Raw genomic sequence first — 52,795 nt, forward strand, 5'->3', positions numbered from 1 at the left:
GCGAACGCGCCCATCCCGTGCACGCCACGGGTGTCGGCGCCGCCGATCAACTGGCCCGCCGTCACCGCCTGCACCAGGATGGCGGCCACCTGGAGGGCGGCCGCGACCCGCAGGGAGGTCAGCACCGCCCCGCCGCCTCCCGCCGTCCGCGTGGAACCGGCCGTTGCCGTCATGAGACGCCCCTTCCCGATGCTGCCTTCGCTGTCACGCATGCCAGCATCGCGGACGGTCACCCGGCGCACATCTGCCCTGGGGCGTCGGCCCGGCTACACCCTGGGTCGTACGCGGCCGTCGGCGAGTACGGTGATGAGATCGTCGAGGCCGTCGATCACCACGTCGGCCTCGGCGGCATCGGGCAGGTCGCCGTGCAGGAAGCCCCACGGCCCGCGGCGCAGCAGCGCCGTCCGCATCCCGGCGCGCCGGGCGGGCAGCACGTCGTTGTCGAGGCGGTCGCCGACGTAGAGGATCTCCTCGGGCTCCCGCCCGGCCACCGAGACCACCTTGGCGAAGAACGCCGGGTCGGGCTTCTCCACGCCCCACTCGGCCGAGGTGTGGATCGCGTCCACCGGCAGGTTCATCGCGGCCAGCGCGTCACCGGCCTGCGGCGGCTGGTTCCCCGCCAGCACCACCTGGTATCCGGCCTCGCGCAGCGCCCCGAGCGCGCGCCGCGCGTCGGGGTAGAGGTCGGCGGCGTCGAAGTTCTCCCGCATTCCCGAGGGGTCGTCACGCCGCCAGGCGGCGAACTCCGCCTCCAGGTCGAAGTCCGGGCGCACCAGGCGCAGGGCGTCCATCTGCGAGCGCCCGAGGGCGGCCATGCCCCCGATCAGCCCCATCAGGGTGAGCCTTGGCACCCCCAGCCGGTCGGCCCACCGCGACCACACCCGAGTCTCGTCGATCAACGTCTCGCCGACATCGAACACCAACGCCCGAATCACCGTCATTCGAACACCCTAACGGCCGCGTACGACAGCCTCACCGGCGATACCCGGCGAATCTCCCCGGCCACTCTAAGTGATCTTGTCCATGGCCTTGCGGATGCGCTTCTCCGAGACCGGGTACGGCGTGCCGAGCGTCTGGGCGAAGAAGCTGACCCGCAGTTCCTCGATCATCCAGCGGATCGCGGCCGCGTCGTCGTCCTCGCGCCGCTCCGGCGGCAGCCGGTCGAGCAGGTCGGCGTAGTCGTCCTCGACCCGGTGGACGGCGATCATCCAGTCCTCGTCGCGGAACGGGTCTTCCGGCAGCTTGGCCAGGCGGCGCTGGGCGGCCCGCAGGTAGCGGTTGACGTCGGGCAGGCGGCCCAGGCCGGTGGCCGTCACGAACCCAGGATGGACGAGCGCGCCGATCTGGTCGCGGACGTCGTCGACGGCGGCCGACGGGCGCGCCGCCGACAGGGCCATCGTGACCTCGTGCCACACGCCGAGGATGCCCTGGACCTTGGTCACCACGTCGAGCGTCACGTCGAACAGCTCGGCCCGCACGTGGTCGCGCACCCGGGCGAAGCCCGCCTCGTCCCACGCCGGGCCGCCCGCGTCGGCGATGAGCCGGTCGGCGGCGCAGTCCACGCAGTCGTCGAACAGCGCCGCGGCGCCGGCGTGCGGGCTGCGGCTGAGCAGCAGCTTCTGCGCGTTGTTCAACTGCCCGAGCACCCACTTGGCCGGGGACGGGCTGCCCAGCAGGACCATCCGCCGGGTGCCCGCCCACATCGCCCGCCGCTGCTCGGACTCGGTCTCGAACATCCGCACCGACACGCTCTCGCCCTCGTCGGCGAGCGCCGGATACGCCTTCATCCTGCGCTGCTCGAAGGTCTTCGGCAGGGTGCCGAGGTCGTCCCAGCCGCGCAGGCCGGTGCGTTCGAGCCCGCCTCCGGCCTTGGCGAGCGTGGCCCGCAGCCGGGGGGCCAGCCGCCGCTTGAGCGCGTCGAGGTCCTTGTCCTCGGCGAGGGTGCGCTTGCCCTCCACCACCCGGAACGTGATCCGCAGGTGGTCTGCGACCTGGGCCAGGTTCCAGTCGTCGGCGGTGAGGGTCACGCCGGTCATCTCGCGCAGCTCCCTGGACAGCACGGTGAGCAGCGGTTCCTCTCTCGGCCGCACCCGCGCGAGCACCTGCCGGGCGAACTCGGGGGCGGGCACGAAGTTGCGGCGCAGCGGCTTGGGCAGCGAGCGGATCAGCGCGGTCACCAGCTCGGCGCGCAGGCCGGGGATCTGCCAGTCGAAGCCGTCGGGGGACGCCTGGTTGAGCAGGGAGATCGGGATGTGCGCGGTCACGCCGTCGGCGTCGGCTCCCGGCTCGAACTGGTAGGTCAGCGCGAAGCGCAGGCCGCCCTGGCGCCAGGCGTCGGGGTAGTCCTGCTCGCTGACCTCGCCCGCGCGCTCGCTGATCAGCATGGACTTCTCGAAGTTCAGCAGGTCGGGGTCGGCCTGCCGGGCCTTCTTCCACCACGCGTCGAAGTGGCGGGCGGAGACGACGTCCTGGCCCACCCGCTGGTCGTAGAAGTCGAACAGGGTCTCGTCGTCGACCAGGATGTCGCGGCGGCGGGCGCGCTCCTCCAGCTCCTCGACCTCGGCGAGCAGCTTGCGGTTCTCCCGGTAGAAGGCGTGGTGGGTCTCCCAATCGCCTTCCACGAGGGCGTGCCGGATGAACAGCTCGCGGCACAGCTCGGGATCGACGCGGCCGTAGTTGATCTTCCGCTGGGCGACGATCGGCACGCCGTACAGGGTGACCTTCTCGTAGGCCATCACCGCGCCCTGGGACTTCTCCCAGTGCGGCTCGGAGTAGGTGCGTTTGATCAGGTGCGCGGCGATCGGCTCGACCCACTCGGGCTCGATCTTGGCGTTGACCCTGGCCCACAGCCGGGAGGTCTCCACCAGCTCGGCCGACATCACCCACTGCGGCTGTTTCCTGGCCAGCGCCGAGCCGGGGAAGATGGCGAAACGGGCGTTGCGGGCGCCGATGTACTCCTGCAGGGGGCGGCGCGGGCCGTCGGCCTGCTTCTTGTCGAGGTCCTTCAGCCCGATATGGGAGAGCAGCCCGGACAGCAGCGACACATGGATCTTGTGCTCGTCCCCCGGGTCGCTGTTCAGCGTCACGCCGAGCGACTTGGACATCTGCCTGAGCTGGCCGTAGACGTCCTGCCACTCACGGACCCGCAGATAGTTGAGGAAGTCGGCCTTGCACTCGCGGCGGAACTGGCCGGAGGACAGTTCCTGCTGGCGTTCCTGGAGGTGGCGCCACAGGTTGAGGTAGGTGAGGAAGTCGGATTCCTTGTCGGCGAACCGCCGGTGCTTCTCGTCGGCGGCCTGCTGCTTGTCGGCCGGCCGCTCGCGGGGATCCTGGATGGACAGCGCGGCGGCGATCACCATGACCTCGCGGACGCAGCCGTTCTTGTCGGCCTCCAGCACCATGCGGGCCAGCCGGGGATCGACCGGGAGGGCGGCCAGCCTGCGGCCGAGCCCGGTGATGCGCCTGGCCTCGTCGAACGCGCCGAGCTCGCGCAGCAGGTTGACGCCGTCCTTGACCTGTCGCTGGTCGGGCGGGTCGACGAAGGGGAAGGCCGCGATGTCGCCGAGCCCGATGGAGGTCATCTGCAGGATGACCGAGGCCAGGTTGGTGCGCAGGATCTCCGGGTCGGTGAACTCCGGGCGGGACACGAAGTCCTCCTCGGAGTAGAGGCGTACGCAGATGCCGTCGGAGACCCGCCCGCAGCGGCCCTTGCGCTGGTTGGCCGACGCCTGGGAGATCGCCTCGATGGGCAGCCGCTGCACCTTGGTGCGGTGGCTGTAGCGGGAGACGCGGGCGAACCCGGGGTCGACCACGTACTTGATGCCGGGGACGGTGAGGGAGGTCTCGGCCACGTTCGTGGACAGCACGACCCGCCGCCCGGAGTGCCGCTGAAAGACGCGGTGCTGCTCGGCCGCCGACAGCCGGGCGTAGAGCGGCAGCACCTCGGTATCGCGCAGGTTCTGCTTGGCCAGCGCGTCGGCGGTGTCGCGGATCTCCCGCTCGCCGCTGAGGAAGACCAGGATGTCGCCGGGCCCCTCGGCGCACAGCTCGTCGATCGCGCCCGCGATCGCGGAGATCTGGTCGTCCTGGTCTTCGTCCACGGGCCGGTAGCGCACCTCGACCGGATAGGTGCGGCCGGACACCTCGATGATCGGGGCGTCGCCGAAGTGCCGGGAGAAGCGCTCCGGGTCGATCGTGGCGGAGGTGATGATCACCTTGAGGTCGGGCCGCCTGGGCAGGAGCTGCTTCAGGTAGCCCAGGATGAAGTCCACGTTGAGGCTGCGCTCGTGCGCCTCGTCGATGATCAGCGTGTCGTACTGGTCGAGCATCCGGTCGCCCTGCAGCTCGGCCAGCAGGATACCGTCGGTCATCACCTTGACCAGCGTCTCGTCGGCCACGTGATCGGTGAAGCGCACCTTGTACCCGATCGCGTGGCCGATCTCGCCGCCCAGCTCCTCGGCTATCCGCTCGGCCACCGTGCGGGCGGCTATCCGGCGGGGCTGGGTGTGACCGATCAGGCCGTTGACGCCACGGCCCAGCTCCAGGCACATCTTGGGGAGCTGGGTGGTCTTGCCGGAGCCGGTCTCCCCGGCGACGATCACGACCTGGTGGTCGCGGATCGCCGCGAGGATGTCGTCGCGCCGGGCGCTGACCGGCAGGGCCTCGGGATAGCCGATCTCGGGCACGGCCGCGCGGCGCGCCGCCACGCGCAGCTCGGCGGCGTCCACGTCGGCCGCGATCTCCGTCGCGATCTTGTGCTGCGCGGCGCGGTCGCGCACCTTGCGGGCGCCCTCCAGCCTGCGGCGCAACCGCCGCTGGTCGCGAAGGGTCAGCTCGGGCAGGCGAGCGCGCAGCTCGTCGAGCGGAGATGTCACAGAAGAGGTTCCCATGGTCGCTTTACAGGCCGCCCACGCACGGCCGTCCCTAGCAAGGATAGGCAAGCCACCACGGGTCTTCCCAACGGTTATCGGCGAGGGCGGGTCACGGGCGCGGGAGCTGCCCCAGGTAGAAGCGCGACCCCTGGTCGTCGGCGCACTCGGCGAGCAGGCCGTACGGCATGGCCTGCGGCTCGCCCGCCGTCCCGTCGAGGTTCCAGATCGTGGCGACGGCCGAGCGGATGTCGTCCACCGCGTACATCGGGACCACGGCCGGCCGTTCCGCGCCGCCCGACATTCCGGTCATGGGGCTGATCTCGGCGCCGTCCCTCCGCACGGCCCAGCCGTCCCGCACCGATCCGCGGATGAACTCCCAGCCCAGCACGTGCCCGTAGAAGGCCCGCGCCGCCGCCGAGTCGGGGACCTCGATGGTGACGTAGGCGAGGTCGCCCTGGCGGGCGTGCTCGTGGACGGGGCGCGGATCACCCGCCGGTTCGTAGACCGCGAACCGCAGCCCCTGGTCGTCCAGGCAGTGCGCGATCAGCCCGTACGGCTTGCGCACGGCCGGCGACGCGCCGCCCCCGGCCTCCCCCACCCGGCGGACCGCCTCGGCGACGTCGTCCACCGCGAAGCACGGCAGCACCGTGTTGTCCTCCCCCTCCCACACGCCGAACGACGGCGTGACGCCCTCGACGCGCCTGCCGCGCGGCGAAGGCCCGTACTCCCAGCCCAGGACCTCCTCGTAGAAATCGGCCGCCCGGCCCACGTCGGGGGTCAGCAGCGAGGCGTAGCCGATGTCGCCGTGCCGCAGGCCCGTACCGGTAGCTGTGGTCATGTCATCTCCTCTCCAGACGGTCGTGGGGTCGAGCACGGCCCGCTCCAGCGCGGCCCGGAGCCGCTCGGCGAACAGCGGGTCGGGATCGACGGGCCCGGCCGGCTCGCGGAGGACCTCGAACGGATCGGTCATCGGTCCTCCTTCCCCTCGACCGTGTCGTGCCGGATCTCATGCCGGACGTCGTGATGGATCTCATAGCGGACGCGGAACGCCCGGCGGGCCCTGACCAGCAGGGCCTCCGTCGCGTGGACGGTCCGGCCGAGGAGCCGGGCGACCTCTGGGACCGGGAGGCCGTCCAGGTAGCGCAGGGTCAGCACGGCCCTGTGGTGCGCGGCGACGTCCGCGAGCACCTCGCGGGCCACCAGCGCGTCCAGCCGCACGTCCCACGGATCCTCCATGTCGTCCGGCCACAGCCCGCCGACCAGGCGCAGGCCGCGCTCCTCGCGCTCGGCCCTGCGCCAGTGGTCGACGAGCTTGTTCCTGGCCACGCCGATCAGCCACGACGTGCGCAGCCCCTCCGGCGGAGGTCTCCTGCGCACGGCCTCGACCGCCGCCAGGAAGGTCTCCGCCGTGAGGTCCTCGGCCAGTGACCGCTGCCCGCAACGGGCGAGCAGGTAGCCGTAGACCTCGGGCAGCGCCGCGTCGTAGACGTCGAGCAGCGCGGTAGCCGGGTCGGGCTCCATACCCGCTGGTCGTTCCACACCCCTCCATCGCCCGGGAGCGCGTTCCTCCGACGGGGCAAGCCAGAGAAATCTCGGAAAAGACCGGTTCCCGGGCGGGCGGACACTCCCTCCCGGGAACCGGTGGATCAGAACCGGATCGGTATCGGCCGGGGATCAGTGCAGACGCGGCGCCGGGACCGGGAGGTTCACCCTCGGCGGGCCGCGCCACGTGTCGCGCTTGGACAGGTCAGGCGTGGTCAGCGTCCTGGGCACGACCAGCGGCACGCTCACGGAGCTGCGGGACAGGTCGACGGTCACCACCGCGCCGGTCGCGGCCTCCTGGCTGAAGTCCGCGTCGGTGCCGGCCAGGACGAGTCCCAGGCGGTGCCCCTTCTTGAAGACGTAGTCCTGGGGCAGGGTGTCCCAGCGGACGTTCGCCCACGCCCCCGGCTTCAGCGGCGACGGGTCGCTCAGCGAGTTCCGGTTCTGGACGTCGAGCCAGCCCCTGGCGACGACCTCCAGGGGACGGTTCGCCGTGTTGGTGACCGTCTTGCGGTAGCAGCCGTCGTCGAGACCGGCGCTCTCGCCGTGGCAGCTCTCCTCGGCCAGGGTGGAGATGCCCTGCCCGACGCGCCAGTCCACCCGGATGCCGGCGCCGTAGTCGACCAGGAGGGCGGTCAGGTTGGAGGTCGGCTTGTCCAGTTTGAGCTTCAGATCGACCTTGGGCGTTCCGGACAGCCGCAGGTCGACCGGCAGCTCGCCGGTCACGAACGCGGCCCGGCCGGGCTTCTGGGTGCCCACGTCGGCCACCATGGCGTCCTCGGGCTGCCGGATGTCGGTGAAGCCCGCCTGGAGGCCGCGGCGTTCCGGACGCAGGCCGAGGGAGCCGTCGGCGCCGGGGTAGAGGGATACGTCGGCGGAGTCGGGGGCCGGCCAGTCGGACTGGGTGATCCAGGTGTCGGGGCCGGTCTGCACGTCGGCGCGGGGCTCGCGCATGATGCCGTTCTGCACGCCGTACAGCCAGTGGTCGAACCAGCGGTGCAGGGTGTCCACCCAGACGTCGCGCCGGAAGTCGAACGGGTCCACGTGGTGGTACTGCCCGACCCAGACCTTGCGCGGCACGCCGCGCTTGGCCAGGGCCTGCCACCAGGTGGAGAACTGGTCCGGCTTGACGTTCATGTCGTTGACGGTGTGGACGGCGAACACGCTGGCCCGCACGTTGCGCACCGAGGCGAGCGAACCGGCCAGGTAGTCGCGGTCCTTCCAGAACGGGTTGTAGTCGCCGGTGGCGTCGCCGTCCTGGGCGTCCATCGCGGCCCGTACGGCGGCGCACTTGGCCGGCGGGTCGGTGTCCACGTAGTCGGCCAGCCAGGACATGTAGTCGTAGCCGTAGACGACGCCGTTCATCCGCTGGTACCGGTACCAGGAGCTGATCGCCGAGATCGGCACGATGGTCTTGAGCCCTTCGACGCCGGTCGCGGCGACCGCGTTGGCCAGGGTGCCGTCGTAGGACTTGCCGATCATCGCGGCCTTGCCGTTGGTCCAGCTCGCGAGGGCCGGGGTGCCGTCCTCCCGGAACGCCTTGGCGCGCCCGTTGAGCCAGTCGATGACGGCCTTGCCGCCCAGTACGTCGGAGCGCCCGCCGGTGTCGGGACAGCCGTCGGACCTGGTGGTGCCGAGCATGTCCACGTTCAGCACGGCGTAGCCGCGCGGCACGAAGTAGTTGTCGTAGTACAGCGGGAATCTGGCGACGTCGCCCGCCTCGTCGTAGAGCTTCCGTTCGGCTTCGTTGCCTCTACCCGAATTGTCGTAGTAGGGGCTTTCATCGATGATCACCGGCACGCGTAACGCGGGGCCGGACTCCTTGGGCCGGATGACGTCCACCCGGACCCGGTCTCTTCGGCCGTCGCCGTCGCCGTCCACACTGGACTCGACGTAGACGTGTTCACGGATGGCGTCGGCGTAGGAGTACACGGGCTGGGTGCGCCCCTGCTCGATCTTGACCTCGGGTGAGGTCTCGGCCCGCGCCGGCTGGCCGAGCGCGATGCCGATGGCCAGGGCCAGGGGCAGGCACGCTAAGCGGCCCCGCCGTCGTTGGTGAGACATGCGTTTCCTCCCGGGACTGTTTTTGACGAGAGTGGGAGAACCAGCGCAATGTCTCATGTAACACACGGCACGTCCACGACCGGGCGCTCCTCCGGCGCCCGGCCGCTTCCCGCGCGTGACCGCGCGGACGTGACGCGCGCGGGACTACGCGCGGGCGGGCAGTCCGGCGAGCGGGCCCGGCAGGTCGCCGTCGTGGACGACGCCCAGGCGGCGGGTGGTCCTGGTGAGCGCGACGTAGAGGTCGTTCAGCCCACGGACCGACTCCGCGACGATCCGCGCCGGGTCCACCACGATCACCGAGTCGAACTCCAGCCCCTTGGCCCCGGCCACGTCGAGGACCACGACCGGTTCTGCGAGGTCGGGGGCGCCCGCCGTGCCGCCGAGGACCTCGGCGCTCAGCTCGTCCAGCCGGGAGGACGGCACGACGACGGCCAGCCGTCCGCGCCCCACCAGGCGGGCCTCCTCGGCGGCGATCCCGGCGACGTCGCGGGACTTGGCCTGCCAGGGCGACTCGCCGGTCTCGCGCACCGAGCGCGGCACCGGCAGCGTCGGGTCCAGCTCGGCCAGCACCCCGGCCGCCACCGCCATCACCTCGGCGGGCATCCGGTAGTTGACGTTGAGCACGGTGAGCGACCAGCGGTCGCCGGTGTAGGGGGCCAGCGCCTCCCGCCACGACGCCGCGCCCGCCGGGCTGCCGGTCTGGGCGATGTCGCCCACCAGGGTCATCCACCTGGTGGGGATCCGCCGCATCAGCATCCGCCAGGCCATCTGCGACAGCTCCTGCGCCTCGTCGACGATGACGTGCCCGAAGGTCCAGGTGCGGTCGGCGGCGGCCCGTTCGGCGGTGGAGCGGTCGTCGGCGCCGGCGTGCCGTTCGGCGAACCGCTCGGCGTCCACCAGGTCGGCCGCCGACAGCACCTCGGCGTCGCCGTGGCCGTCCACGTCCATGCTGCGCGAGCCCTCGGAGATGTCGAGCACGCCCTGCGCGTAGGCGACCCGCCGGAGGCGCTCCTCCTCAGCGGCGGCCCTGGCCGCGCGGTCGTCCACGCCGAGTATCTCGGCGGCCTCGTCGAGCAGCGGGACGTCGGCGGCGCTCCAGCCGCCGCCCGGCGCGCGCTCCAGCAACTCCCGCCCGGGGAGCCCGGGCGCGGCGGCGGCCAGCCGGTCCGCGGACGCGAACAGGTCCGTCAGCAGGCGCTGCGGGGTCAGCACCGGCCACAGCAGGTCGATCGCCGCCCAGATCTCGCGGTTGTCCTCCAGCAGTTCGCGGCGCATGGCCTTGAACTCCTCGTCGTCGATCAGGTCGTGGCCGCCCTCGATGCCCTCGCCGAGCCGTTCGGCGAGCTGGCGGGTGAGCACGTCGGCGACGCCCTTGACCACCAGCGGCCTGGCCTCGTTGTGCAGCAGGGAGGTGGCGCGGACCTGGCTCCGGACGCGTTCGCACACCTCGCGGGTGAGCACCAGGGTCTGTCCGTCGTGCACGATCTCCAGCCGGTCCTCGGGCACCCACTGCCGGTCGAGCACCGCCTCGGCCAGCACGCGGGCCATCTCCGGCCGCCCCTTGACCTCGGCCACGGCCGGGTCCTCCCGGCGGTCGCCGGTGACGCCGGGGAACAGCTCGCCGACGGTGGCCAGCAGCACGCCCGTCTCGCCGAGCGAGGGCAGCACCTCGCCGATGTAGCGCAGGAACGTGGCGTTGGGTCCGACGATCAGCACACCGCGCTTGGACAGCAGGTCGCGGTGGGTGTAGAGCAGGTAGGCCGCCCGGTGCAGCGCCACCACGGTCTTGCCGGTCCCCGCGCCGCCCTGCACCACGAGCACGCCCCGGTGGGGCGACCTGATGATCGCGTCCTGCTCGGCCTGGATGGTCTCCACGATGTCGCTCATCCGGCCGGTACGGCCCGCCGTCAGCGCGGCCAGCAGCGCCGCCTCGCCGGTCAGCGCCTCGGGGTCGGCCGAGGTCAGGTCGAGCGTCTCGTCGCTGATCGCGGTGACGGTCCGCTTCCTGGTCTTGATGTGCCTGCGGCGGCGCACGCCGTGCGGCGACGCGCCGGTGGCGACGTAGAAGGGCCGGGCCGCCGGGGCGCGCCAGTCGAGCAGCAGCGGCTCGTAGTCGTCGCCGGTGTCGTCGTGGATGCCGATCCTGCCGATGTGGTAGCGCTCGCCGTCGATCAGGTCCAGGCGGCCGAAGCAGAGCCCGTGCTCGGCGGCGTCGAGCTGGGCGAGCCGCCTGGTGTACCGGGTCGCCGCGGCGTCGCGGTCGACGAGCGCCTGCGCGCTCTCCCCTGGTTCCCCCGTCATGCCGCCGTCGCGCAGCGCCCGGGAAAGGCGCTCCTCAGCGGTGTCCCGCATGTCGTCGAGGTGGCCGTAGAGCATTGACAGATATGCCTGCTCTGCGGCGATCTCTTCGGTTGACAATGCCCGCCCCCAATGGGATAATACAATCGAGAGAGTTGTCTGTTTCTATTGCGAACCAACTCCTCAATCTATCGCCGACCGCCGACTTTGGCCAGTCGACCTTTTCGGCCGGTTTTTTCGGCCAGACTCGAAGCCATGCCGATCAGAAACCTGCGGCGAGGGCTCGCCATCTCCCTGATGCGGGCGGCCAGGGCCGCCAACCGCGCACGCGTGGTCCGCGTGGTGCTGCGCGGCCGGAGCGTCCGCCGCTTCCCCGTGGTCAACACCATCTACCACGCGGTGTTCCGCGCGGGGGTCACCGGCGAGCGCGCGAGCGAGGTCACCGCGACCTACCGGGGCGTCACGCTGACCGGTCCCGCCTGGGACCGCACGATCATGCCGTCGGTCGCGGGCGGCTACTACGAGGAGTTCGAGGTCGGCCTGTTCGAACGGCTGGCCGCCGGGTCCGGCACGATCCTCGACGTCGGCGCCAACATCGGCGTCTACGCCTGCACGGGCGCGTCCCACCTGCCAGAGGGCGGCCGGCTCGTCGCCTTCGAACCGGTCCCGGAGAACCTCGGCTACCTGCGGGCCAACATCGACCGCAACGGCCTCGGCGACCGGGTCACCGTCGAACCCGCCGCGGTGGGCGCCGCCCCCGGCGAGCTGACCCTGCACCTGTCCGGCGAGCAGTCCGGCAAGCACTCCGCCTCCGCGGTCAACGCGGGCGAGGCGACCGGGTCGGTCAGCGTGCCGATGACCTCGATCGACGCCTATCTCGCCGAGGGCGGTCTCCGGCCCGACATCATCAAGATCGATGTCGAGGGCTATGAGGGGTTCGTGCTGCGCGGGGCCGCCGAGACCCTGGCGGGCCTGCCCACCCTGCTGTTCGAGGTCCACCCGGAACTGCAGGCCAACTGCGGCTGCCCCGCGCCGGAACTGCTCGACCAGGTCTTCGCGCGCTACGAGTGGGTCTTCGTCGTGGACGAGCTGAACAACCGCCTGCTCCCGCACACCCGCGCCCAGCTCGACGAGCCGGACGCGATCGGCCTCTACCGCTCCAACCTGGTGGCCGTGGGACGGCGCGAGCATCTCGACGCCCTCGCCGAATGGCACGGCGTGCGCCCGTGAGTCCGTCGCCCCCGGGCGCCGCCGTGACCGCTCACCTCCCTTCGCCGTGGGGAGTGAAGTCTCCGAACCGCCCCCGGTGGTAGAGCAGCGGGCCTGCCGCCTCGCGCACGCCGACGCCGGTCACCAGGCCGATCACCAGCACGTGGTCGCCCACTGCGATGGTGTCGTGCGGGCGGCAGAACAGGTGGGCGGAGACGTCCTGTAGCAGTGGTGCGCCGAGCGGCCCGGAGACCCACCGCGTCGGCGCCGCGAACCGGTCAATGCTCCGCCGGGCGAACCGCGCGGCCAGTTCGGCCTGGTCGCTCGCCAGGATGTTGACCACGAAGTGGTCGGCCGCGCGCATCCACGGCCAGGTCGTGGACGACTGATCGACATAGAAGGAGACGAGCGGGGGTTCGAGGCTGACGGAGGTGAACGATGTCGCCGTCAGCCCGACCGGCGCGCTCTCGTTTCGTGCGGTGATGACGACGACCCCGGCGGCGTGTACGGCCAGCGCCCGCCGGAATCGCTCCTGGTCCACTGCCAGGTCGGGCAGGGTCTCGGTCATGGGTCGTCCTCGAATGCCGCGATGCGGTGTTGGCCCTGGCGCATACCTCGACGCTACGATTCCGGCGTTCTAAAGTCAATATTTCCTACTGGATATACATAAATTTAGGCCAGTGCCCGTCTTGCGTACGCGCGTACGTCCGCGTCCGGATCGCTCAGCGCGTTGCGCAGCGCCGCCGCGACCCGCGGGTCCGTCCCCGCCCAGGCGGCCAGGGCCTGGACCACGGCTTTACGGACGTCCAGGTTCTCATCGCCCAGCGCGGTGATCAGCGTGTCGGCCAGCAGGGGGGCCGCGGTGCCGGCGCCGGAGGCGGCCAGGCACCGGGCCGCGCCGACCCGCACCTGCCAGGCCGGGTCGGCCAGCGCGGGCACCGCGGCGGCGGTGAGCGGCGCGCCCGTCGCGCCCGACGCCTCCAGCGCGGCCGCGCGCACCAGCGGGTCCTGGTCGCCCGCCAGCGTCTCCAGGGCGGCCGAGGGCTTACCGATGGTCCCCAGGCCCTTCGCCACCCACACCCGGACCTCTCTGGAGGGGTCGGCGCGGGCCTCGGCCACCGGATCCGGCTCGTCCAACGACACCAGTCCCCTGATCCCCTCGATCCGCACCCGGTGGTCGGCGTCGGCCAGGGCGGCGGCGAAGACGTCCCGGCCGCCCAGCCGGAGCGCCCGCAGCACGTCCAGGGCGGTCGCCCGGACCACGGCGTCGGGCGCGTTTGCCCGCGCGGCCAGACCTCCGGCCAGTTCGGGGGTGGCGGGGAGCACCTCCACCAGTTCGCGCAGCCCGGCGGCGGCGGCGTGCCGTACCGTGCCGTGGCGGTCGGCCAGCGCGGTCACCAGGGCCGGGCCCGCGCCGTCGGGGGCCGACTCGGTCAGCGTGGCGATGGCCGCGCGCCGCACCTTGGGGTCGTCGTCGGCCAGGTAGGGGACGAGCCGGTCGAGGCCGGGCTGCTCGTCGGCCATCCGGTTCAGCTCCAGGATGCGCGGCGAGCGGCCGACCGCCGCACGCTCGGCGCGGGCCGTCTTCGCCCGCTCGCCGGACACCGGCGCGAACCCGGCCACCACCACCGGCTCGGCCTGCACCGGCAGGAACTCCGGGACCGGGACCAGGTACGGCTCGACCGGGCGCTTGACGAACTCCATCCCGCCGTCGGCCCGCTTGCGCAGGTTCAGGTGGTAGAGCCACTCGCCGTCGTCTCGCGCCGGCAGGTCCGCCCGGTCGTGGTAGAGACCCCAGCGGCTCTCCGTGCGCACCAGCGACGACCTGGCCGCCATCTCCGCGCAGTCCCTGATGAAGTCCACCTCGGCGCAGCGCATCAGCTCGTGCGGGGTGCGCGCCCCCATCGCGGCGATCTCACCGCGCATCCGCTCGAACGCCTCCAGCGCGATGTCCAGCTTGGCCCCGGTCTTGGGCGGGGCCACGTAGTCGTTCACGAAGCGCCGCAGCTTGTACTCCACCTGCGGCTGCGGCGGGCCGTCCGGGTTGCGCAGCGGCCGGTAGATCAGCTCGTGCGCGGCGGCGACCTGGTCCGCGGCCGGCGCGGCCGGGGTCTCCACCAGGCCGGTGGCGGCGTGGGTGCCCGCCAGGTCGCCGAACACGAACGCGCCGATCATGTAGTTGTGCGGCACGCAGGCCAGGTCGCCCGCCGCGTACAGGCCGGGCACGCTGGTCGCGCCGTGCTCGTCCACCCACACCCCGGACGCCGAATGGCCGCCGCACAGCCCGATCTCGGAGATGTGCATCTCCACGTCGTGCGTGCGGTAGTCGTGGCCGCGCCCGGCGTGGAAGGTGCCGCGCGTGGGCCGCTCGGTGGAGTGCAGGATGTTCTCCAGCGCGCCGATGCTCTCCTCGGGCAGGTGGGTGAGCTTGAGGTAGATCGGCCCCCGGGCAGAGGCGATCTCCCCGGCCACCTCGGCCATCATCTGGCCCGACCAGTAGTCGGAGTCCACGAACCGCTCGCCCCGGTTGTTGACCTGGTAGCCGCCGAACGGATTCGCCACGTAGGCGCAGGCCGGGCCGTTGTAGTCCTTGATCAGCGGGTTGATCTGGAAGCACTCGATGCCGCTCAGCTCGGCCCCCGCGTGGTAGGCCATGGCGTGCCCGTCCCCGGCGTTGGTGGGGTTCTCGTAGGTGCCGTAGAGGTAGCCGCTGGCGGGGAGGCCGAGCCGTCCGCAGGCGCCGGTGGCCAGGATCACCGCGCCCGCCGAGACGGTGACGAACCGCCCGCTGCGGGTGTCGAACCCGGCCACGCCGCAGGCCCGGCCGTCGGGGCCGGTCAGCACGCGCACCGGCATCACCCGGTTCTCGATGCGCACCTTCTCCCGGATCTCGCGGCGGCGCAGCACCCGGTAGAGGACCTTCTTGACGTCCTTGCCCTCCGGCATCGGCAGCACGTAGCTGCCCGAGCGGTGGACCCGGCGCACGGCGTACTCGCCGTACTCGTCCTTCTCGAACTTCACGCCGTACCGCTCCAGGCGGCGGACCATGTCGTGGCCACGCGTGGCGGTCTGGTGGATCGTCCGCTGGTTCACCACGCCGTCGTTGGCGCGGGTGATCTCGGCGACGTAGTCCTCCGGGGTGGCCTTGCCGGGGATCACCGCGTTGTTCACGCCGTCCATGCCCATGGCCAGCGCGCCGCTGTGCCGGACGTGGGCCTTCTCCAGCAGCAGCACGCGGGCGCCGTGCTCGGCGGCCGAGATGGCGGCCATCGTGCCCGCCGTACCGCCGCCGACGACCAGCACCTCGCAGTCCAGGTGGAGGGCGTCCGCGATCGAGGGAATCTCCATGTGCTCCTACAGCTCCTTCACGATCTGGTCGCGGGTCGCGCCGGTGAGCGAGCGCAGCCCCCCGGTACGGCCGAGCGCCACCACCCGGTCGCCCAGCAGCAGCGCCTCGTCCACGTCGTGGGTGACGAACACCACGGTGGCCGAGGTGTCCCGCAGCACGTCGAGCAGCAGCCGCTGCATCCCGGCGCGGGTCTGCGCGTCCAGCGCGCCGAACGGCTCGTCCATGAGCACCGCGCGCGGGGCGCCGACCAGCGCTCTGGCCAGTTGCACCCGCTGGCGCATCCCGCCGGACAGCTCGCGGGGCAGCCGGCCCTCGGATCCGGCCAGCCCGACCCTCTCGATCCAGCCGCGCGCGGCGGCGCGGCGGGCCGTCCGGTCCACGCCCCGGATGACCAGCGGCAGTTCCACGTTGCGCAGCACCGACCGCCACGGCAGCAGCCCGTCCTCCTGGAAGACCATGGCCCGGTCGCTGGACGGGCCGGTGACCGGCGCGCCGTCGGCGAGGATCCGGCCCGAGTAGGGCGTGAGCAGCCCGGCGAGGCCGCGCAGCAGGGTGGACTTGCCGGATCCCGACGCGCCGACCACGACGACGATCTCGCCGGGCGCCACGTCGAGACGTACGTCGCCGAGCACCGTGTCCCTGCCGTAGCCGAGGGCGGCGCCGTCGAGGGTGAGCCGCAGGCCCCTGGTCGCCGTGGTGGTCATCCGCCGGTCCCTTCCGCGCGGGGCAGCCAGCGGGTGGCCCGCCGCCCGGCCAGTTCGATGGCTGCCGAGGTGAGCCACCCCAGCGCGCCGATGGAGACCATCCCGACGACGGTCGCCGGGTAGTCCACGAGCGTGTACGCCTGCCAGGTCCGGTAGCCCACGCCGAACTCGCCGGAGATCATCTCGGCGGAGATCACGCAGATCCAGGCGACGCCCATGCCGACCGACAGCCCGCCGAAGACCCCGGGCAGCGCGCCCGGCAGGACCACGTTGACCAGCACGTGCCGCCGCGAGCCGCCGAGGGTCAGCACCACCTCCTCCCACAGCGTGGGCAGGGCCCGCACGGCGTACCGGGTGCTGACCATGATCGGGAAGAAGGCGGCGGCGAACGTGATGAACACGATCCCCTGCTCGTCGGTCGGGAAGAGCAGGATCGCGATCGGCACCAGGGCGATCGCCGGGATCGGCCGGACCGCCTCCAGCAGCGGGGACAGCACGTCGGACGCGCCGCGCGAACGGCCGACCAGCACGCCCACGGCCACCCCGGCCACGGCGGCGAGGCCGAAGCCGGTGAGGATGCGGATCAGGCTCTGCAGCAGGTCGAGGTAGAACACGGAGGTGCCGAGCTGCCCGGCCAGTTCGGCGCCGATCTCGTCCAGCGTGGGCAGCCGGTCGAAGCGCAGCCAGATCCGGGCGTCGGTGACGGTGAGCGCCTGCCAGGCCAGCCCTGCCCCGGCGACGGCCGCGAGCCGGACCGCCCACCTGCGCCACCTTCCGCCGCCCGTGCGCGGGGACGGCTCCGGCCGGGACGGCGCGACGGGCGCCGGGTCGGCCTCCCGCACGGTTCCGGTGCCGGTCATCGATTCGGTCATCGGTCCGCGACCTCCGCGAGCGCGTCCTGGTAGGACACCGGTTCGGCGCGGGCATGGGCGGCGCGGTAGGTGTCGGCGCCCGCCTGGGTGGTGAAGGGCAGGTAGCGGGCGTTCTCCTTGGCGCCGGGGTCCTTCAGCCAGACCGACTTGGCGGCGAACCAGCGGGTGCCGGTCGTGGTGTCGGGCACGTACGCGGCGCGGACCCGTTCGCCGCCCTCGGCGGCGATCTGGCGCAGCAGGCAGGTGGGGGTGGCGGCCGGGCGCGTGGCGGCCTCGCCGGTGAGCCACAGCTCGGAGGCGGTGGCGGGGTCGTCCACGGAGGTCCGGCAGGCGGGGTCGGTCCCGGTGATGCGGGCGGGGTTGACCGTGGTGGCGGCGTCGGCGTCGTAGGCCGGGCCGTACGCCCTGCGGAGGTAGGTGTCGTTGACGAACCGGTTCAGGTCCACGCCGGAGAACCCGTCGCCGATCCTGGCCAGGTACGGCACGTCGTGCTCGTGCGCGGCCCGCAGTGGCCGCTTGAGGGTGACGTCGAAGGTGGAGACGCCGCCGGGGCCGTTGTAGAGGTAGACCACCTCGGGCGGCAGCCCGGTGGTCTTCGCCACCGACTCCGCCGCCTGCAAGGGGTGCTCGTGCAGGTACCGGGTGGCGTCGATCTGCGCCTTGAGGAAGGCGTCGACCACCTCGGCGTGCTCCTTGGCGTACGCCTGCCGGACGACCACGCCGTGGAAGGTGGGCACGCCCAGCGCCGAGCCGTCGTAGACCAGGCGGCCCTTGTCCTGGAAGACCAGCAGGCCCGGCCAGGCGACGAACTGGGCGTAGCCCTGCACGCCGCCCGACTCGAGCTGGGATGCGCCCACCGGCGGCTGGTGGTTGACCACCTGCACGTCGGTGGCCGGGTCGAGGCCCGCCTTCTCCAGCGCCTGGACGAGGGTGCCGTGCCCCGCCGAGCCGAAGCTGGCGGAGATCTTGGCGCCCTTCAGCCCGGCCAGGTCCCCGACCTTGGAGGAGGGCGCCACGACCACCATGTTGAGGCCGCCGCGCAGGTTGTAGCCGGTGATGGAGACCAGTTCGGTGCGGGAGGACTCGGCGCCCTGGGTGCGGGAGGCGTTGATCAGCAGCGGGTAGTCGCCCATGGAGCCGATGTCGATCTTCCCGGCGACCATCTTGGCGGTGATCGGCGCGCCGGTGTCGTGGTCCTGCCACTCGACGGCGTACTTGTCGCCGAGCCGCTTCTCCAGGTAGCCGAGCGAGCGCAGCAGCGTGCCCGCCGTCACGGTGTTGATGGTCTTGGACTGGTAGCCGATGACGACCCTGGTCTTCCCGCCGCTCTCCCCCGCGACGCCGGACACCGAGCATCCGGCCAGGGCGAGCGCGGCGAGCAGGGCGGCCGGCGTCGAGTACCGGGCTCTACGCATGGTCTTCCTCATCGCAGCAGGTAGGGGATGTTGATGGTGACGGCGTCCACCGGGCACCTGGCGGCGCAGGGCCCGCAGTACCAGCACTCGTCCACGTGCATGTACGCCTTGCCGGTGCCGTCGTCGATGGCGAGGGAGTCGAGCGGGCACGCCTCGACGCACAGCGTGCAGCCGGCGATGCAGAGCGCCTCGTCGATGGTCACCGGGACCTCGACGCGCTGTTCGGCCAGGGCCATGGGTCATTCCCCTTCCGTGTCGCGGCGCAGGTGGCCGCGCATGGTCAGCCGGTCGCCGCGGAACCGGATGAACTCCAGGTCCACCGGGCGGCCGTCGGCCAGGTGGGTGAGCCGTTCGACCATGAGCAGGGCCGATCCGCGCGGCACCTCCAGGACGGCGGCGGTGTGCGGGTCGGCGTTGACCGCCTCCAGGGTCAGCTCGGCCATGCCGAGCGGCTGCCCGGCGAAGCGTTCGAGCAGCACGAAGATGTCGGTGCGCTCCAGGTCGGCGTCGAACAGCGGCTCGCCGACCTCCCTGATCAGGTAGGTGAGGTCGAGCGAGAGCGGCAGGCCGTTGAGGCTGCGCACGCGTTCCACGTAGACGACCCGCTCGCCCGGCATGAGACCGAGCCGTTCGCGGACGGCGGCGGGCGGTTCGATGTCGCTCATCGTGCGGACCCGGTTGGTGACCTCGCCGTGCTCGCGCAGCGTCTCGGCCAGCCCGAGCAGCCGGTGCAGCCCGTGCGGGTACTTCTCCGCGGCCACCGTGGTGCCCACCCCGGGGCAGCGTTCCACGAGGCCTTCCTCCCGCAGCAGCCCGAGCGCCTCGCGCACGGTGTTGCGCGAGGCGCCGAACTCGCGGGACAGCGCGGTTTCCAGCGGCAGCGCGCCCTGCTGGAAGCGCCCCTGCAGGATCTCCCTGCGCAGCAGGTCCGCCACCTGGCGCGCGCGATCCGCCCGGGGCCTGCGCGTTTCGACCATTCCCATGCCCACCTCCCTGAACCCGATAAGCCTAGCTATCAGGTAGGAATACAGGGATAACGATGGGATTGCGCCACTCACGCCTTCCGGAAACCTCGCGTGAGCTGGGCGGACGGGCCCGCGCAGGCAAGATCTGCCAGGCTCAGGAGGGGCCGAAGGGGACCAGCGACGGGGTCACGGCCTCCCGGCCGTACGGCGGAGCCCACAGCGCGCCCCGCTCCAGCAGCGGCAGGACCCCCTCGCCGAACCAGTACGCCTCCTCCAACGTGGTCAGCCAGGCGTCCTCGCACCACACGCCGGTCGGCGTGAGCGCGCCCTCGAATCCGAGGTCCTCGGCGCCGCGCGCGATCTGCCCGAGGTAGCTTCGCGACGGCGGCCGGTCGCGGGCCGCCGTGCCGGGCGGCGCCGCGCCGTGACCGCCGCCGACGATGTCGCGGCTGTCCCCGTTGGTGGGCAGGAACCAGTGGAACCTCATCCGAGAACCTTCCCTTTCAGGTCTGCAACGCCTCGGCCAGCAGCCGATACGAACGCACCCGGTCGGCGTGCTCGTGCGTGATGGTGGTGATCAGCAGCTCGTCGGCCCCGGTGACCCGGCGCAGCACCCGCAGCCGCTCGGCCACGGTCGCCGGGCCGCCGACGAACTGGGTGTCCACCCGGTCGGCCACCAGCGCCCGGTCCTCGGGCGTCCAGTCGTGCTCGCGGGCCCGCGCGGGCGCCTGGTAGGGCTGCGCGCCCCGCCCGGTCCTGATGTCGTGCACCCACAGCGCGTACGGCTCGGCCAGCTCCCTGGCCGTGGCGTCGTCGCGGGCCACCACCACGTCCGCCGACACCATCACGTACGGCTCCGCCAGCGACGGCGACGGCTTGAACGCCTCGCGGTACGCGGCGACCGCCTCCAGCACGGTCGCCGGGCTGACGTGGTAGTTCGCCGCGAACGGCAGCCCCCGCTCCCCCGCCACGCGGGCGCTCTGCCCGGCGCTGCTGCCCAGGATCCACAGCTCCACGTCGGAGCCCTCCCCCGGGATGGCGTGCGCCGCGAAGCGCCCGTCCGGCGAGCGGAAGGTCCCGCGCAGGAAGGCGGTCACCTCGTCCACCTGCTCGGCGAAGTCCGGGGTCACCGCGCCCGGCTGCTGGAGCAGCGACGCCTGGAAGGTGAACCTCGGCGACCCGGCCGGCGCCGCGAAGCCGTGCGCCCTGGGGATGAGTAGGCCGTCCACCGTGCGCGGGCCGGCGGGCGGCTCGGGAGGCGGGCCCGACCTGGCCGGCTCCGCCCGGCGCTGCCCGGAGCGGCCCAGGCCGAGATCGATCCGCCCCGGGTGCAGGGCCTCGATCATGCCGAACTGCTCGACCACCGACAGCGGCGTCTGGTGGCCCAGTTGCACCGCGCCGGAGCCGACCCGGATCCGGCTGGTGGCCGCCGCCACCGAGGCGATGAGCACGGCGGGGGCCGAACTCGCCACGCCGGGGGCGAGGTGGTGCTCGGCCAGCCAGTAGCGGCGGTAGCCGTACCGCTCGGTCCTGCGGGCGAGGTCGAGGGTGTTGCGCAGCGCGTCGCCCACGCCGCCGCCGGCCGGCACCGGGGCGAGGTCGAGCACCGACAGCGGGATCGTCATACGGGTACCTCCACCGGCTGCGGGAACGGCCTGCTCGGGATCTCCGCGCGCAGCACCGGGGCGATCTCGCTCTGGAACAGCTCCGGCGCGGCGCGGTGCCGGCCGGACGGCTTCGGCGTCGGCGTCGGCGAGCGCCACGAGCGCCACGAGCGCCGCAGGGTGATGGTCAGGAACTTCACCGGGCGGCCGTCCGCACGGCGCTCACCGGCTGGGTGACGGCGGGCCCCGGGACGGCGGGCCCGGTGGCGTAGCGGCTCGCGGGGCGCGGCAGGCCGAGCAGGCCGCGCAGGGTGTCCGCCTCGTACCCGGCGCGGAACGCGCCGCGCCTGCGCAGCGCCGAGGTGACGCCCCTGGCGACCCGCTTGAGGTCGATCGGGATCCGGCCCGGCCGCAGCCGGAACCCGTCGATACCCGCCTCACGCCAGTCGAGCAGCAGGTCGGCCAGGTCCTCGGCGGTCCCGGCGAACACGGCGGCGTCGGAGACGAAGCCGACTCCGTCGAGATCGTCCAGCCGCGCCTTGCGTTCCGCCGCGTCCGCGCCGAGGAACACCACTATGTCGGCGAAGACCTTCAGCGGCTCGCCCGTCCGGGGCAGGCCGCGCACCTCCGCCACGATCCGCCGCGCGTCCTCCCGGTCGTATGGGGTGACGAACACGACGTCCGCCGAGCGGGCCGCCAGTTCGTACGGCAGGCGCGAGTGCGCCAGCACCGCCACCGGCGGCTGCCCCTGCGGCGGCCTGGGCGTGATCGACGGCCCCCGCACCGAGAACCAGCGCCCCTCGAAGTCGATGTGGTGCAGCCGGTCCCGGTCGATGAACCGGCCGGTGACGGCGTCGCGGATCTCCGCGCCGTCCTCCCAGCTGTCCCACAGGCGCCGGGCGACCTCCACCGCGTCGCCCGCCTCCTCCAGCAGCTCGGCCAGGCCGGGCAGGCGGTCCCTGCGACCGAAGTGGGCGCTCTCCCCCGCCCGCGACGAGACCTGGGGCCGCCATCCGGCGCGCCCGCCGCTGACGTGGTCCAGGGTGGCCACGCCGATCGCCACGTGGAAGGGCTCGGTGTGGGTGGTGGTCGCGGTCGGCATCAGGCCGATCCGCGAGGTGGCCGGGGCGACGCGCGCGGCGATGAGGACCGCGTCCAGCCTGCCGCCGGGGGCGCCCTGCGACCACACGTCCAGCGCGTCCTCGAAGGTGACGAAGTCCAGCAGGCCGCGTTCGGCCTCGGTGACCAGGTCGGTCCAGTAGCGCGCGCCGAACACGTCCAGTGGGCGCGCGGTCTCCTCGCGCCAGGATGCCGGGTGCCAGCCGGTCCCGTCGAGGGCGACGGCGAGGTGCAGATGTCCGCTCATGACCCTTCTTCCGGTGGTTTCAGGCCCAGGTGGTCGCGCAGGGTGGGCCCGCCGTACTCGGCGCGGAACACGCCGCGTTCCTGGAGCAGCGGCACGACCCTGTCCACGAAGTCGTCGAGGCCGCCTGGGGTGAGGTGGGGCACGAGGATGAACCCGTCGGCCGCCCCGCCCCGGACGAACTCCTCCATCCGCCGGGCGACGGTGGCGGGCGAGCCGATGAACGATTGACGGCCGGTCATCTCGATGACCAGGTCGCGGATGCTCAGGCCCTTCTCCTGGGCCACCGCGCGCCACTTGGCGGCGACCGCGGCCCGGTCCTTGACCGCCACCCGGCCCTGGGAGACCCCATCGCCGGTCTCCGGCTCGATGTCGGGCAGCGGGCCCTCCGGGTCGTAGGCGGTCATGTCCCGGCCCCAGATCTGCTCCAGGAAGGCGATCGCGGTCTGCGGGCCGACCTGGAGCCGCCGGATCTCCGCGGCGTTCTCGGCGGCCTCGGCGTCGGTGTCGCCCAGCGCGAAGGACACCCCCGGCATGATCTTGAGCTGGTCCGGTTCGCGGCCGTGGCGGGCCAGCCTGCGCTTGACGTCGGTGTAGAAGGCCCGGCCCTCCTCGAAGGTGCCGTACCGGCTGAAGATGACGTCGGCGGTGCTCGCGGCGAACTCGCGTCCCTCGTCTGACTCCCCGGCCTGGATGATCACCGGGTGGCCCTGCGGGGGGCGCGGGACGTTGAACCGGCCCTCGACGCCGAAGTGGCGGCCCCGGTGGTGGAACGACTTGACCCCTCCCGGACGCAGGTAGACGCCGGTCTCCTGGTCGGCGGCGACCGCACCGGGCCGCCAGGAGTCCCACAGCCTGCGGGAGAGCCGGACGAACTCCTCCGCCCTGGTGTAGCGGTCGGCGCGGTCCAGGTAGCCGCCGCGCCGGAAGTTCTCCCCGGTGAAGGCGTCGGAGGTGGTGACCACGTTCCAGCCGGCCCGGCCGCCGCTGAGGTGGTCCAGCGAGGCCAGCCGCCTGGCCAGCTCGTAGGGCTCGTTGAAGGTGGCGTTGACCGTGGCGGCCAGCCCCAGGCGCTCGGTGACGGCGGCCAGCGCGGCGAGCACGGTCAGGCTCTCCGGACGGCCGACCACGTCGAGGTCGTGGACCTGGCCCTTCAGCTCGCGCAGCCGCAGGCCCTCGGCGAGGAAGAAGAAGTCGAACCGGCCGCGCTCGGCCGTACGGGCCAGGTGGATGAAGGAGGAGAAGTCGATCTGGCTGCCCGACCGGGGGTCGGTCCAGACGGTGGCGTTGTTCACGCCGGGAAAGTGGGCCGCCAGGTGGATCCGGATGGCCCCGTCCGTAGTGCTCACCCCGACCCCAGCCGCTCGCGCCCGTGCGGTTTGTCCCAGTCGGCCGCGAACGGCTCGACGGTGATCCGGCGCGGCCCTCCGGCGGGCGGCGAGCCCGGGCGGTAGACGCCGAAGTCGGCGGTCTGCCGGAAAGCGGGCCACTGGTAGAGGTCGCGGGCGTAGCCCCACAGGTTCGGGAAGTCGGTCAGGGACCGCTCGCTGATCTTCCCGGCCGGGTTTTGGGCCAGGTCGAAGCGGACCAGGGTCGGCCACAGGCGGACGTCGGCCTCGGTCACGCCGTCGCCCACCAGGAACCGGTGGTCGGCCAGCCGTTCGTCCAGCCGCTCCAGCGCGCTGATCACCCGGTGCCGCCGGTCCTCGTACTCCTCCTGGTCGCGTGCGGCGGCCACCTGGTGGACCCCCGCGTTGACGTCCCGGTAGATCTCCTCGTTCAGCCCGTCGATCTCCGGGCGCAGCTCGCGGGGGTAGAGGGCGACGGTCGGGTCGCCCCAGCGCTCGAACGCGGTGCCCAGGTCGATGGTGATGCGGGGAAAGTCGTTGCTGACGATCCGGCCGCTCACGCGGTCCCACAGCACGGGCACGGACAGGTGGCCGGGATAGCCGGGTTCCGTCGCGTCGTACGCCTCCTGGAGGAAGGCGAAGCCGTTGACCGGGTCCGGCCCCCGGCGCTCCCGGAAGGCCCAGCCCCGGTTGTCGCGGTCGTCGTCCACGTAGGACAGGGACACCACGCCGGCCAGGCCCTTGAGCAGCCGGACGATCGCGACCCGCTGGGCGAGCGGGCACGTCCAGGCCGCGTAGACGTGGTAGCGGCCGGGCTCTGCCGGGTATCCGCTGGATCCGTCGGCGGTGATCCGTCCCTGGAATGGATATCTCGGTCGGTTCCAGCCCGTCCCGGCGTCGAGACGGCCCGGCCCGTACGGTCCGTATCTGTCGATGTCCGCCGGGCTCGCGTAGACCGGCGCGCCGGTGGAAGCAGTCATGCTGACCCCTCTCCCAAATGTCTAGTTTAAAAGTAGGAAAATAGGGGTTTCGCTGTCAACGGAGTCACGGCGGGTCTGTTCCGCCGGCCGGTCGCGCCGGTCAGTCCCGGGGGCCCGTCCTGCGGCGGATCACCGCGAGCCGGTAGGCGGCGTCCTCGTGGCCGCAGTTCGCCGCGAGTTCGAGGAAAAAGGCCCTGCTCATCGCGACCTGGGTGCTCACCACCGGGCGGATCCCGCCGGGGCCGCCCGAGACGATGACGCGCGAGGAGCTGATCGAGTTCTGGGCCGACGAGCGGACCGTGACCGGCTGACCGGCCGCCCCCGGGCGGTCAGCCGGTCAGCGCCGGTCATCGTTCAGGACAGGCCGCCGACCACGGTGGGCGAGTCGGCGTCGGGCACCAGCAGGCGGGGCGCGCCGCCGTCCAGCGGGGCCACCCACACGTCGGCGGTAGTCCTGCCGCCCGCCGTCTTCGGCACCGCGTACATCACCCGCTCATCGTCCAGCCAGGCGACCTGGTCGTCCACGCTGCGCCGCTCCCCCAGCGGCCGTTCGGCGCCGGTCCGCAGGTCCAGCCAGTGGAACCGCCAGGCGTCCTGCGAGGTGTCGTTGACCCGCTTCTTGTAGACGATCTTCGTCTGGTCCGGCGAGAGCGACGGGCACTCGGCGTTGTCCTGGATCGCGGTCAGCGTGCGCGCCCGCAGGTCGCCCCTGGTCAGGTAGGTACGGCCGGACGCCGCGACCGTGGCGAAGAACGTGCGTGAGTCGGCCGCGAAGGTCACGCCCCACACGTTGCGGTCGGTGCTCTCGTCCCGCTTCCCGTTGATCGTGAAGGCGAACTCCTCCAGGTCGCCGAGCACCTTGCCGCCGGTCTCGTAGATCACCGTCTCGGTCGAGAACCCGAGTGAGATGTAGTCGTGCCCGCTGACGAACACCGTGGTCGCGTAGTGCCGGCCGTCCGGTGAGACCCGGGCGCGGCTGGGCACGCCGTTCAGGGCCTCGTCGCCGGTCTCCCGCAGCCGCTCGTCCAGGCCGGCCACCTCGTACGGCTGGCTCGGCACCCGCCCGGCGCGCAGGCACACCGCCCGCCGCCCGGCCGCCGCGACCCGCAGGCAGCGCGGCCCCGCGACCCGCCTGGCCTCCGCCCTGCCCGCCTGGCCCGGCTCCACGTATGCCACGCGCCCCTGGTCGGGCCCCTGGCTCAGGGAACGGAACACGATGTGCTCGTCGTCGAACAGGCCGGGGTCGGCCGCACCGGCCGCGGACGTCCCTGCCCGGCCCAGCACCGAGGTCAGCACGGTGCCCACGGCCACCCCCACCAGCAGCACGGCCAGTGAGATCATGATCTTGGATCGGCCGTTCATCCGGCGCTCCTCTCCCCGCGGCCCAGCATGGTGGGCGCGACGACCAGCAGCACGACCACCAGCGCGGCGGCGAACCCCAGCAGCGCGGGCGACGGCCCCGTGACCGCCCACAGCGCGCCGAACGCGAGCGCCGCCAGACCCCGGCCGAGCGCCACGCAGGTCTGCAGGGTCGAGATCGCGGTGGCCCGCCACTCCCCGGGGACCATGGCGGCCGTCGCCGCGGGCAGCACCCCGTCGGTCGCGGCGTAGTAGAGACCGAGCAGACCGAGGGTCAGTCCGGCCATCGGGAGGGCGTCCGCGCCGCTCGCCACGACGTAGGCCGCGACGATCGCCGCGTGGCCGGCCAGAAAGACCCTCGGCCTGCCGTACCGGTCGGCGAGGCGCCCGAGCGGGACGGCGGCGGCCAGGTACACCGCGCCGGTCCCGAGGAACAGCAACGGGAACACGTTCGCCGTGACCGCGCCGCGGTCCAGCAGGGTCAGATAGATGAAGGCGTCGCTCACCGTGAGCCCGGACATCAGCGCCGCCGCGAGCACCATCCCGCGCACCCGGGGCCGTCCGAGCACCAGCCGGACCGCCTCCCTGGGCCGGATCGACGCCCGCTCCGCGCGGCCGGCCGGCCGCTCGGCGACCTTGCCCAGCAGCAGGAGCACCCCGAGCCCGGCCACGCACATGGACACGGTGAACACCGCGTCGAAGTCGCCGGGCACCGCCATCAGCAGGTAGAAGGCGACCACCGGCCCCAGCAGCGCGCCGAGCGTGTCCAGCGCGCGGTGCACCCCGAACGAGCGGCCGAGGGCCTCGGGCGGGCTGCACCCGGCGATCAGCGCGTCGCGCGGGCCGGTGCGCAGGCCCTTGCCGATCCGGTCGAGGCCGAGCGCCCCCGACAGCGCCACCAGGCCGCTCGCCGGGAGCAGCAGCGCCTTGGAGACGATCCCGAGGCCGTATCCGACGGCGGCGACCGCTCTCGGCCGCCCGAACCGGTCGGCCGCGTAGCCCCCGCCGATCCGGGCGGCGGCGGTCGCCGCCTGGTAGAAGCCGTCCAGGACCCCGAAGGCCAGCGGCGACAGGCCCAGGCCCACGGTGACGAAGAGCGGCAGCACCGCGGTGACCATCTCCGTGGAGATGTCCGTGAGCAGGCTGACGAACCCGAGGGCGACCACGGTGCCCGGCACCCGGCCCGCCGCGCCGGACCCGGCCGGGGACGGCGTGCCGCGAACGCTTATGTACAAGGGACGCACCTTTCATCGCATGCGGCTGATCGCGACGGTCACCGGGAGGCCGCGCGGCCTCCCGGTGACCGGCTCACCCCTCCCTCACCGGGGCTCTGACTTCGCTCCCTGCACGCCGGGAAGCGGCGCACCCGACGTGAACTTCTTCAGCACGTTCTCGGTGATCCTGGTCATGTCGTTGTCGTAGCCGTTGTTGTAGAAGGCGCCGCTCCACACCATCGAGGCGGCGGAGAAGACCGCGCCGCCGTTCGGGTAGTGGATCAGCGTGACGTCGCCGCGCACCATCGGGTTGGTGTCGCCGCCCTCGAACAGCGAGGAGGTGTTGATCTCCTCGACCACGTGCATGTACTGCTCGCCGAAGGGCTGCGAGGTGCCGAGCACGATCGCGTTGGCCGGGGTGCCGAGCGCGTAGTCCACCCGGTCCACCTCCTCGCCCATCGGGCCGCCCTGGCTCTGCAGGCTCGGCAGGTCGCCGCCGATGCCGTCCTTCTTGGCGACTCCCTCGAAGACCCAGGACCCGGCGTCGGCGTAGCTGGCCGCAGACCGGTCGAAGGGCTTGTTGTAGTTGGCGCTGCCGGTCGGGTGCCCGAAGCCCTGGGCGGCGAAGCCGACGCCGACCAGTTCCTGGGGCGGGGTGCCGCGGAAGCGCCACAGCCCGCCGTACTCGCCGTCGGTGCTGTGGTAGTACTCGCCCGGCGCGGCCTGCCAGGCCTCGGTGCCGTCGTGGCGGCGCAGTTCGCTGTGGTTCCGGTTCCTGTCCAGCGCGGTCACCCAGTAGAAGCCGTTGCCGCCCAGGTACATCAGCCGGCCGCCGTCGCCGAGCCAGCCCTTGATCGACTCGAACTCGGTGGTGGAGATGTACTCGGGGTGGGTGCCGGTGATCACGGTCTGGTAGGGGTCGAGGATCTTGCGGCCCTCGCGGTCGACGTCGTGGTCGGTGATGTAGTCGACGTCGAACTTCCTGGTCTCCAGCCAGTCGAAGATGTGCGTGTCGGCCTCGAAGGCCCACGGGCGGCCCTCGCCGTTCGGGCCGGTGGTCAGCGGGCGCAGGTTGACGATCGGGCGCAGGTGCGTGGAGTAGACGTATCCGCTGCCGTCGGCGTGGTCGGAGTACTGGCTCATGGTGCCGCCGGTCTGGCCGTACGCGAGGTAGGTCAGGGTGGGCACCAGCATGGCGATCTTGGCGGTGGGCTTCTTCGGCCGCACCACGAAGGTCGCGTGGTAGACGCGGCCCGCGGCCTCCAGGCGCGCGGCGTAGACGCCGCTCCTGGCGTTGTCGGGGACCTTCCACGTGAACGACGGCCGCCAGGCGGCGTCGCCGAGGTCGTCCTCGTGGAAGTGCATCGCGCCCCACTGGCCGGGGTCCTGGTTGTAGTTCATGGTCTTGCGGTCCCAGCCGTGGCCGGTCATCGCCCGCACCGGCAGGTTGACCGCCCGGCCCGCCGGGCCCTGGCTCGCGGCGACCTGGTCACCGTCCATGTTCCGGGAGAAGTCCCAGGCGCCCGCGGGCTTGGGCCCGCGCGCCCGCCCGCCCCCGGCGACCGTGTCGATCTCGCGCTGCGACAGGGCGCGGTCGTAGACGGCCGGGGCCTCGATCTTGCCGTTGTAGAAGCCCGACGGGTGCGCGTCGCCCGGCCGGTTCCAGTAGGCCGCCATGAGCAGCGGGTCGGAGGTGTGCGCGAGACGGCCGTCGCCGACCTGCTTGGTGGTGGTCGCCCCCGAGTCGTCCGGCATCTGGGAGACCGGCCGCTGAGTGACGGTCGCCTTGCGGGTCCGCGCGTCGTAGGACGCCGCGACGAAGTACCAGCCGGAGTTGTTCACGTGCATCGGCCGGGGGTTCTTGTTGGGGAAGTACATCTCGGGGCCGCCCATCGCGGGGGCCCACGGCTTGAGCTTCACGCCCGTCGAGACGGTGTCCGCCCCGATGCGCAGCGCGAGCGCGCCCTGTTCGTCGATGAACAGGCCGTATCCCTTACGGTCGGTCTCCGACCACTTGGTGACCAGGCCCTGGGCGCGCGGGGTGCCGACCGGGGTCCGCTTCAGGGCGGTCCGGTTGTACGGGGAGCCGGGGATCGTGGACGGCGCGATCCACGCGGTGATCGTGAAGCCGTCCGACGGCCGCAGCTTGCGGTCGTCCGGCACGCGGACGTACGAGCCGAGCGGCAGCCGCTGGTCCACCCCCTGGTAGGTCTTGGCGGGCTCGATGACCTGCTCCTTGAGCCCGGGGCCTGTCGGGTCGGCGTCGCCGTGGGTGACTCTGACCATGGAGGAGGTGAAGGTCGGCGCCCTGGTGCTGACCATGATCTTGACGGATTCGCCCGGCCGTACGCTGAGCCGGTCGGGGTAGCCGGTCACCCCCAGCGCGTCCAGCGACTGCTGCGGCGGGACGGGCTCGGTGGGCAGCGGCTCGTCGGGGACGTACTCCACGGGCGCGGGGGCCGCCCGTGGCCCGGCGACCGCGTGTGACTGCGACAGTCCTGGCATTGCGGTGACGAGGACGGCCACCGCCAGGACCGTCGTCGTTCTCGGTCTTCTCATCGCGATCTCCCGAGGAGGCCCCGGACTTCGGTCCCCCGGATGAATCGGCGGCGCTGGAAGGCCGTCAGGGCTTGAGTGCTGCGGTGACCTTGCGCTTTTCGTCTCACGGCGACCTCTTGCGTGTTAGCGTTCTGGTGTTCGAACGGGCGGGTGGTGACTGAGCCGGTCCGGGCGGACCTACCGCCGGGCGGGCGGGATGTGAAGCCTGTGGAGGCCACGTGAGACCGGTCGCGTACCTGCGGGTGCGTGTGGGCCATCGCCGGTGAAGCAGGAAGATCCGGCCTGTGAGGGTTGGAATCCCCCGGCATCGGCCGTGGGGAGGATGTCAACCGCGAAAACCTCCTTGCAGGGGGGACGACGCGCCGGAATTCGAGGAGAGACAGAATTGAGGAGACACCGGGGGATGCGGGATCTAGGTTGAGAGTCCGCCGAGTCACAGATGACCGAAAGAGGGATATCGGGCCGGAGCGGTGAGCGGTCCCGCGGCCGCGGCCAACACGCCGCACGGCATCGGCGAACGGTCGAAACCCCGCGATGAGCGGCAAATCCAGTACTTCTTCGGGATATCGGGCGTCAATCCCGACACACCTGGTCAGGGGCCGGAGTCAGGCATGACAAGCCAGGCGGGGGCTGTCAGGGATTGAGCCACGACCAGACGCGCTCCGGGGTCAGGGGCGTCCGGTCGATCAGGTCGGCGATCTCCGGGAGGGCCGCGGCCACCGCGTTGCCGATCGCGGCGGGCGGGCCGATCGTACCCGCCTCGCCGATCCCCTTCATGCCGCCCGGCGTGACCGGCGACGGCGTCTCCATCAGCTCCACCACGATCTCGGGCACCTCGCGGGCGGTCGGCGTCAGATAGCCGGGCGCGGGCCGCCCGTCCGCCGAGTAGACGATCTCCTCGGTCAGCGCCATGCCGATGCCCTGCGCCACCCCGCCGCGCACCTGCCCCTCGGCGATCGCCGGGTTGATCACCACTCCGGCGTCGTTGACCGCCCAGTAGCCCTCGACCTCCACCGCGCCGGTCTCCGGATCCACGGCGACGGCCGCGGCGTGCGCGCCGTACGCGTAGGTGAAGTCGGCGGGATCGTAGGTCACCCGCTCCTCAAGGCCGGGCGGCACGCCGTCGGGCAGGTTCCAGCCGCGCCACGCGGAGACGGCGATCTCGCGGAGCGTCAGGCTCGCCAGCGGGTCGCCCTTCACGCGCACGGCGTCGCCGTCCGGCTCCAGGTCCTCAGGCGCGACTTCGAGCCGGTGCGCGGCGATGGCCACGATCCGCTCGCGCAGCCGCGCGGCGGCCCGGATCAGCGCCGCGCCGCCCAGCGCCGCCGACCGGCTCGCGATCGCCCCGACCGGGGAGTACGGCGTCGCCGCCGTGTCGCCGAGGACCACGCTGACCCGTTCCAGCGGCACGCCCACCCGGTCGGCGGCCACCTGCGCGAGCGCGGTCTCGATGCCCTGGCCGATGCCGACCACCCCGGCCGTCACCACGACCGAGGTGTCCGGTTCCATCCGCACCAGCGCGCTCTCGAAGCCGCCCGACTCCATCCCCATCGCCCGCATGGCCATCGACGGGCCGAGACCGGTGCTCTCCACATGGCAGGAGTAGCCGATCCCGCGTCTCCTGCCGTCGCCGACCGGCGGGGCGAACGCGGTCGCGAGGGCACGCACCCGCCGCAGCGCCTCCGGGTAGTCGCCCGAGTCGTACCGCTGCCACAGCCGAGAAGCGACCGGCAGTTCCTCGGGCCGGATCATGTTCCGCGCGCGCAGCTCCACCGGATCGGTCCCGAGCAGCCGGGCCGCCCGGTCCACCAACCGCTCCCTGGTCCACGTCGCCTCCGGCTGGCCGAACCCGCGGTAGGACCCGGTCGGGGTGGTCGTCGTCACCACGCCGCGCACCCGCGCCGCCGCCCGCTCGAACCGGTACGGACCCGGCAGCATCGTGGCGGTCACCGCGAACGGCGAGATCCCCACATTGGAGGGATGGGCGCCGAGATCGCCGACGATGTCGGTGTACAGGGCGACGAAGCGCCCGTCGCGGTCGAAACCCAGCCGTGCCCGGTGCACCGCCTCGCGTGAGGCCAGCGTGGCGGTCAGCCGTTCGCCCGGGGTCTCCGTCCAGCTCACCGGACGGCCGAGCCGGACCGCGGCCAGGCACACCAGCAGCTCGTCGGGATAGACGTGCTCCTTGGCGCCGAACCCGCCGCCGGTCTCGTGGGCGACCACCCGGACCCGGCCCACGGCCAGCCCCAGCGCCTCGGCCACGTGCTCGCGCACGTGGTGCGGGGCCTGCGTGGAGATCCGGACGGTCAGCTCACCGTCCGCGCAGTCGGCGACGACCGACCTGGGCTCCATCGGAAAGGGCGACACCCGGCCGAACCGGAACGTCGCCTCCACCACGTGGTCGGCCGCCGCGAGGACGGTCTCGCAGTCCTCGTCGCCCATCGTGAAGTCGGTGACCACGTTGCCCGGGTAGGCCGCGTGCAGGCGCGGCGCGTCCGGGTGCAGCGCGTGCTCCACGCCGATCACCGGCGGCAGCCCGGTCAGGGCGGGCTCGACCAGCGCGGCGGCGGCGTGCGCCGCCTCCGGCGTCTCGGCCACCACGACCGCCAGCGGCTGGCCGACGTAGCGGACCGCCTCGGCGAGCGCCGGGTAGGACGTCTCCTCCTGGCCCGGCGCGATCATGACGCACGGCAGCCGGAGCGAGCCCGCCTCGCGGATCGTCATCACGTCGAGGACGCCCTCGGCCGACCTCGCCGCGCGCACGTCGCACCCGGCGAGCCTGCCGTGCGCGATCGGGCTACGGACCACCGCCGCGTGCGCCGCGCCCGGCGGCCCGCCGTGCGCCACGAACCTCGCCCTGCCCGTCAGCAACCGGGCGTCCTCCCGCCGTGCGGCACGCGCCCCCACATAGTCCGCCATGGCTCGATTGTGCGTGAGCGGCCCCCGGCGGCCAAGCGCTTCCGGCCTGACCCGCCCGGTATGGAACGCGATGGAACGGTCTGTCACGCCGTTACGGCGAAGGCATGATCGGATCCACGGGGGGACCTCGAATGCGCAGCCCACGGGGGCTCAGCGTCCCGCTCCGCCTGGAGCGGGACCGGCCGGAACCACTGCAGGACCAGCTCGCGCGGCAACTGCGCCGGGCGATCGACACGGGGCGGCTCGCGCCCGGCGCGCGGATACCGTCCACGCGCGGCCTGGCGGCGATACTCCAGGTGTCGCGGGGAGTCACCCTCGCCGCCTACGAGATCCTCTTCGCGCAGGGCTACATCGACGGGCGGCACGGCTCCGGCACCTACGTCACCATGCCCGGCGGGGACGACCGCGAGGACCCGGCCGTCCACGGACCGCGCGCCACGGGGCGGAGCGACGCGCCGGTGGACATGCGGCCCGGCCGTCCCGCCTCCGAGGCGTTCCCGATCGCGGCCTGGCGCGCGGCGTGGCGGCACGCCGGGCACGCCCCGCCGCCCAGCGAGGAGCCGCCGCCGCCCGGCCTGCCCGAACTGCGGGAGGCGGTCGCGGCGCACCTGCGGGAGACCAGGGGGCTGGTCCTCGGCGAGCACGAGGTGATCATCACCGGGGGGCACGGGCACGCGCTGCTGTCGCTGCTGCACGCGCAGGCCAAGGAGTCGGGGCGGACGGCCGCCGGGCTGGAGGACCCGGCTCCGCCGCGCCTGCGGGCGGCGCTGGGCGGGCACGGCGCGGTGCTGCCGGTCCCCAACGACGGGTCCGGGGCGCGGCCCGACCTGATCCCGGCGGCCTGCGGCACGGTCGTGCTGATGCCGGAGCGCAACGACCCGCTGGGCACGCGCATGCCGACGCGGCGGCGGCACGCCGTGGCCGCGTGGGCGGCCGAGCGTGGGGGCCTGGTCGTCGAACCGGCCTTCGACGGCGTGCTCAACCCCTCGGTCGCGCCGCGCGCCAGCGTGATGGCCCTGGGCGACCCGGCGCACACCGCCATGACCGGCACGTTCTGCGACGTGCTGACCCCGGCCCTGCGGCTGGCGTACGCGGTCGTGCCGCGCCGCCTGGCCGCGGCGGCCGGCGAGGCCGTCGCCGCCGCGCACGCCCAGCCGTCGCTGCCGTGCCAGCGGGCGGTCGCCCACCTGCTGGCCTCCGGCTGCGTCGCGCGCCGCGCCGAGCGGCTGGCCGTGCTGTACGCCCCCAAGCGGGCCCTGGTACGGCAGGCGCTCGACGCCTGCGCCGGCGTCCGGCTGGTCGGCGCGGACACCGGCTCATCGGCCACGCTCCTGCTGCCCGCGTCCGTCCGGGCCGCCGTGATCGTGCGCGCGCTGCGCGAGCGCCACGTGCTGGTCGCCGACCTGAGCGCGTACTACCAGCGCGCCGCCGGGAACGGCATCGTGCTCGGCCACGGCCACCTGCGCGAGGCCGCGCTGCACCGGGCGCTGCGCGTCGTCGCCCGCACGCTCGGCGAGCACGGCCTGGCCCGCGACACCGCCGGGAGGTCCGTGGCCTGAGCCTCACCCCCGGGCGCACGAGCAGGTCATCGCCGCGCGCTCGGCGGGCCGGGGACGGCGGTGCAGGACCATCGCCACCACCATCGGCGTGAAGACCAGCGAGTTGTAGAACAGGTGCAGCTCCACCCGGGGGATCACCAGTTGCAGCACGCTGGTCGGCGCGGCCCTGCCGAACAGGAACATCCCGCTCTGGGCCTGGTAGAGCAGCAGCAGATGCTCGATGTGGTGCCACACCTGGATGCCCAGCGAGATGTTCCACCAGACGCGCGCCCGGCCCGTGAACCCCTTGCGCAGCGCGATCAGCGCGATCAGCATGATCAACGCGTAGCCGTAGTGCATGGCCTCGGAGGTGACCAGCCAGGGGAACCACAGCCCGAGCACGCCGCGTGCCTCGGGCAGCGGCCAGCCGAGCACCCAGATCTGGATCGCCTGGACGATGTGCTCGGCCCAGTGGGCGAGCACGATGAAGAGGAAGACGTCGAGGGCGATGCGGTGGCCTCTGCCGTTGAGCGTGGTGCCGAGGCCTGGCCGCGCCGGTATGGCGGTCATGGTTACCTCCCGTCCGGGTAGTGCGCACAGGTTGTACGTGGCGGGACCCCTTCGCGGATTCACGCGTTCACAAATGTCACCCTGACGGGTCGTGGACCGCTAGCGTGTGGCGATGTCGCGCATCGAAACGCCTTGGGGAGTGTGGGAGGCCGCGCCGCTGAGCGAGGCCGAGAAGCTTTTCGCGGGGCTGCGGGTTCCCTGGTGGGTCGCGGGAGGGCACGCCGTCGAGCTGGCCGTGCGCCAGGCGACCGGGGCCGTCCTCGACTACCGCGAGCACGCGGACCTGGACATCGGCGTGCTGCGCCGCGACCACCTGGCGGTCCGCGAGCTGCTCGCGGACTGGGACTGCCAGGTCGCCGAGCCGCCGGGCACGCTGCGGCCCTGGGTTCGCGGGGAGCCGCTGCCGGACGGCGCGCACGATGTCTGGGTGCGCGAGCACCCCGAGGGTCCGTGGCGGATCCAGGTCATGATCGAGGACTCCGACGGCGACGAGTGGGTCTACCGCCGCGACCCGCGCGTCCGCCGTCCGCTCGGCACGCTCACGATCGCCGACGACGGGCCGCCCCGGCTGTCGCCGGAGGTCCAGCTCCTCTACAAGGCCAAGTGCCCGCGCCCCAAGGACGAGATCGACCTCGCCCGGGTGCTCCCGCTGCTCTCGGTCCTGCAACGGCGCTGGCTGGCGCGGGCGCTGCGCACCGAGCACGGCTCCCACCCCTGGTGCGCGCTGCTGGACTAGGCCGGGGTTGCACGAGAAGTGATGCATCATTTATCGTGTAACCATGCCGGAGCCCAGGAGAGCCGAACTAGGCACGATCAAGGCTCTGGCCAACCCCATCCGGCAACGCATCCTCGAACACCTGCGAGACGGTCCGGCCACGTCCACGACCCTCGCCAGAGCACTCGGCATCACCACCGGTGGCACCAGCTACAACCTGCGGGTGCTGGCCCGGCACGGGCTGGTGGAAGAGGTGCCGGAGCTGGCGCACGGGCGTGAACGCTGGTGGCGGCACGTCCCCGTGGACCTGCGGTTCGAGCCGCGCGACCGGCGTGACAAGGACATGCGCACGGCGCTGGCGGAACTGGAACGCGGCTTCCTGGCCGCCGACCTGGACCTGTTCGATCGCTTCCAGCGGGCGCGCGGCGACATGGGGCCGTGGGGCGACGCCATGCCGTACTCGCGGGGAGAGATCCGCGTGACGCTGGAGGAGCTGGCCCGGTTCTTCGAGGAGTACATCGAACTGATCAAGCGTTACACGCCCGATCCCGACCAGGCGCCGCCCGGCGCCCGGCTCGTACAGACCCGTTTCCTGGCGTTCCCCGACCCGGGGCCGCCGGAAGACGAACCCGAGGAGTGATCCGGGCCCGATGAGACACGGGGCCGCCGAGCGGCAACTCGGCGACCCCGTCAGGCGAAAGCCGCATCACCTCGCCGCGAGGCGAGTCCTTACGTGAATCGACCCTCAACCAGAAAGGAGAGCACTCCGTGCTGTCCTTACGCAAATCAACGATCGTCGCGGTACTGCTGGTCGCGCTCACCGCGCTCTCGGCGCTCTGGGTGCCGCCCGCCACCGCCTCTACCGCCTCCACCGCCGGTCAGGTGACCCGGACGCCGGTGACCCTCCAGAACGGCGACGTGAGCCTGCGCGGCATGATCTACGCGCCGTCCGGCGGCGGCCCGCCGCGACCGGCCATCGTCATGGTGCCCGGCGCGGGCCCACGCCGGTTGGAAGGTCTCGCCGACCAGGCCGAGGCGTTCGCCCGGCAGGGCGTCACCGCGTTGGTGTACGACAAGCGCACCACCGGCTACAGCCAGACGAACAGGTCCTTCTCCGACCTCGCGGACGACGCCCTCGCCGGGATCGGGGTCCTGCGCGGGCAGCCCGACGTCGATCCCGGCCGAGTGGGCGTCTGGGGCTTCAGCGAGGGCGGCTGGGTGGCCCCGCTGGCCGCGTCCAGGTCGGCGCAGGTCGCGTTCCTCATCACGGTCGGGGCCGGCGCGTACACCCCCGAGCGGGTGCAGGTGTGGAGCAACGCCAACTACCTCGCCCACGCGGGCGTCAGCGGGCCCCGGATCCGGCCGCTGGCCGTCAACCTCACCCGGGTGATGGTCGCCGCCGGGATGTTCGGCGCGTCCGGCCACGAGCCGGTGCCGGTCCTGCGTAAGATCCGCCAGCCCGTCCTGGGGCTGTGGGGCGAGCACGAGCGCAGCGTCCCGCCCGCTGACGGCATGCGGGTGTTCGCCGAGACCCTGCGCGCCGCCGGCAACGACCGGTACACCCTCAAGGTCGTACCCGGCGCCGACCACTCGCTGGAGGGCAGCGACGACGGCTTCTCCACGGACTCGCGGCTCGTCGCCGGGTATGTGGAAACGGTCGTCTCCTGGATCGACGGCCTGGGCTCCCGGGGAGCGCGGACCACGACCGCCTCCGCCGATCCACCGCCGGCCCAGGAGGTCGCCGCCGACCCGGTGCCGCCGCTGGCCTGGTGGGAGTCGCTGCCCGTGCAGCTCGGCGCGCTGATCCTGCTCCTGGTCGCCTTCGCGGCCTATCCGGCCGCCGCGACCCTCCGGCGTCGCGGCTCCCGGGGCGGCCCGGCCCGGCGCTGGCCCGCGCTGCTCTCCCTCACTGGGACCCTCGCCGTCTTGGGGGCCGTGCTCTACCACGGCTACCTGCTGGCGACGGCGGCGGGCGCGCCCGGGCCCGTGCTGCTCGGACGGCCAGTGGTGTGGCTGATCCTGCAGGTCATGGTGCTGTGCGCGGCGGGGACGGCGGTCGGCACGGCCCTGACCCTGGGGCGGACCAGGCGTACCGCCCGTTTCACCCTGGCCGGGGGCATCCTGCTGATCCCCTGGGCGCTCTACTGGGGCCTGCTCGTCCCATGATCCCCGGCTTTCTCGTGGCCGGTCACGGGGGCCGGTCACGGGAGGTACGGGTCTCATCCTGGGCGGTCGCTCAGCCGGGCCAGGCGGCGCAGGGCCAGGCGGAAGAACGCCTCGCCGAGCGGCCTGGCCAGCTCCCAGCCGAGACGTCCGGCGGCCCCGAACGGCGGGCGCAACCGCTCCTCCCACACGATCGTGCTGCCGCCCGTCCGCCGCGCGACGATCTGGAACGTCCCCGTGCCGCGTACCAGCCATCCGGTATGTCGGACGGTGACCTGATTAGGAGGATCCCATCCGGTGATCTCCATGGTGTCCACGAATCCCAGCGGCCCCAGCCCGGTGAACGCCGCCAGGTGGCTCCCCGGGCTGCGACCGTCACCGGAGGTGACCTCCGCCCTGGTCAGCGGCATCCACTCGCGATGTCGCGGCCAGTCGGTGAGCACCCCGAACACCCGCTCAGGCCTGGCCCGCGAGTCCACCGACACCCGCACGCGCGTCTCATCCGTCACCGCGCCCGCCCTCCTCCGGCCGTGCCGCCAGACAACCGGGGGCGCGCCCGGAGACCGGCCAGACGTACGGCAGGTCGTCCGGCTCGTCGCCGAACACGGGGCGGTAGTGGCTCGGATCCTTGCGGAGCAGGGCCGAACGATGGCTCAGGTGGAAGGCGGGGTCGCCGAGCCAGGGCGGCAGCTCACCGGCGGCGGCGAGGCCGTCCTGGTCGCGCACCTCGGTGATCGCGCACGACGTGGCGAGCTCCCTGATCATGGTGCCCGCGCAGGTGTCGGCCCGCTCCATGGCGAGCCACCTCTCGCAGACGTCGAGGCCGTACCGCACCAGCGCCTCCTCATAGCCGGCCCACATGGCGACGACGGGGTGGTGCCGCCAGCCGTACCCGGGCACCGTCAGCGCCCGGAACACCTGCAACGCCTCCACCCGCTGCTTGCCCAGCCGCAACGGATCGAGCACGCCCGCCGAATCCCGGAACCCCGCGTACGGCAAGAACGTCTGCATCGGCCCCCTCCCCCGAACATCCCCGACCACCCCACCCCACAATCCCGTCTCACCAAGGAATGTCGGTGCCATCCCTCATGATCATCACACCCGAGTCCGATACCCGTTCGAGGAGCGCCATGGCCGAGATCATCAGGGTCCTGACCACCGGCAAGATCGGCAAATACCTGGAGGGAGTCGTGGACGTCGAGGACGACGGCACCGTCCACGGCCTCGACGCACGAGGAGAGCGGTGGGCCGACATCGCCGACAACGCGATGGCCCTGGAGGGCCTCTCCTTCGACGACGCCCTCATCAGGTACGAACTGTGGGACGGCACGCCGACCACGCCCCAATGGGACGAAAGCCTCTCCGGCCGCCTGCACCTGGCCACCGGGAAGGTCGCCGCACTCAGTTGCTACGGAGGTGAGTGCGACCTCCAAGAGGAGTTCGACCTGGGCCGTCCTGACCACGAATGGCATGTCAGGATCCACCGCAGGCTGCTCGCCTTCGAGGAGTTCACGCCGAGGATCATCGGCACGGCGCTGTTCAAGTTCCAGTTCTGGTCCGCGGCGCCGGATTCCCGCGAAGCGGGCGCGTGACCCGGTGACGGTCTCCCGCCTTGAATCGGAGACCGTCACCAGGCCGGGTCACCGGAAGAAGCCGTTCACGACCAGCGGCAGGCTCGCGTCGAGGCCCGCCACGTTCAGCACTCCGGCGTCCCGGGGGTCGCCGATCGTGTGGCCGGCCGCCGTCATGGCCGCGACGACGACGCGCGCGTCCGGATTGACCGCCGCGCGGTAAGCGTCGAGCGCCTGCGCGGGGTGCGAATCCCCCGCCCAGGTCTCGTTGTCGGTGAGGACCACGACACCGTCCGCCTCGAACCCCTTGCGCCGCGCCCAGTCGAACGGCAGCGCCAGGTTCGTGCCGCCGCCCGAGGGCCGCCACGAGACGATCTCCCGCAGGTTCGTCCGCCGCGTCACCCTCGACCTGTGCACGGCGGTGTCCACGTCGATGACGTGCGCGCCGCCCCGCTCCAGACGGCAGAGCATGACCGCCATCGCGTTCGCCACCTCGTACGGGGTGCCGATCCGCGACCCGCCGACGATGACGGGTTGGTATTGCATCGACCCCGAGGAGTCCACCGCGACCAGCAGCCGCTTGCCCGTCGGCTCGACACCGCCGAACGACAGTTCGTAGGTCTCCTCCAGCGCGTCGAGGATCGCCGGGACCGGCTCCCAGCGGTGCTCCTTGGCGCGTGCGTCCGGCCTGCTGTGCCCCGAGGCGTAGACGCGCATGGCCAGCCAGGCGTCCATCGGATGGATCCGGGCCCGCAGCAGCGCCCCGGCGTCCGTGAGCCGCGCCACGGCACGGCGGGTGGCGCCGGACCGCGGCCCGAGCGTGCCGATGCGGGTCATCCGTGCGAGGTTCCGCAGCAGCGCGGTCATGCCCACGGTGCCCACCAGGGCGTCCCACACCACCGGCTCACGCAGCATCGCGTCCGGAAGGAACTCCCACGGCACACCCGCCTCGGTGACGACCCGCACGGCCTGCTCGGCCGTGGTGACCGCCTTGGCGGTGAGGAACCGGTCGATCGCCGGCAACTCATCACGGGCCTCGTCGTCGCTCACGTTCCCGGCGATCCACCCGAACAGCGTCGCGCGCTCCTTCGAGTCGGCGACCGGGTGGGCGATGCGCAGCACGTCGCGCATTGAGAACGACTCCCCCTGCGGCGTCCTGCGCTGCGCGGCCTTGCACGCCCGGAACGCCACGTCGTCAGGGGTGCCCTGGAGCAGCCACGACCCGAGCGCGGTGCGCAGCGACCGCCCGGCGACCGGCGCGACGCCACGCGAGGTCGGCTTGCCGCCCTGGTTCTTGTAGTGGCCGAAGAACTGCGCCAGGTGGTCGGTCGTCCGCGCCACCTTGGTCAGCGCCGCCGTGGCCGCCTGGCGGGTGTCCGCGTCGCCGCGCGCGTAGCAGGCGGCCAGCGCGAACAGCGCCGGGCGGTTCTTCGGCGCGCGGGGCGGCCGGGCGGTGGAGATCTCGGTGAGCATCGCGACGACCCGGGGACCGTCCTGCGCGATCGCCTCGAACAGCACGGCCACGTTCTCCGCGGTCAGCCGGTCCTCGCCCACGTAGTAGGTGCCGCCCGTGGTGCCGAGGATCAGGAAGTCCTCCACGCGGGTCCACAGGTCCTTGGCGAAGACATGGCCGCCCCCGGAATTGCGCACCTGGTCGCTGCGCCCCGGCATGCGCCGGTTCTGCGGGGTGGTGAACGCCGACACGGCGGCGAGGGGATCGCGTGCCATGGTGAAAGCTCCTTCGACTCTGGACGGAGCGGATATGGGAGTGTCCACCGGACGTGAGCCAGAAGCGCTACCTGACTGCGCCACCGCCCGGCGCCACTGCCTGGGCGGGCAGGATTCGAACCTGCGACCCTCTGATCAGATGACCGATCGACTTCGACCCGCTCCTCGCGCTCATCGCCTCCGCAGGTGGCACGGATATGGCTGCACCGACCGGGTATTGCCCTTGACCTCTGGGCGACAGACCGCGAACGGCCCGGCAGGATTCGAACCTGCGTAACTCAATCGGTCAGATAACCGATCGGATTCGACCCGTGCCACCAACGGAAACGATGAGCCTTCTCATTTGTTCTGCATATCCGCAGGACTCATGAACTACTCCATACGGTACCGATCATCGGGACGCGCCACATCACAATTTTTCGGTGAACAGGGCGCATGGAGCGGCCCCCCGGACTACCCAAGCCGGGGGGCCTGTGATGTGCCGCCACGTGAGCGCCGGCGGCGTTTAAGAGGACAGGTCAGTTATTACGATGTGCGCTCTACCATTGGGCCACCGCCGCAGGTGGAGCGGCGGGCCGGATTCGAACCGGCATCTCAACATTCATGGCCCGTCCTCGGTCGATCCGGCGCTCGACGGCGATGCTGAATCTGGAGCGAGAATCTGAACTTGAACGGCTGCCTCTGCCTGTTGGGCTACCCGGACCGGGGTGTCCGGAGGAGGACTCGAACCTCCGCTCGGGCCGTGATCAGCCTCAGCCTCAGCCTCAGCCTGCGCTCCTCGCGCACCCTCGCACTCGGGCGAGGGGGTCTGGGGGCGGGTCAGGCGAGCAGGTAGGCGAAGACCCTCTCGCCGATCCGCTGCTCGACGACCTCGGTGCCGTTGGCCTCCTCACGGGCGTACTTCACGGCGTCCTGCAGCTTCTGCACGCGGGCCAGCAGTTCGTTGACCCGGCGCTGCGGCAGCGCTCCGGAGAACGCGACCTTCGTCCAGTAGCCGACGACGATGTCCTCGTTGTAGACCTGCACCTGCGCCGGGTGCTTCTCCGTCGCCTCGGCCAGCACGTGGTTGCGCGGGACCTTCTTGGTGCGGGTGGTCTTCACCGGCTCGGTACGCCAGGAGTCGGTGTGCTCGTCCTGCGCCCAGGTCTCCGCCGGATCGAGGGTCGGCAGCTTGGAGATGAACGTGTGCACGTCCGTGAGCTGCTTTTCCAGGAACAGCAGATAGGTGACCGGCACGTCGGCGAGCAGCACCGTGCCGTCGACGGTCACGTCCGCCCGCGCCGAACAGTTCGCCCAGTCCTTCGTCGCCGTGACGTCGAACAGCCGGGTCAGGGCCTGCCCAACGCCCTTCAGCACGGCGTCGGTCTGCACCTGCACACGGGTCGACTCCGGCGGTAGCTGCTCGCCCTCATCGTCGATCGGCTGGTAGGTCCGGGAAATGCCCGACAGCAGCGGCGCCTTCTGTATCTGGTGATACGCGTCGGTCACCTTTCGCTGGACGTCGGACTTCACGCCCTTCTCCACTGCGAGGATCTGGTTGAGCTTCGTCACGGATAAGACCATAAATGGTCTTGGGACGCCTCACATCTGATTATTCGTCAACGCAACCAGCGCATGGCCGCGTCGGCGCAGTCCTCCGGAGAGCGGTTGAAGGCGATGGCGGCGTCGGGCGCGTGCCGTCGCACCAGGTTGACCGCCTTCTCGAAGAGTTCGAGCAGCGGCTCCTCCTTGCGAATCCCGCCCCCGATCACCACGCAGGCGTACTTCCCGCCGGTCAGCGCCGCCGCGATCGCCCCTTCGGGATCGGCGTCGGGCTCCACCAGGCACCAGTCCGACTCGACACCGTAATCGTCGAACCGTGCCTTACCCCGCGCTATCGCCGTCTGGACCGGCTCCGGATCCCAGCCTTCGAGTTTGGCGGGATCGAGGCCGACCACGAGTACTCGTGCCACTGTCACCCGCCTACGCTATCCCGATCCCGGTCAGCGGAAGCCGATCCAGACATTGGTGAGGGCGTGGCACCCCAGGGAGGCGCCGCTGATCGACGAGGGTTCACCGCCCGGCGAACGCCGCACACCGGTGACCGGCTTCAGGTACGGCTGAGCGGCGGTGACACACGTGGCGCCCACCCAGTATTCACTGTCACCCGACGCGCACTGGGCGTATGCCGTATTGGTCTCCGTGACGCTGTAGTACGAACAGCCGGAGACGCCCGCCTGGGTGGGTGCGGCGGCCGTACCGACGAGACCCGCGCCGAAAATCACGCCTGCGGCGACAATTCGTTTGACCAGCATTTCCGCACCCTTCGGAGATTTCGATTTCGCGAAGATTAGCATCGCGCCGCTGGGCCGAAAGAAGGAACCGGGGTCGCCCCCGAGAGCTAGGGGTCATCCCCTTTGCCGCACAGGTGACCAGAAAATGAGCAGAGAACGCGATGTCGAATGGGCACCGCCGGCGTCCACGGTCTCCTCGACGGCAACGGCGCCGGAAACGTCTACACCCTCGCGCCGAACTTCGAAGGCGATCAGAACTGGAGTCCGAAGTACTAGCCGATCGGCCTGATCGGCCCTGATCGGCCCTGATCGGCATGGCCGTGCCCGGTATCGCGCACGGCCCAGAAGGCGGCGATCAGGGCGGGAAGGACGGCCCCCGCCTTACGGCGACGCCGGGCGTCAGAGCCGCGCCGCGCCGATCCTCTTCAGCCACTGGTCGCAGTTCAGGCACGCTCCCCGAGCCTGCCACTTCGACTTGTCGTAGTTCCAGGTCACCGCGTGGAAGTGCAGTACGCCCTTCGGGATCTCCGACATCTTCGCAATGGTGCCGCTGTTCAGGAACGCGTTCAGCGCGTCGACCTCTCCGCACGCGGTGACCTCCCACTCCTCCGCCTTGTGCACACCCTTCAGGACCTCTTTCACGACCGGATGCTGCTTGGCGGCGATGGAATAGCCTCCGCTGGTCCCCCACCAGGTCTTGCCCGTCCCGGAGTGCGCGATCACGGCGATCACCGTCCCGACCTTGTCGCCCGGCCCGGTGCTGTACTTCCCGACCAGACGCCGCGACTCCACCAGCGCGTTCCCGGCGAGCGACCGCTTCTCCTCCTTCACCTTCTCCTTTTCCAGCACGGCCACCTTGTCGGCCACGTACCCCATGAAGGATTCCCATTCACGCGTCAGATACTGGGTTTCCACCCACGAGATGAACGCCTCCCGCCCCTCGGCTTCGCTCTTGTCGTGCTCACGCACGTGGGCGGCCAGGATCGATAACCGCTTGGCGATGCTCTCGAAGGGGTCCCGCGTCAAAGCCCGGTCGGGCAGGGTCTTGATGTACTCGTGAAGGTGGGTCCTGGCGTACCCGGCCCAGGTCTGGAAGTCCTTCTCGGGCACCTGGTCGGCGAGGGTGGGTTTGATCGGCTGCTCGCTCATGGGGGTCCTCTCCCGTCGGTCTGAGCCGCGACACGGCTGCGCCGGCCTACCCCCGATCGGCGTGTGGCGCCGACATGGCCGCCGCGAACGGCGACCTGCCTCCCCTTGAGTGTCGGGGCTCGCGATGAACGACCGATTGCCGCCCGATTGGCGGTTCAGGATCATCCGCCCCATGGGTCAGGGCGTCCGGGAAGGAACGCCCCGGCCGCCCTGAGTTCGCGGACGATCTGCACGAAGGCGAGAACGACGGGATCGGTGGTGTCCCGCCGCCAGACGAGGCGCTGGTCGGCGAACGGGACCGGCTCGGTGAAGGGTCGATACACCACACCGCCGTAGGGCCGGGACGCGGCGGAGGCCGCGACCGTGATCCCGATCGCCGCGCCGGCGAAGACCAGCGGCAACAGCAGATCCAGGCTGGAGATCTCCTGGTGGATCGCCACCACTGCCCCATGGTCCCGCAGGTGGCCGACGATGTGGTCGTACAGCCAGGGGTTGAGGTCCCGCTCGTGCACGATGATCGGCTGGTGGGAGAGCCGCACCGGATCGACGGCGGCCTCGGCGGCGAGGGGATGGGCGGCGGCCAGGGCGAGAACGAAGGGCTCGCGGACCACCAGCAGCGAGTCCAGGCTCGATCCGGCCTCGAAGTTCCAGCAGAAGCCGATGTCCAGGCAGCGGTCGTCGAGCGCGGCGAGCTGGTCGATGGTGGTCATCGGGCACGGCGCCGGCCGTACGTCGGGCAGGCGGGCACGCAGCGCGGGGATGGCGAGCTGGAACAGTCGGAGGCCGAGGTCCGCGGCGTGACCGATGCGAAGCTCACCCGCCGGGCCGACCGCGGCGCGGCGGCCGACGTCGAGCGCGTAGCGTGCGGCGGTCACCGCCCGGCGGGCCTCGGGCAGGAACGCCTCGCCCACCGCGGTCAGGGTCACCCGGCGGCTGGTGCGAGTGAACAGCGGGGCGCCGATCTCATTCTCCAGCCTGCGGATCTGCTCGCTGACCGACTGCTGGGCGACGTGCATCCGGGCCGCGGCCCTGCCGAAGTGCAGTTCCTCGGCGACCGCGATGACGTACTCAAGCTGGCGAAGATCCACCCTTTCATGATCCCAGTGGATTGACAGAATTGGACACGATCAACAGGCACAGCCTGTCGGACATACGCGGATCCCTAGTTGATCACGCCCTTCTCCTGAGCTGTCATAAGTCAACGGCCCCGTACCACCGGTCGAAACACTTGATCGGCCCGTGCCCAGACAGAACCGCCGGGTTGAGGTTTCGGATTTCCCCCCGGGCCGCCGGGGCCGTTCCGCAACGCCTTCGATCGGAGGACTCATGAACCGGCTCCGAACATCCGCCACCGCCGCCGCGGCGATCATCATCTCCCTGGTGGGCATCACATCCACCGGGACGGCGAACGCCGCCTCGGCCCCCCTCTCCCAACCTGGGAGCGGAACCGAGGTCTCAACGAAGTACCCCGGCTGCGAGGTGTCCTACGAGGACCCCCAGGTGGTGAACGGCAAGGTGCGCTTCACCGGCACCGCTCGATGCGCGGAATCCGCCCCGGCTACCGTGGACTGGCTGGTCATCTGGCTCACGCCGCGGAACGACGCACCCTACGAGGAGTGGTTCGGTGACGAGGCGGGCTCCAAGAAGTCCCACTCCGCGAGCAGTACGGTGCCATGCGTCAGCGGCACCTACCAGGGCAGCATCTTCGCCTCGCTGTACGGGGACGAGGGCGGCGAGCATGTATGGGTGGACCGCGAGGTGACCATCACCTGCTAACCGGCCCCACTCGGCCACCGATGCGACCGGTTCGCTCCCGCACGATGCGACCGTTCGCCTGAACGCTCACCTTCACTCCGTTCTGGGCCGGACACCAGAACGGGCCGAGAGGCAACCTGTCATACGAACATGGCGGCTGGGCATCGGCCCCGACCGGAACTGGAACCCGTTCACGCCGGGCGAGCACCCCTTTCAGCGGCACGCTGACCCCGTCGGCGACGGCGAGGCCGACTTCGCACGCATCCCCTCGAACGGCCAGATCACCGCGTGGCTCCACTTGCCGCCTCGGCCCATCGCGATGATGGGATCGACGAACGCGGCCCCCGACCGCACGTGGGCGGCGGCCACCCTAGCCACGGCCGGGTGAGCAGCGGTCCGGCGATGCACCCGCCGCGCTCGCATCGGTGCTCGTCCGAGGAAGCCGCAGGATGAAACACGCGCCAGGTTGGGCGTCGGTCACACACAGGGTGCCGTTGCGGCCGGTGGCGATGGCCTTGGCGATGGCCAGCCCCAGGCCGGCTCCTCCCACTTCCCTGTTCCGCGCGTTGTCCAGGCGGGTGAAACGTTCGAAGACCCTGTCTCTGTCCTCTTCCGGGATGCCCGGCCCGTCATCGGCGACCTCCAGCACGACTTGGCCATGGCCCGCGCTGAGCCGCACGGTGATCTGAGTCCGGGCGTGCCGTTCGGCGTTGTCCAGCAGGTTGGTGATCAGCCGTTCCAGTTGGACGGTGTTGCCGTGGACGACCGCCGGAACCAGCCGGGTGCTGACCATGGCCCGGCGCGCACTCTGCCTGGCGACCAGCGCCGACAGGTCGATCGGTACATGCCTGGTGGGCTCCTCCGCGTCCGCGCGGGCCAGCAGGAGGAGATCGGCCGCCAGGCGCTCCAGCCGTCCGGCGTCGTGCAACGCCTCCCTGATGGCGGCGCGCCAGTCGGGCCGGCCGGGGTCGTTGAGGGCGAACTCCAGTTCGGTGCGCAGCGCCGCGAGCGGGCTGCGCAGTTCGTGCGACGCGTCGGCGACGAAGCTGCGCTGCTGTCGCAGGGCCCGATCCAGGCGTTCGAGGGTCGAATTCATCGTGACGGCCAGGCGGCCGATCTCATCGCGGGTGGCGGGTTCGGGGACCCGCCGGGTCAGGTCGCGGCTGGTGATGTCGGCGACGGTCGCCCGGATCCTCTCCACCGGCCGCAGCGCCCGCCCGATCGCCGCCCACAGCACCGCCACCACGAGTGCCGACAACACGAAGATCGTCAGAACCACTGCCGCGCCGAGAAGGACCAGTTCCCGCTGGATCTCGTCCAGTGGGGCGATGACCGTGACCGCTTCCCCGCGCGTGGTGACGGTGGTGCGGGACAGGACGTTTCCTGTGGCGGTGGAAATCGGCTCGCCGGGACGGCTGATGCGCACCCGGTCGGTGATCCTGAGCGAGCTGCCGAACTCGAGCTGGTCGGCGACGTTGTCGGCCAGCAGTTGCGCCTGCGTCGCCGTCCCCGACAGCAACGTCGCCCGCACCGTGGCCAGCAGCATCACGGCCGCGGCGACCTTCGCGCTGCCCTGTCCCGGCGACGAGGGTTGGGGGCCGGACGGTGCGGAGGAGTCGGCCCAGAGGCTGCCACGGATCAACCGCTACATGAGCGAGCTGCGGGGCAACGCCTGAATCACCGGCCCAAAGGCGGGCCTGGTCCTACCCACAGGACTCAGCTGGCTACACCGGTGAGGTGTGCTTGCGGGTGGGCGGTACTGGGTTCGAACCAGTGACCCCTCGCTTGTAAGGTAATTCGAACATATGAGCTATACATGTGACGGGGGCCTCTGGCCTTCCACCCATCGGGCGCTACCGTCCACCAACGTCCACGGTCATCCGTGGCGGTTGTCACGCAGTTGGTCACTCATCTCCGGTCGGGCCTCAGCGCATGCCGTCCGGGTTAACAAGGTGCTCCGCACGCCTCTCTTGATCGCGCTTCGCGCGTAGAACGGCTGTAACATCCCGAATCCCAGGTGTTGCAGCAGTCCTTCGGCGCGAAGCGCCATTGCGCGGAACGCGCCAGACAGACGCGCGAAGCTCCCCGTTGCCCGTGTCCCCATCTCGCCGTCGGGGACACCCGGGGACATCGGATAGCGCCGAGCGTCCCCCACGATCAGACAGATTTTCGCAGGTAGATACAGGTTCGGGGACAGCGGGGACGCCGGGGACACCTTCCTTGCAGGCGCCCTCGTCAGAGAAGGCGGCTCGTGAACCCTGCGGCGATGAGCCCCCTATAGGCGGCATCGACCTGGTCCGGATACGGCTGCTCGATGGCAAAGCCCCTTGCGGCGTACTCGGTGATCCGCTGAGTGTCACCAACCAACATATTGATCACCCGATCCACGTCTCCGATGCTCGCCACGTAGTCATCCAGCGAGAGCGGCAGCGAAGCGCACAAAACTTCCAGCTCGGGCCAGACCTTCCTACAGGTGGCGTAGGCACGCCGCTGCTGGTACGGCCGGGAGATGAGAATGGCGGACGTCACGGCGATCCCCTGCTCAGCGAGAAGATCCCGGGTGTATGAGAAGTTCTCCCCCGTGTTGGTCGCGCGTGGCTCCACGAGGACGGCGCCCACGGGGACACCCAGCTCAACAGCGCGCTCCTTGTAGTGGACCGCTTCGCCCCGTGGAAACCGGCTGACGGTGGTAGGTGCGTTGGCCCCTGTGAAGACGATTCGCGGGAACATCCCCTGCCGGTAGAGGTCGGCCGCGCACGTCGCCACTCCGAGATCATGACTTCCCAAGCCGATGCCCACATCTGACGGACGGAGCGTGTGGTGCATGTCGTGGTAGTCCCACAAAGTCTCGACATCAGCGCGGAGACTTTCGGGCACGTGAACCTTGGTGGTCATGACCTCTACCTGTCCCCTCAGTCGGGAATCTTGAACGTGTAGGTCCACGAGAACCGGGATGCTGCATGGACTCCCCGGGCGACTTCTACCAGTCGGCCGTCTCGGGTGAAGGTGTGCCGCAAGAGGATCATGACCGGTTCGCCCGCCGGTAGTTGAAGGGTCTCAGCCTCGTCCGGCGTAGGCATGCGGGCATGAACGGTCTCCGTCATGCTGTCCGGCTCCAGCCCCTGAAGCGTGAGGACGGCAAAGCCTCCGCCTCGCCCGGCGGGACCGGGTGTGGGATCGACAAGCGGCGTGCCCGCGACATCTTCTGGGCGGTAGTAGCTCGTCAAGGTGTGCGTGGGTGAATCCCCCTCCTTGACCAGCCGTCCCCGCTCGTAGACCTGAGCACCTTCGGCCAGACCGAACGCTGCGGCAACTTCTGCGTCCGCATCCATCAAACGAACCGTTTGAGTCTGGTCGGTCGCTTTCCATGCCCGTCCGGATGCTTCACGGTCGGCCGCGAACGCGACGAGGCCGCCGAACTTCCACTTGCTCTTGGCGTAGCGCTCAACACCGAGCCGCTTCATGGGAGGGCGCTCGCGAACGACAGTGCCTCTCCGGCGCACTGGGGTAACCAGTCCCTCAGCTTCGAGGAGCCGTACGGCCTGGCGGACGGTCTTGATGTTGACGCCGTGCTGCGCGGCGATCTCTTCCTGCTTCGGCAGCGTCTCTCCCGCCGGATAGTCCCCTTGCAGGATGCCAGTGCGAAGGACTTCGGCCAGCTCACGGTAGCCGACTGTCATGTCCCCTCCTCAACTTGAGTGCCACCCATTAAGGGTAGCGGTATCCCTTTCACAACCCCAGACTGAAGCAATAGAGCTGGCTCTATTGACACTCGCCGAGGCCGCCAGTCTTAATAGAGCTACCTCTAATGAGGTGCGTACCTGGCACAGCCGGAAGCCCTGGAAGGCGGCGCAAGCCGCGCGCCAGGCGGGCCGTCGCGCTGGCTACTGGACAACTGCATGGGCTACCGCCTCCCCCGAAAAAGGCGGCCCGCGTCGGCACCGGTCCGGCGCAACGAGCGTGCTCTGATCCTCCACACCACATGCCCCGGGGACGGCCCTCATCCGCCAAGACAACGGGCCGCCCCCGGGTCCTCCCATCTCAGAGAGGTGATCTCATCATGACCGATGAACCTGTAACCGGTCTGCCCTTGTTCGGCGGACGTGAGCTGTCCGCCCTGCTGAGTGAGCTGCTCAGGTCGGAACCTGCGTGCAACCCGGTCGATGCCGTTACCTTCACCGGCCCCGACGCCGACGAGTCCGGCGCGGCGCGGCGAGCTCGCGAGAACGCGGCCAGGGTCACCTGTATCGGATGCCCGGCGCGATCGGCGTGCATGGACTACGCGCTCACGATGCAGCCGGACGACGGGGTGTGGGCGGGCTACACCGCCGACGAGATCCGCGGGATGGCTGGGGTTCTCAGTAAGTTCGGCCTGCTGGACCTGGCGGAGGTGGCCTAATGACGGCTTCCGCCGTGGTTTCGGTGCTGGTCTGCCTGCTGGTGTTCCTCGCTGGGTTCATCGCGTGCGACCTGGTGCGCTTCGGTCAGGAGCGCTACCGGCTCTACCGGATCACCCGCGCCCTGATCCGGATGGGCGACGCTGCCGAGATGGTCTGCAAGGAGTGGGCCGAAGACCCGGCGAACTGGTGCAACCGTCCCGGTTGCCCGCGCTGCTGGGGAGGGTGGGTCCGCTCATGAGCCGTATCCGCGCCCGGTTCTGGGATCCGGCCGGTACCCGGCACGGCATCCCTACCTACCCGTGGCAGATGGCCCCGCCGCACCTGCTCACCCGCCGCCAGCTCACCGCGCGCGGGTTGCGGCCCGGCGGGCAGGGCGTACAGGCCCAGATCCTTTGGCGCTCGCGCCGACACGGCGCGCCCGGTGTGCGGGCCGCCTACTTGTACGACGTGCGGTTCGCCCTCCCCAAACGGACGCCGAGCCCGGCGCAGCTCGCCGCGCTGGCCAAGGCGAACGCCGCCCGCCGTACCTGCCCTGACTGCCGCCGTGACGTCGGCTATGTGCTGCCGCGCCACCTGGGAACGTGCCTGGACTGCGGACAGGAGCGTGCCGCATGAGTGCCCTCACGTCCCTTCCGGCTCCTGACCCGGACCCCGACGACGTCGCGCGTGGGCTGGCCGATTTGGAACGGCATCTCGCCGGGCAGGCCCCGCCCGTCCCGCCGTCTGCCGTCAAGCCCACGCCCAGCGCTGCGGAATCCAAGCGTGTCCGGCGGCTACGTGCCGAAGTAGCCGAAGCACACGCATTGGCCGACCTGCTCGGCGATGACACGCCGTTGGTGCTGGACTCGGTGAAGGTCCGCAAGCGACGTAAGGCGGCCCAGCAGGCGGCCCGGTTGCACACTCTGGCCCGTGATCCGCAGATGCGCGCTTTTCAGGCCGCGCGGATGCGCCGCGTGCTGGTCAGCGCCGCATTGACCTCGCTCACGCTGGCGCTGGCGTGGTCCACCGCTGGTGTGCAGCGCTTCGCCTCCGAGGGTGCGTCCGTCTGGTCGCCGGGGTGGTTGTTCGCCTGGCTGGTCGAGCCGTTCCTGTCGCTGGCCCTGCTCGTGGTCGTCGGTGCCCGCGCCTACATGGGCACCCGTGGCCAGCCCATCCGTAACAAGACGCTGGCGCGGATCGAGGGGTTGTTCCTGGCGCTCACGCTCGGCATGAACGCCTGGCCCTATCTGCCGTGGTCCATCCCGGACGGTGCGGCGTTCAGCCTGTCGGCTCTGGTGCTGCATCTGCTCGGGCCGGTCGTGGCGGTGGCCATCGTGACCGCGCTGCCCATCATTCTGGCCGCGTTCGCCGCCCTGGACCACGACGAGCACGACGACGCTGGCGCGTCCGACGCAACCAGTGGTACCCCTACCGCCGCCGCGTACAGGCACAACGCGACCGCGACCGAGGCGCTTACCGCCCGCGCCCGGCACCTGATCGCCACCGGCGAGCTTCCCGCCGACGCCGGTGCCGACAAGATTCGCCGCGCCCTGGGGTGCGGCATGGACAGCGCCCGCGCCGTACGTGACGCGCTGCGCGCCCAGGCCGTTTAGGAGGCCGCCGTGTTCGTCTTCGCCCTTGCCTGCCTCATCACGCTGGGTTGCGTGACCCTGGTGGTCGGCACGTTCGTCCGGATGCTGCTCACCAGCCCGCACCCGCGCGTCCCCGCCAACACCGGCACCAGCACCGGCACCGCCCTGCGTCCCTGCCCGAACCCCTCACCAGACTGCGCACGGCCCGCCCGTGAACGCTGCGATAGGTGTGGAGCATGACCGGCCGCATACCGGCCCGGCCCCGGGTCCGGACCCGCCGCCCCGCCGCCGGCCGAATCGGCGGGGGTGGCGCGCTCGCCACCGTCGTCATCGTGGCGACGCTGGCCGGGTGGGGTCACACCCTCCCGAACCTGCCGCCGCCGGTCGTGCTGGCCGCCGGGTTCTTGATGGGCGTCGGCGCCTCGCTGGCCGTCTCGCTCGGCGCGGTGCGGCTGTCGCGCCGTCTGGGCGTCCGGATCACCCGGAAGGGACGCCGATGAACCCCCGCACCCGTTCGCGCGCGCTGGTGCGCGTCCGCCGCGCCGTACAGGTCGCCCTGGCCGCGCTCATGCTCGCCATGGTCCTGCTCGGCCACGTCGCACTGCTGACCCTGGGCGCTCTTGACGCGCTGGTCGCCGCCGCGATCGGTACCCGCCGTATCGGCCGGATCGCCTGGGAACTGGCCACCGTGATCCGTACCACCTACCTCAAGGAGACGCGCCGATG

At 71.6% G+C, this 52,795-nt stretch carries 50 protein-coding genes and 1 pseudogene (1 of these 51 running past the window's edge); 15 read left to right on the forward strand and 36 right to left on the reverse strand.

All coding sequences use genetic code 11. The annotated features are described in order from the left end of the window. The 7 genes from P3X83_RS36545 to P3X83_RS36575 form a co-directional block, all read right to left on the reverse strand. Window positions 1–173, reverse strand: the 5' portion of a protein-coding gene (locus P3X83_RS36545) for a hypothetical protein (RefSeq protein ID WP_277309943.1). 232 nt of this gene lie to the left of the window's left edge; only the first 173 of its 405 coding nucleotides appear in the window; its start codon is at window positions 171–173; its stop codon lies beyond the left edge, outside the window. A gap of 93 nt (window positions 174–266) precedes the next feature. Then, a complete protein-coding gene (locus P3X83_RS36550; protein WP_277309944.1) occupies window positions 267–941 on the reverse strand; it encodes an HAD family hydrolase in 675 nt (224 codons plus the stop codon). Between the two features lie 66 nt (window positions 942–1,007). Continuing rightward, window positions 1,008–4,889 carry an ATP-dependent RNA helicase HrpA gene (hrpA, locus tag P3X83_RS36555; protein WP_277309945.1) on the reverse strand — a complete coding sequence of 1,294 codons (3,882 nt, stop codon included), beginning with the start codon at window positions 4,887–4,889 and terminating at the stop codon, window positions 1,008–1,010. Between the two features lie 91 nt (window positions 4,890–4,980). Next, window positions 4,981–5,841: a VOC family protein gene (locus P3X83_RS36560; RefSeq protein ID WP_277309946.1), complete on the reverse strand. Its 861-nt coding sequence runs from the start codon at window positions 5,839–5,841 to the stop codon at window positions 4,981–4,983. Beyond that, a complete protein-coding gene (locus P3X83_RS36565) occupies window positions 5,838–6,410 on the reverse strand; it encodes an RNA polymerase sigma factor (protein WP_277309947.1) in 573 nt (190 codons plus the stop codon). Before P3X83_RS36565 ends, P3X83_RS36560 begins: the two co-directional genes overlap by 4 nt. A gap of 135 nt (window positions 6,411–6,545) precedes the next feature. After that, the gene (locus P3X83_RS36570) at window positions 6,546–8,477 is read right to left on the reverse strand and encodes a Xaa-Pro dipeptidyl-peptidase (protein ID WP_277309948.1); all 1,932 of its coding nucleotides are present in this window, start codon (window positions 8,475–8,477) and stop codon (window positions 6,546–6,548) included. A gap of 144 nt (window positions 8,478–8,621) precedes the next feature. Then, complete coding sequence (locus P3X83_RS36575; protein ID WP_346742781.1) at window positions 8,622–10,895, reverse strand: ATP-binding domain-containing protein; 2,274 nt, start codon at window positions 10,893–10,895, stop codon at window positions 8,622–8,624. A gap of 135 nt (window positions 10,896–11,030) precedes the next feature. Between P3X83_RS36575 and P3X83_RS36580 the strand changes: the two genes are divergently transcribed. Continuing rightward, entirely contained in the window at window positions 11,031–12,005 is a 975-nt protein-coding gene (locus P3X83_RS36580; RefSeq protein ID WP_277309949.1) for an FkbM family methyltransferase, read from the forward strand. A 31-nt stretch (window positions 12,006–12,036) separates the two neighbouring features. Here the strand turns inward: P3X83_RS36580 and P3X83_RS36585 are convergent, their stop codons facing one another. From P3X83_RS36585 to P3X83_RS36665, 17 genes and pseudogenes are all read right to left on the reverse strand, one after another. Then, window positions 12,037–12,552: a flavin reductase family protein gene (locus P3X83_RS36585; RefSeq protein WP_277309950.1), complete on the reverse strand. Its 516-nt coding sequence runs from the start codon at window positions 12,550–12,552 to the stop codon at window positions 12,037–12,039. Between the two features lie 104 nt (window positions 12,553–12,656). Further along, on the reverse strand, window positions 12,657–15,332 hold the full coding sequence (locus P3X83_RS36590; protein ID WP_277309951.1) for a fumarate reductase/succinate dehydrogenase flavoprotein subunit: 2,676 nt from the start codon (window positions 15,330–15,332) through the stop codon (window positions 12,657–12,659). A 6-nt stretch (window positions 15,333–15,338) separates the two neighbouring features. Next, window positions 15,339–16,037 (reverse strand): ABC transporter ATP-binding protein, encoded by a 699-nt coding sequence (locus tag P3X83_RS36595; protein WP_277309952.1) that lies wholly within the window; start codon window positions 16,035–16,037, stop codon window positions 15,339–15,341. Further along, complete coding sequence (locus tag P3X83_RS36600; RefSeq protein ID WP_277309953.1) at window positions 16,034–16,909, reverse strand: ABC transporter permease; 876 nt, start codon at window positions 16,907–16,909, stop codon at window positions 16,034–16,036. The genes P3X83_RS36595 and P3X83_RS36600 overlap by 4 nt, the downstream gene beginning before the upstream one ends. Beyond that, entirely contained in the window at window positions 16,906–18,324 is a 1,419-nt protein-coding gene (locus P3X83_RS36605) for an ABC transporter substrate-binding protein (protein ID WP_277309954.1), read from the reverse strand. The genes P3X83_RS36600 and P3X83_RS36605 overlap by 4 nt, the downstream gene beginning before the upstream one ends. Window positions 18,325–18,332: 8 nt before the next feature. Then, window positions 18,333–18,560 (reverse strand): 4Fe-4S dicluster domain-containing protein, encoded by a 228-nt coding sequence (locus P3X83_RS36610; protein WP_277309955.1) that lies wholly within the window; start codon window positions 18,558–18,560, stop codon window positions 18,333–18,335. A gap of 3 nt (window positions 18,561–18,563) precedes the next feature. Beyond that, entirely contained in the window at window positions 18,564–19,307 is a 744-nt protein-coding gene (locus P3X83_RS36615) for a GntR family transcriptional regulator (protein WP_277309956.1), read from the reverse strand. 259 nt (window positions 19,308–19,566) lie between these two features. Next, a pseudogene (locus P3X83_RS36620) lies at window positions 19,567–19,776 on the reverse strand (alkanesulfonate monooxygenase); the annotation flags it as partial. Window positions 19,777–19,792: 16 nt separating this feature from the next. Beyond that, window positions 19,793–20,914 (reverse strand): LLM class flavin-dependent oxidoreductase, encoded by a 1,122-nt coding sequence (locus tag P3X83_RS36625; RefSeq protein ID WP_277309957.1) that lies wholly within the window; start codon window positions 20,912–20,914, stop codon window positions 19,793–19,795. Next, on the reverse strand, window positions 20,911–21,093 hold the full coding sequence (locus P3X83_RS36630) for a hypothetical protein (protein ID WP_277309958.1): 183 nt from the start codon (window positions 21,091–21,093) through the stop codon (window positions 20,911–20,913). Before P3X83_RS36630 ends, P3X83_RS36625 begins: the two co-directional genes overlap by 4 nt. Beyond that, the gene (locus tag P3X83_RS36635; RefSeq protein ID WP_277309960.1) at window positions 21,090–22,259 is read right to left on the reverse strand and encodes an LLM class flavin-dependent oxidoreductase; all 1,170 of its coding nucleotides are present in this window, start codon (window positions 22,257–22,259) and stop codon (window positions 21,090–21,092) included. Before P3X83_RS36635 ends, P3X83_RS36630 begins: the two co-directional genes overlap by 4 nt. After that, on the reverse strand, window positions 22,256–23,605 hold the full coding sequence (locus P3X83_RS36640) for an NtaA/DmoA family FMN-dependent monooxygenase (protein ID WP_277309961.1): 1,350 nt from the start codon (window positions 23,603–23,605) through the stop codon (window positions 22,256–22,258). The genes P3X83_RS36635 and P3X83_RS36640 overlap by 4 nt, the downstream gene beginning before the upstream one ends. Next, window positions 23,602–24,585, reverse strand: a complete 984-nt coding sequence (locus P3X83_RS36645; RefSeq protein WP_277309962.1) for a glutathione S-transferase C-terminal domain-containing protein — start codon at window positions 24,583–24,585, stop codon at window positions 23,602–23,604. Before P3X83_RS36645 ends, P3X83_RS36640 begins: the two co-directional genes overlap by 4 nt. A gap of 354 nt (window positions 24,586–24,939) precedes the next feature. Beyond that, window positions 24,940–25,947 (reverse strand): hypothetical protein, encoded by a 1,008-nt coding sequence (locus P3X83_RS36650; RefSeq protein WP_277309963.1) that lies wholly within the window; start codon window positions 25,945–25,947, stop codon window positions 24,940–24,942. Then, window positions 25,944–27,179 (reverse strand): MFS transporter, encoded by a 1,236-nt coding sequence (locus P3X83_RS36655; RefSeq protein WP_277309964.1) that lies wholly within the window; start codon window positions 27,177–27,179, stop codon window positions 25,944–25,946. The genes P3X83_RS36650 and P3X83_RS36655 overlap by 4 nt, the downstream gene beginning before the upstream one ends. An 84-nt stretch (window positions 27,180–27,263) precedes the next feature. Next, window positions 27,264–29,717: a N,N-dimethylformamidase beta subunit family domain-containing protein gene (locus P3X83_RS36660; RefSeq protein ID WP_277309965.1), complete on the reverse strand. Its 2,454-nt coding sequence runs from the start codon at window positions 29,715–29,717 to the stop codon at window positions 27,264–27,266. 633 nt (window positions 29,718–30,350) lie between these two features. After that, a complete protein-coding gene (locus P3X83_RS36665; protein ID WP_277309966.1) occupies window positions 30,351–32,636 on the reverse strand; it encodes a xanthine dehydrogenase family protein molybdopterin-binding subunit in 2,286 nt (761 codons plus the stop codon). Window positions 32,637–32,767: 131 nt separating this feature from the next. Between P3X83_RS36665 and P3X83_RS36670 the strand changes: the two genes are divergently transcribed. Next, a complete protein-coding gene (locus tag P3X83_RS36670) occupies window positions 32,768–34,195 on the forward strand; it encodes a PLP-dependent aminotransferase family protein (protein ID WP_277309967.1) in 1,428 nt (475 codons plus the stop codon). A 3-nt stretch (window positions 34,196–34,198) separates the two neighbouring features. On the opposite strand, the gene P3X83_RS36675 is transcribed toward P3X83_RS36670, so the two are convergent. Then, window positions 34,199–34,744 carry a hypothetical protein gene (locus P3X83_RS36675; protein ID WP_277309968.1) on the reverse strand — a complete coding sequence of 182 codons (546 nt, stop codon included), beginning with the start codon at window positions 34,742–34,744 and terminating at the stop codon, window positions 34,199–34,201. Between the two features lie 112 nt (window positions 34,745–34,856). On the opposite strand from P3X83_RS36675, the gene P3X83_RS36680 reads away from it, so the two are divergent. From P3X83_RS36680 to P3X83_RS36690, 3 genes are all read left to right on the forward strand, one after another. Beyond that, window positions 34,857–35,480, forward strand: a complete 624-nt coding sequence (locus tag P3X83_RS36680; RefSeq protein ID WP_277309969.1) for an amino acid transporter — start codon at window positions 34,857–34,859, stop codon at window positions 35,478–35,480. Window positions 35,481–35,523: 43 nt separating this feature from the next. Then, window positions 35,524–36,099, forward strand: coding sequence for a helix-turn-helix domain-containing protein (locus P3X83_RS36685; RefSeq protein ID WP_277309970.1), 576 nt, complete (start codon window positions 35,524–35,526; stop codon window positions 36,097–36,099). Between the two features lie 128 nt (window positions 36,100–36,227). Next, complete coding sequence (locus P3X83_RS36690; RefSeq protein WP_277309971.1) at window positions 36,228–37,625, forward strand: CocE/NonD family hydrolase; 1,398 nt, start codon at window positions 36,228–36,230, stop codon at window positions 37,623–37,625. A 53-nt stretch (window positions 37,626–37,678) separates the two neighbouring features. Here P3X83_RS36690 and P3X83_RS36695 read toward each other — a convergent pair whose 3' ends face one another. Both P3X83_RS36695 and P3X83_RS36700 read right to left on the reverse strand, forming a co-directional pair. Further along, the gene (locus P3X83_RS36695) at window positions 37,679–38,131 is read right to left on the reverse strand and encodes an SRPBCC family protein (RefSeq protein WP_277309972.1); all 453 of its coding nucleotides are present in this window, start codon (window positions 38,129–38,131) and stop codon (window positions 37,679–37,681) included. Next, window positions 38,121–38,633, reverse strand: a complete 513-nt coding sequence (locus P3X83_RS36700; protein ID WP_277309973.1) for an MSMEG_6728 family protein — start codon at window positions 38,631–38,633, stop codon at window positions 38,121–38,123. The genes P3X83_RS36695 and P3X83_RS36700 overlap by 11 nt, the downstream gene beginning before the upstream one ends. Window positions 38,634–38,752: 119 nt before the next feature. Between P3X83_RS36700 and P3X83_RS36705 the strand changes: the two genes are divergently transcribed. Beyond that, complete coding sequence (locus tag P3X83_RS36705; protein ID WP_277309974.1) at window positions 38,753–39,214, forward strand: hypothetical protein; 462 nt, start codon at window positions 38,753–38,755, stop codon at window positions 39,212–39,214. 48 nt (window positions 39,215–39,262) lie between these two features. Here P3X83_RS36705 and P3X83_RS36710 read toward each other — a convergent pair whose 3' ends face one another. The 6 genes from P3X83_RS36710 to P3X83_RS36735 all read right to left on the reverse strand — a co-directional run bounded on the left by P3X83_RS36710 (window position 39,263) and on the right by P3X83_RS36735 (window position 45,431). Then, window positions 39,263–40,921: a TROVE domain-containing protein gene (locus P3X83_RS36710; protein ID WP_277309975.1), complete on the reverse strand. Its 1,659-nt coding sequence runs from the start codon at window positions 40,919–40,921 to the stop codon at window positions 39,263–39,265. Between the two features lie 819 nt (window positions 40,922–41,740). Continuing rightward, entirely contained in the window at window positions 41,741–42,472 is a 732-nt protein-coding gene (locus tag P3X83_RS36715) for a hypothetical protein (protein WP_277309976.1), read from the reverse strand. Window positions 42,473–42,519: 47 nt separating this feature from the next. Then, window positions 42,520–42,879, reverse strand: coding sequence for a hypothetical protein (locus P3X83_RS36720; RefSeq protein WP_277309977.1), 360 nt, complete (start codon window positions 42,877–42,879; stop codon window positions 42,520–42,522). Window positions 42,880–42,903: 24 nt separating this feature from the next. Next, the gene (locus tag P3X83_RS36725) at window positions 42,904–43,215 is read right to left on the reverse strand and encodes a hypothetical protein (RefSeq protein ID WP_277309978.1); all 312 of its coding nucleotides are present in this window, start codon (window positions 43,213–43,215) and stop codon (window positions 42,904–42,906) included. Between the two features lie 378 nt (window positions 43,216–43,593). Continuing rightward, the gene (locus tag P3X83_RS36730; RefSeq protein ID WP_277309979.1) at window positions 43,594–44,343 is read right to left on the reverse strand and encodes a hypothetical protein; all 750 of its coding nucleotides are present in this window, start codon (window positions 44,341–44,343) and stop codon (window positions 43,594–43,596) included. 161 nt (window positions 44,344–44,504) lie between these two features. Continuing rightward, window positions 44,505–45,431 (reverse strand): LysR substrate-binding domain-containing protein, encoded by a 927-nt coding sequence (locus tag P3X83_RS36735; protein ID WP_277309980.1) that lies wholly within the window; start codon window positions 45,429–45,431, stop codon window positions 44,505–44,507. 238 nt (window positions 45,432–45,669) lie between these two features. Here P3X83_RS36735 and P3X83_RS36740 point away from each other — a divergent pair, with 238 nt between their 5' ends. Then, window positions 45,670–46,119, forward strand: coding sequence for a hypothetical protein (locus tag P3X83_RS36740; RefSeq protein WP_277309981.1), 450 nt, complete (start codon window positions 45,670–45,672; stop codon window positions 46,117–46,119). Window positions 46,120–46,468: 349 nt separating this feature from the next. Here the strand turns inward: P3X83_RS36740 and P3X83_RS36745 are convergent, their stop codons facing one another. Beyond that, window positions 46,469–47,644, reverse strand: coding sequence for a HAMP domain-containing sensor histidine kinase (locus P3X83_RS36745; RefSeq protein WP_277309982.1), 1,176 nt, complete (start codon window positions 47,642–47,644; stop codon window positions 46,469–46,471). Here P3X83_RS36745 and P3X83_RS36750 point away from each other — a divergent pair. Continuing rightward, the gene (locus P3X83_RS36750) at window positions 47,631–47,774 is read left to right on the forward strand and encodes a hypothetical protein (RefSeq protein ID WP_277309983.1); all 144 of its coding nucleotides are present in this window, start codon (window positions 47,631–47,633) and stop codon (window positions 47,772–47,774) included. The genes P3X83_RS36745 and P3X83_RS36750 overlap by 14 nt on opposite strands. 559 nt (window positions 47,775–48,333) lie before the next feature. On the opposite strand, the gene P3X83_RS36755 is transcribed toward P3X83_RS36750, so the two are convergent. Together P3X83_RS36755 and P3X83_RS36760 are read right to left on the reverse strand one after the other, a co-directional pair. Next, window positions 48,334–48,993 (reverse strand): YdcF family protein, encoded by a 660-nt coding sequence (locus P3X83_RS36755; RefSeq protein WP_277309984.1) that lies wholly within the window; start codon window positions 48,991–48,993, stop codon window positions 48,334–48,336. Window positions 48,994–49,010: 17 nt separating this feature from the next. Next, window positions 49,011–49,778: a GntR family transcriptional regulator gene (locus P3X83_RS36760; RefSeq protein ID WP_277309985.1), complete on the reverse strand. Its 768-nt coding sequence runs from the start codon at window positions 49,776–49,778 to the stop codon at window positions 49,011–49,013. A gap of 380 nt (window positions 49,779–50,158) precedes the next feature. Between P3X83_RS36760 and P3X83_RS36765 the strand changes: the two genes are divergently transcribed. The 7 genes from P3X83_RS36765 to P3X83_RS36795 all read left to right on the forward strand — a co-directional run. Further along, entirely contained in the window at window positions 50,159–50,497 is a 339-nt protein-coding gene (locus P3X83_RS36765) for a WhiB family transcriptional regulator (protein ID WP_277309986.1), read from the forward strand. Further along, complete coding sequence (locus P3X83_RS36770) at window positions 50,497–50,736, forward strand: hypothetical protein (protein WP_277309987.1); 240 nt, start codon at window positions 50,497–50,499, stop codon at window positions 50,734–50,736. Before P3X83_RS36765 ends, P3X83_RS36770 begins: the two co-directional genes overlap by 1 nt. Next, entirely contained in the window at window positions 50,733–51,113 is a 381-nt protein-coding gene (locus P3X83_RS36775; RefSeq protein WP_277309988.1) for an RRQRL motif-containing zinc-binding protein, read from the forward strand. Before P3X83_RS36770 ends, P3X83_RS36775 begins: the two co-directional genes overlap by 4 nt. Then, on the forward strand, window positions 51,110–52,090 hold the full coding sequence (locus P3X83_RS36780; protein ID WP_277309989.1) for a hypothetical protein: 981 nt from the start codon (window positions 51,110–51,112) through the stop codon (window positions 52,088–52,090). The genes P3X83_RS36775 and P3X83_RS36780 overlap by 4 nt, the downstream gene beginning before the upstream one ends. A gap of 9 nt (window positions 52,091–52,099) precedes the next feature. Further along, window positions 52,100–52,309 carry a hypothetical protein gene (locus tag P3X83_RS36785; protein ID WP_277309990.1) on the forward strand — a complete coding sequence of 70 codons (210 nt, stop codon included), beginning with the start codon at window positions 52,100–52,102 and terminating at the stop codon, window positions 52,307–52,309. Further along, window positions 52,306–52,569, forward strand: a complete 264-nt coding sequence (locus P3X83_RS36790; RefSeq protein ID WP_277309991.1) for a hypothetical protein — start codon at window positions 52,306–52,308, stop codon at window positions 52,567–52,569. The genes P3X83_RS36785 and P3X83_RS36790 overlap by 4 nt, the downstream gene beginning before the upstream one ends. Further along, window positions 52,566–52,795: hypothetical protein (locus P3X83_RS36795; RefSeq protein WP_277309992.1), on the forward strand; the 230-nt coding region annotated here is incomplete at its 3' end. The genes P3X83_RS36790 and P3X83_RS36795, both read left to right, overlap by 4 nt.

This window comes from Spongiactinospora sp. TRM90649 (assembly GCF_029382225.1).
Classification (GTDB): Bacteria; Actinomycetota; Actinomycetes; order Streptosporangiales; family Streptosporangiaceae; genus Spongiactinospora.

Bases quoted from the DNA above. Each gene is read 5' to 3' on its own strand.
- P3X83_RS36615 (WP_277309956.1), bottom strand. From the start codon at position 19,307: ATGGGAATGGTCGAAACGCGCAGGCCCCGGGCGGATCGCGCGCGCCAG.
- P3X83_RS36680 (WP_277309969.1), top strand. From the start codon at position 34,857: ATGTCGCGCATCGAAACGCCTTGGGGAGTGTGGGAGGCCGCGCCGCTG.
- P3X83_RS36670 (WP_277309967.1), top strand. From the start codon at position 32,768: ATGCGCAGCCCACGGGGGCTCAGCGTCCCGCTCCGCCTGGAGCGGGAC.
- P3X83_RS36685 (WP_277309970.1), top strand. From the start codon at position 35,524: ATGCCGGAGCCCAGGAGAGCCGAACTAGGCACGATCAAGGCTCTGGCC.
- P3X83_RS36660 (WP_277309965.1), bottom strand. From the start codon at position 29,717: ATGAGAAGACCGAGAACGACGACGGTCCTGGCGGTGGCCGTCCTCGTC.
- hrpA (WP_277309945.1), bottom strand. From the start codon at position 4,889: ATGGGAACCTCTTCTGTGACATCTCCGCTCGACGAGCTGCGCGCTCGC.
- P3X83_RS36775 (WP_277309988.1), top strand. From the start codon at position 50,733: ATGAGCCGTATCCGCGCCCGGTTCTGGGATCCGGCCGGTACCCGGCAC.
- P3X83_RS36725 (WP_277309978.1), bottom strand. From the start codon at position 43,215: ATGCTGGTCAAACGAATTGTCGCCGCAGGCGTGATTTTCGGCGCGGGT.
- P3X83_RS36765 (WP_277309986.1), top strand. From the start codon at position 50,159: ATGACCGATGAACCTGTAACCGGTCTGCCCTTGTTCGGCGGACGTGAG.
- P3X83_RS36770 (WP_277309987.1), top strand. From the start codon at position 50,497: ATGACGGCTTCCGCCGTGGTTTCGGTGCTGGTCTGCCTGCTGGTGTTC.
- P3X83_RS36710 (WP_277309975.1), bottom strand. From the start codon at position 40,921: ATGGCACGCGATCCCCTCGCCGCCGTGTCGGCGTTCACCACCCCGCAG.
- P3X83_RS36745 (WP_277309982.1), bottom strand. From the start codon at position 47,644: ATGCTGCTGGCCACGGTGCGGGCGACGTTGCTGTCGGGGACGGCGACG.
- P3X83_RS36595 (WP_277309952.1), bottom strand. From the start codon at position 16,037: ATGACCACCACGGCGACCAGGGGCCTGCGGCTCACCCTCGACGGCGCC.
- P3X83_RS36730 (WP_277309979.1), bottom strand. From the start codon at position 44,343: ATGAGCGAGCAGCCGATCAAACCCACCCTCGCCGACCAGGTGCCCGAG.
- P3X83_RS36760 (WP_277309985.1), bottom strand. From the start codon at position 49,778: ATGACAGTCGGCTACCGTGAGCTGGCCGAAGTCCTTCGCACTGGCATC.
- P3X83_RS36780 (WP_277309989.1), top strand. From the start codon at position 51,110: ATGAGTGCCCTCACGTCCCTTCCGGCTCCTGACCCGGACCCCGACGAC.
- P3X83_RS36600 (WP_277309953.1), bottom strand. From the start codon at position 16,909: ATGACCGAATCGATGACCGGCACCGGAACCGTGCGGGAGGCCGACCCG.
- P3X83_RS36570 (WP_277309948.1), bottom strand. From the start codon at position 8,477: ATGTCTCACCAACGACGGCGGGGCCGCTTAGCGTGCCTGCCCCTGGCC.
- P3X83_RS36590 (WP_277309951.1), bottom strand. From the start codon at position 15,332: ATGGAGATTCCCTCGATCGCGGACGCCCTCCACCTGGACTGCGAGGTG.
- P3X83_RS36755 (WP_277309984.1), bottom strand. From the start codon at position 48,993: ATGACCACCAAGGTTCACGTGCCCGAAAGTCTCCGCGCTGATGTCGAG.
- P3X83_RS36705 (WP_277309974.1), top strand. From the start codon at position 38,753: ATGGCCGAGATCATCAGGGTCCTGACCACCGGCAAGATCGGCAAATAC.
- P3X83_RS36675 (WP_277309968.1), bottom strand. From the start codon at position 34,744: ATGACCGCCATACCGGCGCGGCCAGGCCTCGGCACCACGCTCAACGGC.
- P3X83_RS36740 (WP_277309981.1), top strand. From the start codon at position 45,670: ATGAACCGGCTCCGAACATCCGCCACCGCCGCCGCGGCGATCATCATC.
- P3X83_RS36625 (WP_277309957.1), bottom strand. From the start codon at position 20,914: ATGACGATCCCGCTGTCGGTGCTCGACCTCGCCCCGGTGCCGGCCGGC.
- P3X83_RS36790 (WP_277309991.1), top strand. From the start codon at position 52,306: ATGACCGGCCGCATACCGGCCCGGCCCCGGGTCCGGACCCGCCGCCCC.
- P3X83_RS36585 (WP_277309950.1), bottom strand. From the start codon at position 12,552: ATGACCGAGACCCTGCCCGACCTGGCAGTGGACCAGGAGCGATTCCGG.
- P3X83_RS36550 (WP_277309944.1), bottom strand. From the start codon at position 941: ATGACGGTGATTCGGGCGTTGGTGTTCGATGTCGGCGAGACGTTGATC.
- P3X83_RS36635 (WP_277309960.1), bottom strand. From the start codon at position 22,259: ATGAGCGGACATCTGCACCTCGCCGTCGCCCTCGACGGGACCGGCTGG.
- P3X83_RS36605 (WP_277309954.1), bottom strand. From the start codon at position 18,324: ATGCGTAGAGCCCGGTACTCGACGCCGGCCGCCCTGCTCGCCGCGCTC.
- P3X83_RS36610 (WP_277309955.1), bottom strand. From the start codon at position 18,560: ATGGCCCTGGCCGAACAGCGCGTCGAGGTCCCGGTGACCATCGACGAG.
- P3X83_RS36700 (WP_277309973.1), bottom strand. From the start codon at position 38,633: ATGCAGACGTTCTTGCCGTACGCGGGGTTCCGGGATTCGGCGGGCGTG.
- P3X83_RS36580 (WP_277309949.1), top strand. From the start codon at position 11,031: ATGCCGATCAGAAACCTGCGGCGAGGGCTCGCCATCTCCCTGATGCGG.
- P3X83_RS36560 (WP_277309946.1), bottom strand. From the start codon at position 5,841: ATGACCGATCCGTTCGAGGTCCTCCGCGAGCCGGCCGGGCCCGTCGAT.
- P3X83_RS36665 (WP_277309966.1), bottom strand. From the start codon at position 32,636: ATGGCGGACTATGTGGGGGCGCGTGCCGCACGGCGGGAGGACGCCCGG.
- P3X83_RS36650 (WP_277309963.1), bottom strand. From the start codon at position 25,947: ATGAACGGCCGATCCAAGATCATGATCTCACTGGCCGTGCTGCTGGTG.
- P3X83_RS36645 (WP_277309962.1), bottom strand. From the start codon at position 24,585: ATGACTGCTTCCACCGGCGCGCCGGTCTACGCGAGCCCGGCGGACATC.